Source organism: Streptomyces sp. NPDC056224, assembly GCF_042267665.1.
Lineage (GTDB): Bacteria > Actinomycetota > Actinomycetes > Streptomycetales > Streptomycetaceae > Streptomyces.
Genome location: NZ_JBHJTK010000021.1, coordinates 1 through 55,451 on the forward strand (window position 1 = coordinate 1; position 55,451 = coordinate 55,451).

Genomic DNA, 55,451 nt, shown 5'->3' on the forward strand with positions numbered 1-55,451 from the left:
GACCCGCACTGCTGCGGGTCGCGGCCTTCGCCGTATGCGTCGGCGTGTCGTGCCGTCGTACGAGGATCAGAAGCGCGGGCGCTTGAACCAGGCGGCGCCGGGGGCGGTGACCATCGCGGCGAGGATCAGGGCGCCGATGGCCAGGCTGATGACACCGCCGGCGGCACCCTGGCCGCCGTTGGCGGAGGTGTTGGCGAAGTTGAAGAAGCTGCCGAGGATGGACAGCGAGGCGTAGACGATCGTCGTGATGCGCACGCCGTTGCCGCCCTTGGCGAACTTGGCGCCGAGGACGATGGCCAGCACGCCGATGGCGATCAGGAAGAGGCCGAGGGCGATCACCACGCCGCCGGCCACGGTGCCGGCGGTGCCGGTGTCCGTGGAGGACAGCGCGGCGCCGCCGAGCAGCGCGACCAGGCCGATGATGAGCTGCAGGCCGCCGACGACGAAGAGGAGGACTCGGGCGGTCTTGACCAGACCCGGCATCTCCATCGGCATGCCCGGGTAGCCGCCGGGGCCGCCGGGGTAGCCCGGGTAGCCCTGCGGGGCCTGCTGCTGCGGGTAGGCGTAGCCGCCCTGCGGCGGGACGCCCTGGGGTGCCTGCTGCGGGTAGCCGTAGCCCGGCTGGCCCTGCGGGGCCTGGGGCTGCTGTCCGTACGGGTTGTTCGGGTCGCCGAAGCTCATCTGGGGTGTTCCTCCGTGGAAGTGCGGGGACGCACGGCACGCGCGGAGGAAAGCTTTGTTCTACCGTCCGCCCCCCGGCACTGCCCGCGGCACTCTTTTCCGGTCATCGTCGTCCGAGACGACTGAACTTGTCCAGCCGGTTCCCGCGCGGTGGGGGAATCGTTGCGCAAGTGCGTCGAACCGCGCGCGTCCGTGAACGCCTTGACTGGAACCGGGGGCACTCCATCCGGGAGGATGGGTACATGACCGCCCAGATTCTCGATGGCAAGGCCACGGCAGCCGCGATCAAGTCCGAACTGACCGCCCGTGTGGCGGCCCTGAAGGCCCGGGGCATCACCCCCGGCCTCGGCACCCTGCTGGTCGGTGACGATCCGGGCAGCCGCTGGTACGTCAACGGCAAGCACAAGGACTGCGCCGAGGTCGGCATCGCCTCCATCCAGCGCGAACTGCCCGGGACGGCCTCCCAGGAGGACATCGAGGAGGTCGTGCGGGAGCTCAACGCCAATCCGCAGTGCACGGGCTACATCGTCCAACTGCCGCTCCCCAAGGGCATCGACACCAACCGGGTCCTGGAGCTGATGGACCCGTTGAAGGACGCCGACGGCCTGCACCCCATGTCGCTCGGCCGGCTGGTCCTGAACGAGCCGGGCCCGCTGCCCTGCACCCCGTACGGGATCGTCGAACTGCTGCGCCACCACGGCGTCGGGATCAACGGGGCGCACGTCGTCGTCCTCGGCCGCGGCATCACCGTCGGGCGCTCGATCGGCCTGCTGCTGACCCGCAAGTCCGAGAACGCCACCGTGACGCTCTGCCACACCGGTACCCGCGACCTCTCGGGGCTGCTGCGCCAGGCGGACATCATCGTGGCCGCGGCCGGCGTCCCGCACCTGGTCAAGCCGGAGGACGTGAAGCCGGGCGCGGCCGTGCTCGACGTGGGCGTCAGCCGCGACGGGAGCGGCAAGATCGTCGGCGACGTGCACCCCGGTGTCGCCGAGGTGGCCGGCTGGATCTCCCCGAACCCGGGCGGTGTCGGCCCGATGACCCGGGCCCAGTTGCTCGTCAATGTCGTCGAGGCGGCGGAGCGGAGCAGCAGTGCGGGCTGAGCGGGCTGAGCGGGGCGAGCGGGCTGAGCGGGGCGAGCAGGCCGACGAGAGCGCCGCGACGGCCGAAACATCCAGGTCCCGCCGCTTCCCGTCCGTCACCCGGGACACCGCCCGCCCCGAGGGCAGCGGCCGTGCCGTCCCCGGGGCCGTGTCCACGTCCGCCCGTCAGTGGCCGATGCTCAGCGTGCTCACCGCGACCGCGGCGGGGCTGCTGGCCACGGCGACAGGGCATCCGCGGGTCGGCTGCCTGGTCATCGGCCTGGCCCTGATCGCGGCCTCGGTGCTGCGGCGCGTACTGCCCTCGGTGGGCATGCTCGCGGTGCGCTCCCGGTTCACGGACATGGTCACGTACGGGGTCCTGGGCGTGGCGATCACGCTGCTCGCGCTGGTGATGCAGCCCAGCCCGCCCGGCAAGCCGTGGCTGGAGGTCCCGTTCCTGGAGACGGCGGTCCGCTTCACCGTGCGCTGACCTCGTGCTGACCTCGCGCTGATTTCGCGCGGGCCGTCCGGGGCCGTCCGCGGGCCGTCCGCGGACCTCCGTGGGCCCTCCGCCGACCGGCGGGGTGGCCGGAACCCGGCCGGATCCACCTGGTGGACCAGCCCCCATGGAGACCGGCCGCCCCGGGGTCCGATAGCCTGACGGCGGATGTCTCTTCACGTCAAGATTTACTGGGGAGCGGCGTCCTCCAGCACATGGGGCGGACGCCCCGACCGCCAGCTGTCTAACGGAGAAGGCCATGACCCGCACTCCCGTGAATGTCACCGTCACCGGCGCCGCAGGCCAGATCGGCTACGCGCTGCTCTTCCGCATCGCGTCCGGCCACCTGCTCGGCGCGGACGTGCCGGTCAAGCTCCGTCTTCTGGAGATCCCCCAGGGCATGAAGGCCGCCGAGGGCACCGCCATGGAGCTCGACGACTGCGCCTTCCCGCTGCTCAAGGGCATCGACATCTTCGACGACCCGAACCAGGGCTTCGAGGGTGCGAACGTCGCGCTGCTCGTTGGCGCCCGCCCGCGTACCAAGGGCATGGAGCGCGGCGACCTGCTCTCCGCCAACGGCGGCATCTTCAAGCCGCAGGGCAAGGCCATCAACGACCACGCCGCGGACGACATCAAGGTCCTGGTCGTGGGCAACCCGGCCAACACCAACGCGCTCATCGCGCAGGCCGCCGCCCCGGACGTACCGGCCGAGCGCTTCACCGCGATGACCCGCCTGGACCACAACCGCGCCATCTCGCAGCTCGCGCAGAAGGCCGGCGCCGACGTCTCCGACATCAAGCGCCTGACCATCTGGGGCAACCACTCGGCCACCCAGTACCCGGACATCTTCCACGCGGAGATCGCCGGCAAGAACGCCGCCGAGGTCGTCAGCGACGAGCTGTGGCTCGCCAAAACCTTCATCCCGACCGTCGCCAAGCGCGGCGCCGCGATCATCGAGGCCCGTGGCGCGTCCTCGGCCGCGTCGGCCGCCAACGCCGCCATCGACCACGTGCACACCTGGGTCAACGGCACCGCCGCGGGCGACTGGACCTCGATGGGCATCCCGTCGGACGGCTCCTACGGCGTCCCCGAGGGCATCATCTCCTCCTTCCCCGTCACCACCAAGGACGGCAAGTACGAGATCGTCCAGGGCCTGGACATCAACGAGTTCTCCCGCGCCCGCATCGACGCCTCCGTGCAGGAGCTCGTCGAGGAGCGCGACGCGGTCCGTGAGCTCGGCCTCATCTGATCCCCGCTCCACCGCTTGAGAAAGGCCCCGGCGCCCAGCGCGCCGGGGCCTTTTGGCGTGATCCGCCCTGTCCTGGATCCCCTGGGCCCCGTACGTTGTGCCTCCTCACACCGGAGGGGGATTCGGTGAGCGGAAGACCGGACGTCAGGGCGCCCGTGAGCCCGTCGCAGACGGAGGCCGGACGGCTGCTGTGCGCCGGTGTCTATCTCGACGCCGCGTACCGCGAACGGGTGATCGACGAGCTGTACGTCCACGAGGAGCGCTTCACCGCGCCCTCCTACGGATTCGACGCCGCTCGCGTCCTCGCCCACGCCCTGCGGGCCCGGCGCATCGAAATGGCGTGGGCGGCGGCGGTGGTGGCGGTCTGGGTCCTGGGGCTGCTGCTGCTCCAGACCTCCATCGTCTTCCTCATCGTCCCCGCGCTCCTGCTCAGCGGCGCCGGGCAGATCAGGCGGTACCGCGACCGGACCGGCCGCGGCAGCCGGATCGTCGAGTACGTCCTGCGCGGGTACGCCGTCTGGATGCTCGGCAACGTCCTGTGGGGGGTGGCCGCCGGGTTCGCCGACGGCCGCGTGAGCCCACTGCGCTTCTCGCAGGCGGATTACTTCTTCCCGTACCTCGGCCAGGTGATCGCGCGGGACCCGCTCGGCATCTTCCTGGAGTGGCCGCGGATGGGCCGCTACCACGGGGAGGCCTATTCGTGGGTCGCCGTACTCGTCTTCCTGCTGCTCACGACCGTCGCCGGGCTGCAGCGCGGCTACGTCGCCCGCGTCCTGCACCTCACGCTCGACCGGCAGGCGTACGCCGCCGGGGCGGGGGACCTGGTGGTGACGGGCCGGCGGTTCGGGCGGGCCCGTGCCCGGATCCAGCGGATCCAGCACGCGCCCCTGGTCCTGTACGACGTGGACAATCCGTTCTGCGGCGCGGGCCGGGCACACCTGCCGTGGCAGCTGTCCGTCGAACTGCGCCCGCGCGGAGACGGCGAGGCGGACGAGCTGGACAACGCGCAGATCGTGGACCGGATCCGGCCACGGCTGGAGGCCCTGCGCATCCCTTCGCCGCACGGCTCCCCGGAGGCGGAGGCCTCCGTGCTGGACCGGCTGCGCGAACTGGTCATCGACGAGTGCGTGTTCCTGCCGGCCGACGGGCTGCCCCACGTCGACTCCCTGGACCTGTCGGCGGAGGCGTTCGCCGAGCACCGCGCCGCCGCCGTCGAGGAGGGCGGCGAGCGCCGCCGCCACTTCCTGCGCGTACGGATCGGCGGCTGGGACGAGAACCTCGTCGTCACCGTCTTCATACGCGTCCACACGCAGGGCGGCATGCTGATGCTGGAAGTGGCGCCGCACGTGCTGCTGCCCGTCCGGCCGGACTTCCAGCGGGCCGACGACACCGCCCAGCGGCAGCGGCGCAACACCACCTTCGCCAAGGTGGTCTGGGCGGTCGTGAACGGCGCGGGCGCGCTCGGTCCGGCGCTGCTCACCCTGGTGCGCGCGCTGCGCACCCTGTGGCGGATGGCCACCGCGGGGCACGGCGTGGCGATCCCGGCCGGACCGGCCGTGTCCGTGCGTGAACTCGCGGCGCAGAGCGACGCCTCGCTGTTCCAGCTGATGGACCTGGACCGGTACCTGAAGACGGTCCAGGACCGGATCGTCGGCGGGGTGACCCTGGCGCTGCACGAGGCGGGGTGGCACACCGAGGAGTTCGCGGAGCGGGCGGTCAACGTCGCCGAGGGCGCGGTCTTCATCCAGTCGGTGCGCGACAGCGCCTTCGGGATCGGCGGCGAGAGCCACAACCACGTCACCCGCCAGGGCTCGGACCCGGACAAGGGCAAGGACAAGCGCACGGGCTCGGGCAGGAGGAGGAACGGTGGCAGCTAGCGGCGGAGAACAGCCGGCGGTGCGGATCGGCGACGTCCACGGCAGCAGCTTCAGCATCGGCGGCACCCACAACACCAACAGCATCGTCCACCACGGCGGTACGGAGGCCGCGGCGCCCGGCGCCGAGGAACTCCTGGAGGCCGTACGGGAGCTGCGCGCGGCCCTCGTACGGCTGCCCCGCAGCCCCGAACGGGCGGCACTGGACGGCGAACTGGACGAGGTGGCGGAGGAGCTGGAGGCGGGCGGGGAGGTCCGCCCCGGTCTGCCGGCCAGGCTGCGCGGGGCGCTGGAGCGGTGGGCCCCGCTGGTGGACTCCGTGAGCGCGGCGACCGCCCTGGCCGCCCTGCTGACGTCGCTGGGAGGCTGAGCGTGGCCACGGGGGAGGGTGGCGTCCGCTGGAATCCGCGGTCGCAGCGGTGGGAGCGGACCGGGCCGGCGGAGCCGGCGGAGCGGACCGGGCCGACGGAACAGGCCCGGCCGAGCCCGGCCCCGGGCCAAGCGCCGAGCCCGGCCCCGGGCCAAGCGCCGGACCAAGCCCCGAGCCCTGCTCCCGGCCCGGCGCAGTGGCCGCCGGCCCCGCCCGGGTACCCGCCGGGGCTCCCGTCCGCCCCCGGGTGGCCCGCGCAGGGCCCGGCGGCGCAGCCCCCCGCGTGGCGCCGACGGACCCCGGTGGCGGTGACCCTCGGCGTGGCCCTGGCATGCGCGGCCGCCGTGGCCGGGTGGCTGTACCTGGGCCACCAGGGCCCCGGCTCCGGTCAGGGCGGCCCGGGCGCCTCCGGCACCGGGACCCCGACCGCCACCGCCGGGCCGGCTTCCACCTCGGCCCCGTCCACCGTGCCGCCCGGATACGCGTGGGTGCGCGAGACGGCGGCCGGCTTCTCGGCCGCGGTTCCCTCGGGCTGGTGGGCCGACCGCAGCGACCCGGGCGCCGGCACGGTGTACCGGTCGGGCGACGGCAGCGCGCTGCTCCAGGTCTTCCGGGCCACCCAGGACGCCATGACGGCCTGCGAGGTGCTCGTTGACTCCACGAAGGAGCTGGCCGCGAGACCCGGCTACCGGGAGATCTCCCGCGCCCCCGTGGACGGTTCCGGCTGCGAGCTGGTCTTCGAGTACGCCGATCCGGCCTCGTCCGCCCCGCCCGGCCGCGCGGTCGAACGTCTCCTCGTCGCCGCCGACCGCAGCCGGTGGGTGATCATGGTCACCGGCCCCGACGGCGACCTGTCGCCGGTCCGCGCGCACCTCACGGCGGTCGTCCAGTCCTTCCGGCCGGTCTGATCAGACCTTGGCGTACATGCCGGGCGTGTAATGCCCGGGAACCATACGGGTGGTGACGCCGATGCGGTTCCAGACGTTGATCGTCGAGATGACGGCGATCAGCTGGGCCAGCTCGCGCTCCTCGAACTGCTTCGCGGCCTTCTCGTACACCTCGTCGGGCACGCAGCCTCCCCCAGACTTCGTCCGGGAGGTGCCCCCGGTCAGGACGGTGACCGCCTCGGTGAACTCGATCGCGGCGAGCTCCTTCTCGGTGTAGAAGTGCCGCGACTCCTCCCACGCGGTGAGCTGCACGATCCGCTCGACGCTCTCGCCGGCCGCGATCGCGTCCTTGGAGTGCATGTCCAGACAGAAGGCGCACTGGTTGAGCTGCGAGGCCCGGATCTTGACGAGTTCGACCAGGGCCGGGTCCAGCCCCCTCTTGGCGGCGATCTCCAGTGCCAGGACCGCCTTGTAGACCTCGGGGGCGACCTTCGCCATGTTCATACGGGGCGTGTGCTCGTGTGCGTGCGTCATGTGATCAACCGTAGGAGGCGGACGGCCCACCGATATGGTCCATATCCATGACGGAATCCTGGGCCACTTTCGGTGCCGACCTGCATCTGGACCTCGCCGCCGGACACGGGCTGCGGGCCGGGCTCGTCGAGGCGCTGCGCGAGGCCGCGCGCAGCGGCCGGCTGGCCGCCGGGACCCGGCTGCCGTCCTCCCGCTCGCTCGCCGTCGACCTGGGGATCGCCCGGAACACCGTCGCCGAGGCCTACGCCGAGCTCGTCGCCGAGGGCTGGCTGACGGCCCGCCAGGGCTCCGGCACCCGGGTCGCGGAACGGGCCCGGCCGCGCCGGGTCCCCGCCGCGGCCGCCCCCGTACGGCGACCCGCGCGCCGGGGGCCCTCGTACAGCCTGCGGCCGGGCTCCCCGGACGTCGGCGCCTTCCCGCGGGCGGCCTGGCTGTCGGCGGCCCGGCGGGCGCTGACGGCCGCCCCGAACGAGGCCTTCGGGTACGGGAGCGACGGCCGCGGCCGGCCCGAGCTGCGCGAGGCGCTGACCGGGTACCTGGCGCGGGCGCGCGGGGTGTACGCGCACCCGGACCGGATCGTGCTGTGCGCCGGCTTCGCGCACGGGATCACCCTGCTGGCACGGGTGTTGCGGGCGCGGCGGGTACGGGAGGTGGCGGTGGAGGGGTACGGCCTGGACATCCACCGGAACCTGCTCACGCGGGCCGGGCTGCGGACGCGGCCGCTGGGCGTGGACGGGGAAGGGGCCCGTACGGGGGAACTGGGTGCGGGGCCCGGCGCGGTGCTGCTGACCCCGGCGCACCAGTTCCCGACGGGGGCCGCCCTGACCCCGGCCCGCAGGGCGGCGGCGGTGGACTGGGCCCGCACCACCGGCGGGCTGATCCTGGAGGACGACTACGACGGGGAGTTCCGCTACGACCGCCAGCCGGTCGGCGCCCTGCAGGGGCTGGACCCGGACCGGGTGGTGTACCTCGGCACGGCCAGCAAGTCGATGGCGCCGGGGCTGCGCATGGGCTGGCTGGTGGTCCCGCCGGGGCTGGTGGACGAGGTCCTGGCCGTCAAGGGCATCAGCGACTGGACCTCCAGCGCGCTGGACCAGCTGACGCTGGCGGAGTTCATCACCTCCGGGGCGTACGACCGCCACGTGCGCGGCATGCGCCTGCGGTACCGGCGCCGCCGGGACGAACTGGTGGCGGCGGTGGCCGGCCGGGTCGGCGTCTGCGGGATCGCGGCGGGCCTGCACGCGGTCCTCGACCTCCCGGCGGGGACGGAGCGCGCGGTGCTCCAGTCGGCGGCCTGGCAGGACCTGGCCCTGGACGGCCTGTCCGGCTTCCGCCACCCGCAGGCGGTGCTCCCGCCGCGCGACGCGCTGGTCGTCGGCTACGGAACCCCGTCGGACAGTGCGTGGGCCCCGGCCCTGGCGGCCCTGTCGGCTGCCCTCCCGTAGCCACGACCCCCACCGGAGCCCCGGTCGCCGCGCGGGCGGTGGCCGGTGTCTCCGGTGTCTCCGGTGTTTCAGGTGTCTTCGGTGTCTCCGGCGTGCCGCGGGCGGGTCGGCCCCGGGCGGAGCGGCCGAAGAGGCCGGTGATCACGCGGGACGAGTCGCCGGCTCCGGCGCGGGCTCCGGTGGCTCTCCGAAGCGGGCCAGGGCAAGGGCTCCCGCCACCGCCACCACGAAGCCCGTCACCGCCAGCCAGGCCAGGCCCTCCCGGGGACGGTCGCCGAGCCAGACCACCCCCACCACCGCCGGCCCGATCGTCTCGCCGAGGACCAGGCCGGCCGTCGCCACCGTCACCGAGCCGCGCTGGAGGGCGGAGGTGAGCAGCAGGAACGCCGCGCCCCCGCCCAGCAGGAGCGCGTACAGGGCGGGATTGCGCAGCTCGGCCGGCGAGAAGCCGTCGATCAGCCTGACCGCCACCTCCACCACGCCGAAGCCTGTCCCCGCGGCCAGACCCAGCACCAGCGCCCGAGGCCCGTCCGGGAGCCGGCCCGCGACCGCCCCGACCAGCAGCACCAGCCCCGCCACGGCCAGCAGCCCCAGTTTCAGCGCGAGCGACCCCTCGCCCGAGCCCTCCTCCCCGGAGGCCAGCCCCAGCATCAGCAGCCCGGCGCACACCACCCCCACCGCGCCCCACTCCGTCCGGGACAGCCGCACCCGCATCAGCCGCGCCGCGACCACCGCCGTCACGGCCAGGCTCGCGGCGAGCGCGGCCCCCACCACGTAGATCGGGATGTGGCGCAGCGCGATGATCTGGAGTACGAAGCCCACCGCGTCCAGGCCGAGACCGGCCAGATATCGCCACTGCCGGACCGCCCGCATCATCAGCGCCGGGTCCACCCCGGACCCCGTCCCCGGCTCCACGGCCCGCGACGCCATGGCCTGCAGAACGGACGCCGTGCCGAAGCAGACTGCCGCACCCAGCGCGCAAATCATCCCAATGAGCACGAACTGACCTTAGGTCACGGATCTCACGACGGCCGGATTCCGTCGGCCCGGGCCCCCGCTCTAGTCTGTCGGGAGCACGCCATCAGGGGAGCAGCAGACATGGACAGCAGCAGTAGCACCAACCAGCGCCGGATGCGCTCCGGCGCCGTCGTCCTCGGCGGCATGGGCCTGCTCGCGGCCACGCTCGTGGCCTGCGGCAACAGCAACGAGCCGGACCGGCGCTGCGTCGACCGGACCACGCTGGACAAGCTGGACGACAAGCACTGCAAGGGCGGCAGCAGTAGTAGCAGCCGCGGCACGTACTACTACGGCGGCTCCGTCCGCAACGGCAAGGTCTCCGGCGGCAGCTTCGACAAGTCCGCCGTCACCCGCGGCGGCATCGGCGGCCACAGCGGCTCCGGCTCCAGCGGCGGCTGAGCGCCCCCGTGAAGCGGCACACCATCGAGCCCCGCCCCGACTGGCAGAAGACCGTCGAGGAGCAGGGGCTGATCTACCCCCTCACCCGGTACCCCGACGACTCCCTGCGCCCCTACTGGGACGAGAGCGCCTACTACTCCTTCTCCCTTCCCGAGGTCGAGGCGCTGGAGAACGTCGTCGAGGAACTGCACGCCATGTGCCTGGCCGCGGCCGCGCACATCGTCGAGCACGAACGCTTCGCCGACCTCGGCATCACCGACCCGGAGCTCGCCGCGCGGATCGCCGAGTCCTGGCGCCGCCGCGCCGAACAGCCGTCCCTCTACGGCCGTTTCGACCTGCGCTACGACGGCACCGGCAGCCCGGCCAAGATGCTGGAGTACAACGCCGACACCCCCACCTCCCTCGTGGAGGCGGCCAGCCCGCAGTGGTTCTGGATGGAGGAGCGCTTCCCGGGCGCCGACCAGTGGAACTCCCTGCACGAGCGCCTCGTCGACGCCTGGCGCCGGCAGGACGAGCTGCTCCCGCCGGGCCCGCTGCACTTCGCGCACTCCGAGACCGACGAGCTCGGCGAGGACCTGATGACGGTCGCCTACCTCCGGGAGACCGCGGAGCAGGCCGGCCTGGACACCCAGGCCCTGTCCGTGGAGCGGATCGGCTGGGACAGCCTGTCCGGCCGGTTCGTGGACGAGAAGCTGCGCTTCATCCGCTCCTGCTTCAAGCTCTACCCGTGGGAGTGGCTGGCCACCGACGAGTTCGGCCCCCAGGTCCTCGGCACGTACGACCACGGCGGCGGCTCCGGCACCACCTGCTGGATAGAACCGCTGTGGAAGATGCTGCTGTCCAACAAGGCCCTGCTGGCGATCCTGTGGGAGCTCTTCCCGGAGCACCCGAACCTGCTGCCCGCCTACCTCGACGGCCCGCGCGAGCTGGCGGAGCCCGGTGCCGAGGGCTACGTGGCCAAGCCGCTGCTGGGCCGCGAGGGCGCCGGAGTCACCCTCCACCCGGCGGACGGCACCGGCGAGCCGTTCGCACCGGCGGAGGGGGAGCGGTACTGCTTCCAGGCCCTGGCCCCGCTGCCCGACTTCGACGGCAACCGCGTGGTGCTCGGCGCGTGGGTCGTCGAGGACGAGGCGGCGGGGCTCGGCATCCGCGAATCGGCGGGGCCGGTCACGGACGAGTACGCCCGCTTCCTGCCCCACGTGATCCTTTAGCGGACGACAGGGACTGGGCGCGGGCTAGGCGAGGAGGGACCTGAGCTGGTCCAGGCCCCAGTCCAGGTCCTCCTTGCTGATCACCAGCGGCGGGGCGATGCGGATCGTGGACCCGTGGGTGTCCTTCACCAGGACGCCCAGCTCCATCAGCTTCTCGGAGATCTCCCGTCCGGTCCCGCGCGACGGCTCGATGTCCACGCCCGCCCACAGCCCGCGCCCGCGCACGGCGGTCACCGCGCCCCCGCCGACCAGCAGGTTCAGCTCCCGGTGCAGGTGGTCGCCGAGCTCGGTGGCGCGCTGCTGGTACTCGCCCGTCCTGAGCATCGCCACGACCTCCAGGCCGACGGCGCACGCGAGCGGGTTCCCGCCGAAGGTGGACCCGTGCTCGCCGGGCCGGAACACCCCGAGGACGTCCCGGTCGGCGACGACGGCCGAGACCGGCACCACCCCGCCGCCCAGCGCCTTGCCGAGGACGTACACGTCGGGGACCACGCCCTCGTGGTCGCACGCGAAGGTCCTGCCGGTCCGGCCCAGCCCCGACTGGATCTCGTCCGCCATGAAGAGGACGTTCCGCTCGCGCGTCAGCTCCCGTACGCCCTTCAGGTATCCGGCCGGCGGCACCAGCACCCCCGCCTCGCCCTGGATCGGCTCCAGCAGGACGGCCACGGTGTGCGCGGTAACCGCCGACTCCAGCGCGGTCAGGTCGCCGTACGGGACGATCTCGAAGCCCGGGGTGTACGGGCCGTAGTGGTCGCGCGCCTCGTGGTCCGTGGAGAAGGAGACGATCGTCGTCGTGCGGCCGTGGAAGTTGTTCGCCGCGACCACGATCTTCGCGTGGCCGTCCGGTACGCCCTTGACCTCGTAGCCCCACTTGCGGGCGGTCTTCACGGCCGTCTCCACGGCCTCCGCGCCCGTGTTCATGGGCAGCACCATCTCCTTGCCGCACAGCGCGGCGAGCTCGGTGCAGAAGTCGGCGAACCGGTCGTGGTAGAAGGCGCGCGAGGTCAGCGTGACCCGGTCCAGCTGCGCGCGGGCGGCGTCGAGCAGACGGCGGTTGCCGTGCCCGAAGTTGAGCGCCGAGTAGCCGGCGAGCATGTCCAGGTACCGGCGGCCCTCCACGTCGGTCATCCAGGCGCCTTCCGCGGTGGCGACGACCACGGGCAGCGGATGGTAGTTGTGCGCACTGTGCGCTTCGGCGGAGCGGATGGCATCAGCAGTTGTCGACACGGGGTCTCCGATCGTCCGTCAGGCCTGTGACGAGGGTGGCGTCACTGTCCATCCTCGCTCGCAGAGCGGACGGAGAAACCTTATCCGTGGCGCGCCCGCTAAGGTGTGCCCTACGCACGGCGACTGGCGTACGGAGAACCAACTCCGGGGGAGTCGTGCGCGCTGGACCGCACACAGGGCCGCTCGCCTGGGCCTCGCGGGGTACCGATCACATCGACCCCGGAGGAGCCCGCCGTGTCCGCGAGCCGCCATCCCGCCCTTTCCGCGACCGACCCCGAACTGGCGTCCTTCGTCGCGGCGGAGGAAACACTGCAGGCCCAGACCCTGCGCCTGATCCCCAGTGAGAACTACGTGTCCGCCGCCGTGCTCGAAGCCTCCGGCACGGTGCTGCAGAACAAGTACAGCGAGGGCTACCCCGGCCGCCGCTACTACGAGGGCCAGCAGAACATCGACCGCGTCGAGGCCCTCGCCGTCGAGCGGGCCAAGGGCCTGTTCGGCGTGGACCACGCCAACGTCCAGCCGTACTCCGGCTCCCCGGCGAACCTGGCCGTCTACCTGGCCTTCGCGAAGCCGGGCGACACGGTGATGGGCATGGCCCTGCCGATGGGCGGGCACCTGACCCACGGCTGGGGCGTCTCGGCGACGGGGTCGTGGTTCCGGGGCGTGCAGTACGGCGTCCGCGCGGACACCGGCCTCATCGACTACGACGCGGTGCGCGACCTGGCCCTGGCGGAACGGCCCAAGCTGATCTTCTGCGGCGGCACCGCGCTGCCGCGCACGATCGACTTCGCGGCGTTCGCGTCGATCGCCCAGGAGGCGGGCTCGGTCCTCGTCGCGGACGTGGCGCACATCGCGGGCCTGATCGCCGGTGGGGCGCACCCGTCCCCGGCGGGGCACGTGGACGTGATCTCCACGACCACGCACAAGACGCTGCGCGGTCCGCGCGGCGCGATGCTGATGTGCCGCGAGGAGCACGCGAAGGCCATCGACAAGGCCGTCTTCCCCGGCCTCCAGGGCGGGCCGCACAACCAGACGACGGCCGGTATCGCGGTGGCGCTGCACGAGGCGGCGCAGCCGTCGTTCGTCTCGTACGCCCACGCGGTCGTCGCCAACGCGAAGGCGCTGGCCGCGGCGCTGCTGGAGCGGGGCTTCGACCTGGTCTCGGGCGGTACGGACAACCACCTGATCCTGATCGACCTGACGGGCAAGGACGTGCCGGGCAAGGTCGCGGCGAAGGCCCTGGACCGGGCGGGGATCGTGGTGAACTACAACACGGTGCCGTTCGACCCGCGCAAGCCGTTCGACCCGTCGGGGATCCGGATCGGCACGCCGTCCCTGACGTCACGGGGGCTGGGGGCCGAGCACATGCCGCTGGTGGCGGAGTGGATCTCGCGGGCGGTCGACGCCGCCGCCAAGTCCGACGAGGCGGCGCTGGCCGCCGTCCGCGCGGAGGTCACTGCCCTGATGTCGGCCTTCCCTGCTCCGGGCCTCCCGCTGTAGCGCGGCCCGCGCCGGCACCCGGGGCGGCGCGCCGCCGCCCCGGGCTCCAGCCCCGGCCCCCGCGCCTCAAGCGCCGGCGGGGCTGGTGGACCCGGGGCTCCACCCCCAGAACCGCCCCGAGCCTGGTCTGGGGGCTCGGAGGTTCGATCGCCGGCGGGGCTGGAGGAGCCGGGGTCTTCGCCCCGGAGCTGCTCCCAGCCTGCGTCCGGGGGACTCCGAGGCTCGACCGCCGACAGTGCGGTGGACCCGGGACTTCGTCCCGGAACTGCCCCGAGCTGTGTCCGGGGGCCCGGAGCTTCGACCGGCTACGGGGCTGGACGACCTGGGGCTCCGCTCCGGAACTGCCCCGAGCCCGCGTCCGGGGGCCCCGAGGGCCCAGAACCGCCCCCAGACTCCGTCCGGGGCGCGTGCTGTGCGCGGCGCGGGCCGGGAAGCCGGGCCGCTTTGGCGTCGTCGACCCGGACGGGCGCCGGAATCGGTACGGGCCTGCACGCCGCCGTTCCCTCGGCTACCGGGGTCGCAGTCCGAGGTGGCGAGGTCCTCGTACCGCGCTACGCCGCCACCTCCGGTGGTGCGGAGCCGCGAGGCGCCGGCCCCCCCCGGGCTCCGCCCCAGACTCCGTCCGGGGCCTCGCGCCTCGGACGCCGGCGGGCTGGACCGGGCGCGGCGCGCGGTGTCGGCCGCGCCGGGGTTCGAGGCGGGGGCGCGGGGCGTCGCGGGGTGGGGTCCGGCGGCGAGCGCGGCGGAGGGCGGGCGGGGGACAGCCGAGAGGCCCGCACCCCGTGGGGGGTGCGGGCCTCTTCGGTCCGGGTTACGCCTTGCGGAGGCGGAACGTCAGGGACAGGGACTCGTCCGTGAAGGGGTCGCCGTACGCGCCGTCGGCCGGGCCCTGCGCGTAGTCCGTGGACAGGACCTCGTCCGCGATGAGGGCCGCGTGGTCCGTCAGGGCCGTCACGACCTCCGGGGACTCGGAGGTCCAGCGCAGCGCGATGCGGTCGGCCACATCGAGGCCGGAGTTCTTCCGGGCCTCCTGGATCAGGCGGATCGCGTCACGGGCCAGGCCCGCCAGCCGCAGCTCCGGGGTGATCTCCAGGTCCAGGGCCACCGTCGCGCCCGAGTCGGACGCCACCGACCAGCCCTCGCGCGGGGTCTCCGTGATGATGACCTCCTCCGGGGTGAGGGTGACCTGCTCGCCGTTCACCTCCACCGAGCCCTCGCCCGAGCGCAGCGCCAGCGACAGGGCCGCCGCGTCGGCCGCGGCCACCGCCTTGGCCACGTCCTGCACGCCCTTGCCGAAGCGCTTGCCCAGCACCCGGAAGTTGGCCTTCGCCGTGGTGTCCACCAGCGACCCGCCGACCTCGGAGAGCGAGGCCAGGGACGAGACGTTCAGCTCCTCGGTGATCTGCGCCTGCAGCTCCGGCGAGAGGGCGGAGAAGCCGCTCGCGGCCACCAGCGCACGCGACAGCGGCTGGCGGGTCTTCACGCCCGACTCGGCCCGCGTCGCCCGGCCCAGCTCGACCAGGCGGCGGACCAGCAGCATCTGCTGGGACAGGGTCCGGTCGACCTGGGACGCGTCCGCCTCCGGCCACGACGTCAGGTGCACCGACTCCGGGGCCTCCGGGGTGACCGGGACGACCATGTCCTGCCAGACCCGCTCCGTGATGAAGGGCGTCAGCGGCGCCATCAGGCGGGTGACGGTCTCGACCACGTCGTGCAGCGTGCGCAGCGCGGCCGCATCGCCCTGCCAGAAGCGGCGGCGCGAGCGGCGGACGTACCAGTTCGACAGGTCGTCCACGAAGGAGGAGAGCAGCTTGCCGGCGCGCTGGGTGTCGTACGACTCCATCGCGTCCGTGACCTCGGTGACGAGGGTGTGGAGCTCGGAGAGCAGCCAGCGGTCGAGGACCGTGCGGTCCGCCGGGGCCGGGTCGGCCGCGGAGGGGGCCCAGCTCGACGTACGGGCGTACAGGGCCTGGAAGGCGACCGTGTTCCAGTACGTGAGGAGGGTCTTGCGGACGACTTCCTGGATCGTGCCGTGGCCCACGCGGCGGGCCGCCCACGGGGAGCCGCCGGCCGCCATGAACCAGCGCACCGCGTCCGCGCCGTGCTGGTCCATGAGCGGGATCGGCTGCAGGATGTTGCCCAGGTGCTTGGACATCTTGCGGCCGTCCTCGGCGAGGATGTGGCCCAGGCAGACCACGTTCTCGTAGGAGGACTTGTCGAAGACGAGGGTGCCGACCGCCATCAGCGTGTAGAACCAGCCGCGCGTCTGGTCGATGGCCTCCGAGATGAACTGCGCCGGGTAGCGCTTCTCGAAGATCTCCTTGTTCTTGTACGGGTAGCCCCACTGCGCGAACGGCATCGAGCCCGAGTCGTACCAGGCGTCGATGACCTCGGGCACGCGGACCGCGGTCAGGGAGCAGCCCTCGGCGGTGCAGGTGAAGGTGACGTCGTCGATGTACGGGCGGTGCGGGTCGAGGGCGGACTGGTCCTGCCCGGACAGTTCGCTCAGCTCCGCGCGCGAGCCGACGCAGGTGAGGTGGTTCTCCTCGCAGCGCCAGATCGGCAGCGGGGTGCCCCAGTAGCGGTTGCGCGACAGCGCCCAGTCGATGTTGTTGTTCAGCCAGTCGCCGAAGCGGCCCTGCTTGACGGAGTCCGGGAACCAGTTGGTCTTCTCGTTCTCCCGCAGCATCGCGTCCTTGACGGCGGTGGTGCGGATGTACCAGGACGGCTGCGCGTAGTAGAGCAGGGCCGTGTGGCAGCGCCAGCAGTGCGGGTAGCTGTGTTCGTAGGCGATGTGCTTGAAGAGCAGGCCGCGGGCGTCCAGGTCGGCGGTCAGCTTCTCGTCGGCCTTCTTGAAGAAGACGCCGCCGACCAGCGGGACCTCCTCCTCGAAGGTGCCGTCGGGGCGGACCGGGTTCACGACCGGCAGGCCGTAGGCGCGGCAGACCGCGAGGTCGTCGGCGCCGAAGGCGGGGGACTGGTGGACCAGACCCGTACCGTCCTCGGTCGTGACGTACTCGGCGTTCACGACGTAGTGGGCCGGGGCCGGGAATTCGACCAGGCCGAAGGGGCGCTCGTACGTCCAGCGCTCCATCTCCTTGCCCGTGAAGGACTCTCCGGTGGCCTCCCAGCCCTCGCCGAGGGCCTTCTCCAGCAGCGGCTGGGCGACGACCAGCTTCTCCTCGCCGTTGGTCGCGACGACGTACGTGACGTCGGGGTGCGCGGCGACGGCGGTGTTCGAGACCAGGGTCCACGGGGTCGTCGTCCAGACCAGCAGCGCGGCCTGGCCGGACAGCGGGCCGGAGGTCAGCGGGAAGCGGACGAAGACCGAGGGGTCGACGACCGTCTCGTAGCCCTGGGCCAGCTCGTGGTCGGAGAGGCCGGTGCCGCAGCGGGGGCACCAGGGGGCCACGCGGTGGTCCTGGGTGAGCAGGCCCTTGTTGAAGATCTCCTTCAGCGACCACCACACGGACTCGACGTACTCGGGGTCCATGGTCCGGTAGGCGTCGTCCAGGTCGACCCAGTAGCCCATGCGGGTCGTGAGCTCGGTGAACGCGTCGGTGTGCCGGGTCACGGACTCGCGGCACTTGGCGTTGAACTCGGCGATGCCGTAGGCCTCGATGTCCTGCTTGCCGTTGAAGCCGAGCTCCTTCTCGACGGCGAGCTCGACGGGCAGGCCGTGGCAGTCCCAGCCGGCCTTGCGGGCCACGTGGTAGCCGCGCATGGTGCGGAACCGGGGGAAGACGTCCTTGAAGACGCGGGCCTCGATGTGGTGCGCGCCGGGCATGCCGTTCGCGGTCGGCGGGCCCTCGTAGAAGACCCACTCGGGGCGGCCTTCGGACTGCTCCAGGGTCTTGGCGAAGGTCTTGCTCTCGCGCCAGAAGTCGAGGACGGCGTGCTCGAGGGCAGGCAGGTCGACCTGGGCGGGGACCGGGCGGTACTGCGGCGGTGTGGTCATGAGGCTGAACTCTTCCTCCGGCGGGGTGTCACTTCCGTCCGGAGGGACGAGAGGCTGCCCCCGGCTTCAGGGACGTGCTGCTCCCGCGGTACCACCCTCCTTGGCCTCCGGACGGGTCCGGCGGCCCCCTCATTGGGGTGCGAAGCCGGTTCTACTCGCCGTACGGAACCCCTGGGGGCGTCCGTGCGCGCTTTCTTCCGGCGGCTCCGGGGTGATCCTTCACATCGCGCTCGCCCCCGGGCTCTCACCGTCCCCGGGTCGCTCCTGGCTGCGTCCGACGCTACTCGTCCCCATCCATGCCTCTCGCTGGGCCCAGTGTACGGGCCCAGCGGGCGCTCGGCAGACCGGTTTACGGGGGCCCGCGCGGGGCCCGGCGCCGCGGCGTGGCGGGGGCGCGGCGGGGCCGCCCGCGTGACCCGAATGGGCCGACGCGCCGGTACGGACTCCCGTGGGGCGGGTGGGGCGGGTTACGGGGCTTCCTGATGGGCACAACGGATGCAGGTTGGCCTCGCCGGATGCGTGCCCCGTTGCTGCGGGGCCGGTGCCGATTTATCGTTCCGGCACGATTCGCGAGCAAAGATCACAGTATGTGAAGGGGCCGCGGCCATGGTGGCGAAGAAGACCGCCGGTACTGCCGGCAAAGCGCCGGCCGAGGCACCGGCGAAGAGGGCCCCGGCCGGGAGAGCGGCCGCCGTCAAGGCGACCGCGGTCGACGGGGCACCGGCCGAGAGGGCGACTGCCGTCAAGGCGACCGCGGTCGACGGGGCACCGGCCGAGAGGGCGACTGCCGGGAAGGTGACCACGAAGAAGGCGGCCACGACGAAAGCGGCCACGACGAAAGCGAGCGCGACGAAGGCGGCCACGAAGAAGGCGGCGGCGAAGAAGGCGACCACGAAGAAGGCGACCACCACGAAAGCGACCACGACGAAGACGGCCACGGCCACGGCGAAGGCGACCGCCAGGAACGCGGCCGCAAAGGAAACGGCGGCCGCCGTCGGGGCGACCGCGAAGAAGGCGACGGCCGCCGTCGGGGCGACCGCCGTGAAGAAGACGACTGCCGTCGCGAAGCGGCAGGCCACGGCCAAGCCGGCCGGGGCCGAGGGGGCGGCGCAGGCCGCGAAGAAGACGGGAGTCCGGAAAGTGGTTGCCAAGAAGAGCACCGGTACGGCGAGGAAGACGGCCGCGGCCGCGACCAGCGGGCTGCCCAAGGTGAGGGTCACGGCGGTCACCGCGCCGGGCGACCTCGCCGTACGGCCCGGGGAGGACCCATGGACGCCCGTGGAGGTCGAGGAGGCCCGCAGCGAGCTCGTGAGCGAGGTGCTGAGGCTGCGCGCGGAACTCGATGCCTCGGAGGTGGCCATCTCCGGCCTCATGCGGGACTCGGGCGACGGCGCGGGCGACGACCAGGCCGACACGGGCACCAAGAACATCACCCGGGAGTCCGAGCTGGCCCTCGCGGCGAACGCCACCTCGATGCTGGAGCAGACCGAGCGGGCCCTGGAGCGGCTGGAGGCGGGCACCTACGGCCTCTGCGAGAACTGTGGGAAGCCCATCGGCAAGGCCAGGATGCAGGCCTTCCCGCGGGCCACCCTGTGCGTGGACTGCAAGCAGAAGCAGGAGCGGCGGCACTAGCCCGTGTCCGGGGCCCGGGCGGCTTCCGGTGGGCCTCGGACGGGCGGTCGGCGGGTGCCCTGTCGTACCCTCGTGTCTCAACCTGGTTCGAGCTAGTTCGAGGGACTCACGTGGCAGAGGCGGAGCGCATCATCGGTACGCCGGAGGTCGGGGACGACGCCGAGCCTGAGTCCGCCGAGCCCAGGGGGCATCGGCGGATCGTGGCACTGCTCGTCGTGGCGGTGCTCGCGTACCTGCTGGACCTCGGCAGCAAGATGCTGGTCGTGGCCAAGCTGGAGCACCAGCCGCCGATCGAGCTCATCGGCGACCTGCTGAGGTTCGAGGCGATCCGCAACCCGGGCGCCGCCTTCGGCTTCGGCGAGGCCTTCACGATCATCTTCACCTGCATCGCGGCCACCGTGATCGTGGTGATCGTGCGGCTGGCCCGCAAGCTCTACAGCCTGCCGTGGGCGATCGCGCTGGGCCTGCTGCTGGGCGGCGCGCTGGGCAACCTCACCGACCGGATCTTCCGTTCGCCGGGCGTGTTCCAGGGTGCGGTCGTCGACTTCATCGCCCCGGCCCACTTCGCCGTCTTCAACCTCGCCGACTCGGCGATCGTGTGCGGAGGCATCCTGATCGTCCTGCTGTCGTTCAAGGGTCTGGACCCGGACGGGACCGTCCACAAGGACTGATCGCGGGAATGCTCTTCGGCCGAGTCCTGCATACTCGACGGGTGAGTACGATTCCCGAGATCCGCACCCTGCCCGTTCCCGATGGCCTCGAGGGCGAGCGCGTCGACGCCGCCATCGCCCGTATGTTCGGATTTTCCCGGACGAAGGCGGCCGAACTCGCGGCCGCGGGGAAGGTGGCGGTCGACGGCAGCGTCGTCGGGAAGTCCGAGCGCGTGCACGGTGGCGCCTGGCTCGAAGTCGAGATGCCGGCACCGCCGCGGCCGGTCGAGGTCGTCGCCGAGCCCGTCCCGGGCATGGAGATCGTCCATGATGACGACGACATCGTCGTCATCATGAAGCCGGTGGGCGTCGCCGCCCACCCGAGCCCCGGCTGGACCGGTACCACCGTCATCGGCGGCCTCGCCGCCGCCGGCTACCGGATCTCCACCTCCGGCGCGGCGGAGCGCCAGGGCATCGTGCACCGCCTCGACGTCGGCACGTCCGGCCTGATGGCCGTCGCGAAGTCGGAGCGCGCCTACACCTCGCTGAAGAACCAGTTCCGCGAGCGGATCGTCGACAAGCGCTACCACGCGCTGGTCCAGGGGCACCCCGACCCGATGAGCGGCACGATCGACGCGCCGATCGGCCGGCACCCGAGCGCGGACTACAAGTGGGCCGTGACCCAGGAGGGCAAGGCCTCCGTCACGCACTACGACCTGATCGAGGCCTTCCGCGCCGCCTCGCTGCTGGACATCAAGCTGGAGACCGGCCGTACGCACCAGATCCGCGTGCACATGTCCGCGCACCGGCACCCCTGCGTCGGCGACCTGACGTACGGCGCCGACCCGACCGTCGCCAAGCGGCTGGGGCTGGCCCGGCAGTGGCTGCACGCGGTGCGGCTCGGTTTCGAGCACCCGTCGGACGGCCGGTGGGTCGAGTTCGAGAGCAACTACCCGGCCGACCTCCAGCACGCGCTGGACGTGATCCGGGCGGAGAGCGAGTGACCGCGCCCGTCGAGGTCCGGGTCGCCGTCGGCGAGGCCGACATGGCGGCCTGCTTCGAGGTCCGGACCGAGGTGTTCGTGGTCGAGCAGTCCGTCCCGGAGTCGATCGAGTACGACGCGTACGACGCGGACGCGGTGCACGTGCTGGCCGTGCGGCCGGACGGGGTGCCGCTGGGCACCGGGCGGCTGCTGCACGGGGCCGGCGCGCTGGGCAAGACGGGCGACCTGACGGTCGGCTCGCTGGGCCGGCTGGCCGTGCGGAAGTCCGCGCGCGGGCTGGGCGTGGGTGTCGCCCTCGTGCGCGCGATCGAGGCGGAGGCGGGGCGGCTGGGCCTCGTGGCCGTGGACCTGGGCGCACAGACGCAGGCCCTCGGCTTCTACGAGCGGCTCGGATACGTGGCCTACGGCCCGGAGTTCCAGGACGCGGGCATCGCGCACCGCTCGATGCGGCGCCCCCTGTCGTAGCCCTGACGGGGCCGCCGGTGCGCGGCGCCGCCCCCGGAGCCCAGCCCAGGGGCCCCGCTCCCGCCCCGATCCCGCGCTTCAATCGCCGGCGGGGCTGGAGGTGGCTGGGGGCGGTGTGCCCGTCGAGGCTCAAGATCGGGGCTCCGCCCCGGACCCCGCGCCTCAATCGCCGGCGGGGCTCAATTTCCTGGCTGGGGTTGGATTGCCCGTAGGGCGATTCCAGCCCCGCCGGCGTTTGAGGCGCGGGCGCGGAGCGCCGTAGGGGGTGCGGGGCGGAGCCCCGGTACGGCGCCGCAGGGTGTGGGCAGCCGAACCCGCCCGGGCACCGGAGCGTCGTTGGGGGCGCGGCGGGGTCCCGACACGCGGGAGGGATCCTTCACCGCGCACAGCCGGGCGCAGCGGACTGGCAGGGTGGGGGAGTGGATCAGCTGGCTCTGCTGTTCGTGCTGCTGCTCGGGGCCGTGGTGACCGTGCCGCTCGGGGACCGGCTCGGGCTGCCCGCGCCCGTACTCATGACCATCGGCGGGGTGGTCCTCGCGCTGGTGCCGGTCGTGCCCAACGTCGACGTCCCGCCCGAGTACATCCTGCCGCTGGTGCTGCCGCCGCTGTTGTACGCCTCCGTGCAGCGCACGTCCTGGCGGCAGTTCGCCGCCAACGTCCGGCCGATCCTGCTGCTCGCCGTGGCCCTGGTGTTCGTCACGACCGCCGCCGTCGCCGCCGTCGCGCACGCCCTGGTGCCGGGGCTGCCGATCGCCGCCGCCGTCGCGCTCGGCGCGCTCGTCGCCCCGCCCGACCCGGTGGCCGGCACCGCCGTCGCGGGCTCCCTCGGCCTGCCCCGCCGGATGGTGTCGATCCTGGAGGGCGAGGGCCTCTTCAACGACGTCACCGCCATCGTGCTCTACCACGTGGCCGTCGCCGCGGCCGTCAGCGGCAGCTTCTCCTGGCCCGACGCGCTGGGCGAGTTCGTCCTGTCCGCCGTCGTCGCCGTGGCGGTCGGACTCGCCCTCGGCTGGGCCGCCAACCGGCTCATGGGGCTGCTCGGCGACGCCACGCTCCGGATCGGGCTGACGCTGCTGGTGCCGTTCGTGTCGTACGTGGTGGCGGAGGAACTCCAGGGATCGGGGGTGCTGGCCGTCCTGACGACGGCCCTGTTCCTCGCCGAGTACGCGAACGACGCGGACGACGTGCTGGGCCGGCTCGCCGGGCACACGTTCTGGGAAGTCGTCGACATGCTGGTCACGGGGGTGGCCTTCGGGCTGATCGGGCTGGAGCTGCACAACGTGTTCGGCACGGCGGGCGGCCACGAGGCGGAGACGGCCGGGTGGGCGGCGGCCGTGATCGCCGTGGTCGTCGGGGTGCGGCTCGTGTGGCTGCTGCCGGCGGGCTGGCTCGCGCAGAAGCTGCACAAGCGGCGCGACTACGACGAGGAGATCCCGCTGAGCTGGCGGGAGAGCGTGGTCATGTGGTGGGCCGGGATGCGGGGTGTCGCCTCGGTGGCGCTGGCCCTGGCCATCCCCTTCAGGACGGAGGCGGGTGAGCCCTTCCCCGCGCGGGACCAGATCATCTTCATCGCCTTCGCCGTGATCATCGCCACGCTGGTCCTGCAGGGGCTGACCCTGCCGTGGCTGGTGCGGCGGCTGGGGGTCGAATCCGACACGGACGCGGAGCGGGAGATCGAGCGGCAGCTGGCGGTCCGCGCCGCGAAGGCCGCGAAGCGGCGGCTGAAGGAGATCGAGGAGGCGGAGGAACTGCCGGAGGACCTGGTGGAGACGCTCTACCGGCGCGCGTACGACGTGGGCGCCCGCATCAGCCCCGACATGGTCGACGAGGAACGGCGCGAGGCGTACGCGCAGCGGGTGGAGCGGATCCGGGACGTCCAGCGGATCCAGCGCGAGATGATGTCGGCCGCCCGCCACGAGGTGCTGGCCGCCCGCAGCGAACCCGGCTCCGATCCGGAGATCGTGGACCGGGTGCTGCGGCACCTGGACGTGCGCAGCCTGCGCAGTCCCTGACGTCCCTCCCGTGCTCCCCGGCGGGTCGGCCGCACGGCGTCGGATGCGGTGCATCGCGAGGCGGAGCGGCGCACGGGTACCGGGCGTGTCACGGGTACCGGGCGTGTTCGGACACCGGGCGTGCTCGGGCCCTGCGGCAGCGCGGCGAGCCGCCGCGGCCGGTGTCGTGCGCCCGCCGGGATCGCCGGACGGCCCTCAGCGGGCGCCCAGCCGGCCGGTCCGGGCCCGCGCCGGTGCGCGCAGGAAGCGGACGTACGGGGTCCAGCGGTGGCGGCGGGCCAGGGTGCCGGTGCAGGCGAGCTGTCCGCGGTCCAGGCCGTCCTCCACCAGGGCGTCGTGCGTCCAGCGGTAGGCCAGGGGCCAGGTCAGCCGGGCCGGGCCGGTGGTGCGCATGGCGAGGGTGTGGCGCAGGACGGTGCGGTCGTCGCCGGCCGGCAGTACGGCGAACTCGTGGAAGCCGTGGAAGCCGCGCGGCCCGGTGAAGGTGAAGCGGACCCACGTGCCGGGCACGTACGCGGCGACCGTGTAGCGGACCGGGCCGTGACCGCCGGCCGAGCCCACCGCCAGCCCGCGGTCGAGCGTCACCGCGGGCCAGGCCCCGCCCGGCCAGAGCCGGTCCGCCCCTCCGGTGGAGATCGTGTCGATGAGCGCGCCCACCTCGCTCCCCTTCGCCGCCAGCAGGCGTTCGTGCACGTGGTGGACGCCCATGCGTCCTCCCCTCACGGACCTCGCCGCGGAGTGCGCCGACGCACTGCTGGCCGACGCACTGCTGGCCGGTGACCGGCCCGTCGGCACCTGACCTCCGCCGGGTGCCGCAGCGGGCCTCAGCTCCCCGGGCGGGGGGCGGCCTCGGAGGCCGCGATGCGGGGCAGGGCGTACGGGTGGTGGGTCACCAGCCAGGCGATCAGACGCTCACGGACCGCGCAGCGGACCGTCCACAGGTCGTCCGCGTCCTTCGCCGTCACCACCGCGCGGACCTGGACCGTGTGCGGTGTGGTGTCCGTCACCGCCAGGCCGGAGCCCCGGCCGTCCCACTCCGGGATGTCCTGGAGGATGTCCTGGAGCCGCTCGCGCATCAGGTCGACCGGGGCGCTGTGGTCCAGGTGCCAGAAGACCGTGCCGGTCATCTGCGCGCCGCCGCGCGACCAGTTCTCGTACGGCTTGCTCGTGAAATACGACACAGGCATCGTGATGCGCCGCTCGTCCCAGGTGCGGACGGTCAGGAAGGTCAGCGTGATCTCCTCGACCTTGCCCCACTCCCGGTCGACCACCACCGTGTCGCCGATGCGGACGGTGTCGCCGAAGGCGATCTGGAGGCCGGCGAAGAGGTTGCCCAGCGAGGACTGGGCGGCGATGCCCGCGACGATGCCGAGCACGCCCGCGGAAGCCAGCATCGAGGCGCCGAACGTGCGCATCGGCGGGAAGGTCAGGAGCATGGCCGCCGCCGCGACCACGACGACGACCGCGGTGACCACCCGCTGGATCAGCGTCACCTGGGTGCGCACCCGCCGGACCCGGGCGTCGTCCTGGGTCACCGCGGCGTAGCGCGCGTACGTGGAATCGACGGCGGCGGTCGCGATGCGCACCGCCAGCCAGGCCACGGAGGCGATCAGCACCAGGGTGAGGGTCCGGCCGACGGCGAAGGCGTGGTCGGGCAGTACCCCGGCGGTGCGGTAGGCCCCCCTGAGCAACGAGGTGCAGAGCACGACCTGGAACGGCAGTCGGCAGCGGCGCAGCAGACCCCACAGGGGGGTTTCGGGGTGCCGGGCGTCGGCCCGGCGCAGCAGCAGGTCCAGCAGCCACCCGGCGATCAGGGTGACGACCAGGGCGCCGCCGACGACGGTGACGGGGCGCAGGACGCTCTCCAGTTCCATGGCTATGAACGTAACCGAGAGCGGTCCGCACAAACTGGCACGATGGAGGGCATGAACATCATGCTCTTCCATTCGACGTACGGGCTGCGGCCCGCGGTGCACGCGGCGGCCGACCGGCTGCGCGCGGCCGGGCACCAGGTCCAGGTACCGGATCTCTTCGAGGGGCGCACCTTCGAGACCGTCGAGGAGGGCATGGCCCACCGTGACGGGATCGGCCGTGACGAACTGCTGAGGCGTGCGGTGCTGGCCTCCGCCCCCCATTCCGACCAGGGCCTGGTCTATGCGGGCTTCTCCTTCGGCGGCTCCGTCGCGCAGCACCTGGCGCTGGCCGACGGCAAGGCGCGCGGGCTGCTGCTCCTGCACGGCACGGCCGACGTCGCGGACGACGCCTCGGTGGACGAACTTCCCGTGCAGTTGCACATCGCGGACCCGGACCCCTTCGAGCCGCACGACTGGCTGACGGCCTGGTACCTGCGGATGCAGCGGGCCGGAGCCGATGTGGAGGTCCACAGCTACCCGGGCGCCGGGCACCTGTTCACCGACCCGGGGCTGGAGGACTACGACGCCGAGGCCGCCGAGCAGGCCTGGAAGGTCGCGATCGGTTTCCTCGACACCCTGTAGGACCGCACCCGTTCAGCCGCGGGGTGCCGGCCTCGGGGGCAGCGCCGGCGGCGGGCCGAAGCGGCCGCCGCGGGCCGGGCCCCGCGGCGGGGCGAGCCGGTCGTGCGGCGCGGGTGCCGGGGCCGGAGGGGCGGACGCGGAAGGGCCGGAAGCGCCGGAAGGGCCGGCAGGGGCCGTGGCGGTGGGGGCCGTGGCGCCGCGCGCGACGGCCGCGAGCCGCGCGTCCAGTTCCCCGGGATCGGGCCGGGCGGCCGGATCGCGGACCAGCAGGTCCGCCAGTACGGGGCCCAGGGCGCCGGCCCGGCGCGGCGGCGGGACGGGATCGTCGAGGACGGCGGCCAGCGTGGCCAGGCCGGTGGCGCGGCGCATCGGGCTGACGCCCTCCACGCACACGTACAGGGTCACGCCGAGCGACCACAGGTCGCAGGCGGGCAGATCGGCTCCGCGGATGCGCTCGGGGGCCAGGTATTCGGGGGTCCCGAGGACCTCTCCGGCCGGTGTCAGCGAGGGCGCGTCCTGGATCGCGGCGATGCCGAAGTCGGTCAGGACCGCAGAACCGTCCGCCCGTAGGAGGACGTTGGCGGGTTTCACGTCGCGGTGGCGGATCCCGGCGGCGTGGACCGCGCGGAGTCCGGCGAGGATCTCGCGGCCGATGCGGGCGGTCTCCGCCGGTTCCAGCGGACCCCGGTCCAGCCGGTGCTGGAGGGAGTGGCCGGGCAGCAGCTCCATCACCAGCCACGGGTGCGGGTCCTCGTCCACGATGTGGTGGATGGTGACCACGTTGGGGTGGCTGATCCGGGCCTGGGCGCGGGCCTCGCGCAGTACGCGTGCGCGCAGCAGCCGCGCGGCCCCGCCCTCTTCGCGGCCGACGGGCGGCCGGACCTCCTTGACGGCCACATCACGGTGAAGGGCACGGTCCAGCGCTCGCCAGACCGTGCCCATGCCTCCGCTGCCGAGCTTCTCAACCAGCTCGAACCGTCCGTCGACCACGTCCCCCGGCGCGCTCATGGCGCCAGGGTAGGGCAGTCAGGACCTGAGTGGAGGTCAGCCCGCCCGGTAGGCGGTCCAGCTGCTCGACATGCGGGCGACCTGGCCGGCCGTGAACTGGTACATGCAGGAGTCGTACGTGTAGTCCATGAAGTTGTGGATCGGGTCCACGCCGGTCTTGCTGGCGCAGGAGTCGCGGCCGGTCGGGCACTCGTACGCCGCGCTCTTCTCGGCCGGGGTGTCCGAGACGTAGTCGCCGTTGCCGTTGCAGCCGCCCTGGAAGGTGTGGTACAGACCCATCCAGTGGCCGACCTCGTGGGTCGCGGTGTCACCCTCGTTGTAGTTGGCCGCGGAGCCGCCCGGCAGCGAGGTGTCGAGCACGACCACGCCGTCCATCTTGGGGCTGGAGGCGTACGAGGTCGGGAAGGTCGCCCAGCCGAGCAGGCCGCCGCCGAGGTTGGCGGTGTAGAAGTTGAGGGCGCCGGGGCCGCCCTTGCGCAGGGTGTTCTTCATGTCCTTCTCGGCCTGGGAGCCGGAAGACAGGTTGTACCAGGTGGCGTTGTCCGTGTAGTCGGTCGCGGCGAGGGTGAACTGGTAGTTCGTGTTCACGTTGCCGGTGCCCTGGCCGCCGTAGGCCGCGTTGAGGACCGCCAGCTGGCTGTTGATCTGGGTGGACGTCAGCTTGCCGGTGGTGCCGGAGTGCACGACGTGGAAGTACACGGGGATCGTCGTGACGGCCTCGGCGGCGCTCAGGCTGCGCTGCGGCTGGTTCTTGAGGGCCTTGTCCAGCTTCGCCTTGAGGTCGGCGTCCATGGCCTTCGCCTGGGTCTCGGTGACCTCGTTGGGCTCGGCCGCGTGCTGGTCGGCGGGGCGCGCGACACGGGCGTTGGCGGCGGCTCCGGTCGAGCCCGACTCGGCGCACACCTCGGCGGGGGTCTTGGCGGCGGCGATCGTCGTGGGGGCGGCGAGCGGGGTGAACGCCAGGGTTCCGGCCAGGACCGCCGTACCCATCAGGCGTCGGCGGAGAAGGGGGGATATGCGGGCAACAGCGCGCACGAGTGCTCCTCGCGGTGGGGGGGTTTCAGGCCGAGGGATCTCCTCGGATGGCGCGAAGCTTATGTGTTCATGTCATTATCCGGTCAAGAGCTTTAAGTAAAAGATTTGTTGCTTCTGATGCACAAGGGGCCCCTGGTCTGCACCAGGGGCCCCTCGAAACAGCAGATTTGACGGTATGTCAGCGAACCGGTCGGTCGGCCCGCTCCACCTTCTGGGTGCCGTTCAGCGTGCGGTACGAGCGGGCCCACGCGGAGGTGGCGTCCTGCCGGCGCTTGTCGGAGACCACGTAGTAGTCCATCTGCGAGTGCTCGGCCGTCACGTCCAGCACGCCGTAGCCGTGGGAGTCCATGTCCAGCCACTTCACGTGCCAGTTCGCGGCCTTGATGGCGGACTCGGCGACCAGCGAGGCTGTGTCCGCCGGCACGTGCAGGATGTCGTCGATGTTGTCGGAGGTCACCGAGGTGACGACGAACTCCGTCGCCGCGGTCCCCGAGCCCGGGTAGGTGGCCATGTTCACCGGGACCTCGTTCGCCCACGCCATGTGGATGTCGCCGGTCAGGAACACGGTGTTCTTGATGTTCCGGTCCTTGAGGTGGCCCAGCAGCTCCTTGCGGTCGTCCGTGTACCCGTCCCACTGGTCCACGTTGACCGCTATGCCGCCTTCGGGCAGGCCGAGCAGCTTGGCGAGCGGCCCCATCAGGTGCGCGGGGAGCGAGCCGAAGGCCACCGGCGAGATCATCACCGAGGTGCCGACCAGCTTCCAGGTCGCGTTCGAGCCCGCCAGGCCCGACTTGAGCCAGTCCAGCTGCGCGCGCCCGGTCAGGGTGCGCTCCGGGTCGTCCACCGATCCGCTGCCGACCTTGACCTGCTGCGAGCGGAAGGAGCGCAGGTCGAGGAGGTGCAGGTCGGCGAGGGTGCCGAAGCGCAGCCGCCGGTAGACGGTGCCCGCGATGGAGGTGCGTACGGGCATCCACTCGAAGTACGCCTGCTTGGCGGCGGCCGCACGGGCCGCCCACTCGCCCTCGGCCCCCGGTGTGTGGTTCTCGGCGCCGCCCGCCCAGGCGTCGTTGGCGAACTCGTGGTCGTCCCAGATGGCGACGACCGGGTGCGCGTGGTGCAGCGCCTGGAGGTCGGTGTCCGTCTTGTACTTGCCGTGCCGGATCCGGTAGTCGGCGAGCGAGACGATCTCGTGCTGCGGCTCGTGCTGGCGCACGACGTACTTCGCATCCGGGTAACCCCCGCTCTGGTACTCGTAGACGTAGTCGCCGAGGTGCAGGATCGCGTCGAGGTCGGTGCGGGCGGCCAGGTGCCGGTAGGCGGAGAAGTAGCCCGCCTCCCAGTTCGCGCAGGAGACCACGCCGAAGCGGACCCCGGCGGTGGTCACGTCGTGGCCCGCGGTGGTCAGGGTGCGCCCGACGGGGGAGACGCCGCCGCCGGCGGTGAACCGGTACCAGTACGGGGTCTGCGGCTGCAGCCCGCGCACGTCCACCTTGACCGTGTGGTCGGTGGCGGCGCTCGCGGTGGTGGTGCCGCTCGCGACGACCCGGGAGAACGCCTTGTCCGAGGCCACCTCCCAGCGCAGCTGGACGGCCGGGCCGAGGCCGGAGCCGGGCACGGCCTCGGCGGTGGGGGTCACCCGGGTCCACAGCAGGATCCCGTCGGGCAGCGGGTCACCCGAGGCGACGCCGTGCAGGAAGGCCGGCGCACCGCCGGCGGCGTGGGCGGCCGAGGCGCCCACCGAGGTGAGGGGGGCCAGCGCGGCCGTGGCCGCGGCGGCGAGGACGACCGTACGGCGGCGAGGAGTTGCCGCGGTGGCGGAGGGAGAGAGATGACTGGTCACGGATGATCATATTACTGGCGGGTATGGGCGTGGGAACAGGCTCGGGAACGCAACGGGCGGGCGAACTCTGGGAGTCCGCCCGCCCGTTGGCGTGGCCTGTCCGGAAATGGGCCTCCGGAGCGGCCGGGGCTCAGCCCTGCAGGGCCTTGTCGATCGCAGCCGTGAACGCCTCCGCCGTCTGCGGAGTGTCGATCTTCTTGCCGTCCATCTTCAGGGTGGGCGTGCCCTTGACGTCGGAGTTGTTGAAGGCCTTGGACATCTCCAGCGCCCACCGGTCGTAGGTGCCGTCCTCGACGGCCTTCTTGAACTCGGCGTTGCCCTTGAGCGCCGGGACGGTGTCCGCGACCTTCAGCAGGTAGTCGTCCTTGGCGAAGCTGTCGACGGTCTCCTCGGGGTGCAGGTCCTTGGAGTAGAGCGCGCCCTTGTAGTCGAGGAAGGCCTGCGGGCTGACGTTCAGCGCCGCGCCGAGCGCGCTCAGCGCGTTCTTCGACCCCTCGCCCTTGGCCATGTTGTCGATGAAGGTGGCGCCGACGTACCGGAGCTTGTACTTGCCCGCGTCGACGTCCTTCTTGACCTGCTCGCCCGCCGCCTGCTCGAACTGGGCGCAGGCCGGGCAGCGGGAGTCCTCGTAGAGCTCCAGGGTCTTCTTCGCCTCGGCCTTGCCGATGACGACCGTGGTGCCGTCCTCGCCCTCGGTGTTCTTGGGCTTGACCAGCTCGGCCTTGGCGGCCTTCTCCCAGTAGCCGGGCTGGTTGGCCTGCACGACCGCGTATCCGACGCCGCCGGCCAGCGCGAGCACGGCCAGGACCGCGCCCGCCACGACCACCTGGCGGCGCACCTTGTCCTTCTTCGCCTGCGCCTCGCGCTCGGCGCGCAGCCGCTCGCGGGCCGCCGCCTTGTTGGCCTGGCTGTTGCGTGAACTCATCGTGATCTCCGTGGGGTGTGACGTGTCAGGGGTGCCGTACGCGTGTCAGGCGCTTGCGAGCGCGCCGGACACGGGAGGCCCCCGCCGCCCCACGGAGTGGGCGGGGAAGCGCGTACGGGTCACCGCGCCCGGCCGGACCGGCCGGGGCGACCGCCGCGCGGGACCGGCGGCGACCGGGACCCCGGCCCCCGTCAGCAGCAGCGGCCGGAACGCGGAGGCGGCCACCGCGCGCAGCAGCCGGGCCAGCGCCCGTTCGCCGTGGCGCAGCCAGCCGGCGGCGAGCAGCCCGACCGAGACGTGGGCGGCGAGCAGCAGCCAGGGCGCCCACGGCCCGTGCGCGGACAGCAGCGCGGCCGGATCGGCCGCGGGCCCTCCCACCTCGGCCAGCGGCCCGCCCACCGGCGTCCCGCCGCACAGCTCGTCCAGGCCCAGGGCGTGCAGCGGGCCCGAGACCGGGCCGCCCGCGGGGCCGTAACAGACGCGCTGCCCGGCGGTGAAGACGGTGTCGGCGGCCAGCTCCAGCGGGACGAGGAGGGCCGCTATCGGGCCGAAGCCCCGCTCGCGGCCCGCCAGCGCGTAGGAGAGGGCGAACACGGCGGCGAAGGACCCGACCACGAGTGCGGGCGGCAGCGGCACCCGGGACATCAGGACGTGCGAGCCCGCCGAGAGCACCACGACGAGCGCGCTGAACAGCGCGGCCCGCAGCCCTCGAAGCCTCACCCCTGATATGCCCATCGTCGCGAGTCTGCCACGCGTCCCTGTGAAAGCGGCCCGCAGGTCCCGTTCCCGGCCGGTTCGCCCTCCCCGATTACGGCGTGAGCCGGCCGTTGCGGAAGAGGTCCACGAAGATCTGGTGGTCGGCGCGCGCCCGGGCTCCGTACGCGTGGGCGAAGTCCACGAGCAGGCGGGCGAAGCCCTCCTCGTCGGCCGCGATGGCCGCGTCGATGGCCCGCTCGGTGGAGAAGGGGACCAGCGAGTGGCCGCTCTCCGCCTCGTCCGCCGCCGAGTGCATGGTCGCCGTGGCCCGCCCGAGGTCCGCGACGACGGCGGCGATCTCCTCCGGGTCGTCCAGGTCCGACCAGTCCAGGTCCACCGCGTACGGCGAGACCTCCGCCACCAGCTGCCCCGACCCGTCCAGCTCGGCCCAGCCCAGCCACGGGTCCGCGTGCGCCTGGAGCGCCCGCTGGGAGATCACCGTGCGGTGCCCCTCGTGGTGGAAGTACTCGCGCACCGCGCGGTCGGTGATGTGCCGGGAGACCGCCGGGGTCTGCGCCTGCTTGAGGTAGATCACGACGTCGTTCTCCAGCGCGTCGCTGTGCCCCTCCAGCAGGATGTTGTACGAGGGCAGGCCGGCCGAGCCGATGCCGACGCCGCGGCGGCCCACCACGTCCTTGACCCGGTAGGAGTCGGGCCGCACGAGGGATTCGTCGGGCAGGGTCTCCAGGTAGCCGTCGAAGGCGGCGAGCACCTTGTAGCGGGTCGCCGCGTCCAGTTCGATGGTGCCCGGGCCCGGGGCGAAGCGGCGCTCGAAGTCGCGGATCTCCGTCATCGAGTCCAGGAGCGAGAAGCGGGTGCGGGCGCGGGCCGAGCGCAGCGCGTCCAGCAGCGGGCCCTCGGCGGTGTCCAGGGTGAAGGAGGTCAGGTCCGACACGTCGTGGATCCGGGCGCCGGCGGCCAGGCGGTGGATCCGCTCCCGGTAGGCGTTGGCGTAGACCCGGACGAGTTCGCTGATCTGGTCGTCGCTGAGCGCCTTGGTGTAGCCGATCAGGGCGACGGAGGCGGCGAACCGCTTGAGGTCCCAGGTGAAGGGGCCGACGTAGGCCTCGTCGAAGTCGTTGACGTTGAAGATCAGCCGGCCGTTCGAGTCCATGTAGGTGCCGAAGTTCTCCGCGTGGAGATCGCCGTGGATCCACACCCGGCCGGTCCGCTCGTCCAGGTACGGGCCGCCGTGGCGGTCGCGCTCCAGGTCCGCGTAGAAGAGGCAGGCCGTGCCCCGGTAGAAGGCGAATGCGGAGGCCGCCATCTTGCGGAATTTGACCTGGAAGGCAGCGGGGTCGGCGGCGAGGAGCTCACCGAACGCGGTGTCGAAGACGTCGAGTATCTGCTCGGCGCGCTGCTCGTCGGTCGTCTCGGTAACCGCCATGGCGGATGCCTCCTGGTGGCGCTTGGGTGGATCTGTTTCCGGACAGTCGTCCTTGGCTCTGCAACGGATGACCGTACCCGTCGGTGCCCGTGATCTGTCACCCGGCCGACGTAGGATTCAGAGCTGCCGCCCCTCTCTCCCCGCCGGAGGACTCCCACCGTGACCAAGCCGCCGTTCACGCACCTGCACGTCCACACCCAGTACTCGCTGCTGGACGGTGCCGCGCGGCTGAAGGACATGTTCAACGCGTGCAACGAGATGGGGATGACGCACATCGCCATGTCCGACCACGGCAACCTGCACGGGGCGTACGACTTCTTCCACACCGCGCAGAAGGCCGGGATCACGCCGATCATCGGCATCGAGGCGTACGTCGCCCCCGAGTCCCGGCGCAACAAGCGCCGCATCCAGTGGGGCCAGCCCCACCAGAAGCGCGACGACGTCTCCGGTTCCGGCGGTTACACGCACAAGACGATCTGGGCGGCGAACGCCACCGGCCTGCACAACCTCTTCCGGCTGTCCTCCGACGCGTACGCCGAGGGCTGGCTCACGAAGTGGCCGCGCATGGACAAGGAGACCATCAGCAAGTGGTCCGAGGGGCTGATCGCCTCCACCGGCTGCCCCTCCGGCGAGCTCCAGACCCGACTGCGCCTCGGCCAGTTCGACGAGGCCCTCAAGGCCGCCTCCGAGTACCAGGACATCTTCGGCAAGGACCGCTACTTCCTGGAGCTGATGGACCACGGCATCGAGATCGAGCGCCGGGTCCGCGACGGGCTCCTGGAGATCGGCAAGAAGCTCGGCATCCCGCCGCTGGTGACGAACGACTCGCACTACACGTACGCGAGCGAGGCCGGCGCCCACGACGCCCTGCTGTGCATCCAGACCGGCAAGAACCTCTCGGACCCGGACCGCTTCCGCTTCGACGGCACCGGCTACTACCTGAAGTCCACGGACGAGATGTACGCCATCGACTCCTCGGACGCCTGGCAGGAGGGCTGCGCCAACACGCGGCTGGTCGCGGACCAGATCGACACCGAGGGCATGTTCACGTTCCGGAACCTGATGCCGAAGTTCGACATCCCGGACGGCTACACCGAGGTCACCTGGTTCCGCGAGGAGACCATGCGCGGCATGCACCGCCGCTACCCCGGAGGCATTCCGGACGACCGGATGAAGCAGGCCGAGTACGAGATGGACACGATCATCTCGATGGGCTTCCCCGGCTACTTCCTCGTGGTCGCCGACTTCATCATGTGGGCCAAGAACCAGGGCATCGCGGTCGGCCCCGGCCGAGGCTCCGCGGCCGGCTCGATCGTCGCGTACGCCATGGGCATCACCGACCTCGACCCGCTCACCCACGGCCTGATCTTCGAGCGCTTCCTGAACCCCGAGCGCGTCTCCATGCCCGATGTCGACATCGACTTCGACGAGCGCCGGCGCGTCGAGGTGATCCGGTACGTGACCGAGAAGTACGGCGCCGACAAGGTCGCCATGATCGGCACGTACGGCACGATCAAGGCCAAGAACGCGATCAAGGACTCGGCCCGTGTGCTGGGCTACCCGTACGCCATGGGCGACCGGCTCACCAAGGCCATGCCCGCCGACGTCCTCGGCAAGGGCATCCCGCTCTCCGGCATCCTCGACCCCGCGCACCCCCGCTACGGCGAGGCCGGCGAGATCCGCGGGATGTACGAGAACGAGCCCGACGTGAAGAAGGTCATCGACACCGCCCGCGGCGTGGAGGGCCTGGTCCGCCAGATGGGCGTGCACGCCGCCGGCGTGATCATGTCCAGCGAGACGATCACCGACCACGTGCCCGTCTGGGTGCGGCACACCGACGGCGTCACCATCACCCAGTGGGACTACCCGAGCTGCGAGTCGCTCGGCCTGCTGAAGATGGACTTCCTCGGCCTGCGCAACCTCACGATCATGGACGACGCCGTCAAGATGGTGAAGGCCAACAAGGGGATCGACATCGATCTCCTGGCCCTGCCGCTCGACGACCCCAAGACCTTCGAACTGCTCGGCCGCGGCGACACCCTCGGCGTCTTCCAGTTCGACGGCGGCCCCATGCGCTCGCTGCTGCGCCTGATGAAGCCCGACAACTTCGAGGACATCTCCGCCGTCTCGGCCCTCTACCGGCCGGGCCCGATGGGCATGAACTCGCACACGAACTACGCCCTGCGCAAGAACAAGCAGCAGGAGATCACCCCGATCCACCCGGAGCTGGAGGGGCCGCTCGAAGAGGTGCTCGCGGTCACCTACGGCCTGATCGTGTACCAGGAGCAGGTGCAGAAGGCCGCCCAGATCATCGCCGGGTACTCCCTCGGCGAGGCCGACATCCTGCGCCGCGTGATGGGCAAGAAGAAGCCCGAGGAGCTGGCGAAGAACTTCGTCATCTTCGAGGAGGGTGCCAAGAAGAAGGGCTTCAGCGACCAGGCGATCAAGGCCCTGTGGGACGTCCTGGTCCCCTTCGCCGGCTACGCCTTCAACAAGGCCCACTCGGCCGCGTACGGCCTGGTCTCCTACTGGACCGCCTACCTCAAGGCGAACTTCCCGGCCGAGTACATGGCCGGCCTGCTCACCTCGGTCAAGGACGACAAGGACAAGTCCGCGATCTACCTGAACGAGTGCCGGCGCATGGGCATCAAGGTCCTGCCGCCGAACGTGAACGAGTCGGAGCCGAACTTCGCCGCCCAGGGCGACGACGTGATCCTCTTCGGCCTCACCGCGGTGCGCAACGTGGGCAGCAACGTCGTCGAGTCGATCATCAAGACCAGGAAGGCCAAGGGGAAGTTCTCCTCCTTCCCCGACTTCCTGGACAAGGTCGAGGCCGTCGTCTGCAACAAGCGGACCGTCGAGTCGCTGATCAAGGCCGGGGCCTTCGACGAGATGGGCCACACCCGCAAGGGCCTGGTCGCCCACCACGAGTCGATGATCGACAACGTGGTCGCCGTGAAGCGCAAGGAGGCCGAGGGGCAGTTCGACCTCTTCGGCGGAATGGGTGACGAGGGCGCGAGCGACGAGCCGGGCTTCGGCCTCGACGTCGAGTTCTCCGACGTCGAGTGGGAGAAGTCCTACCTGCTCGCCCAGGAGCGCGAGATGCTCGGCCTCTACGTCTCCGACCACCCGCTCTTCGGCCTGGAGCACGTGCTGTCCGACAAGACGGACGCCGGGATCTCCCAGCTGACCGGCGGAGAGCACTCGGACGGCGCCGTCGTCACCATCGGCGGCATCATCTCGGGCCTCCAGCGCAAGATGACCAAGCAGGGCAACGCCTGGGCCATCGCCACCGTCGAGGACCTGGCCGGCTCCATCGAATGCATGTTCTTCCCCGCGACCTACCAGCTCGTCTCCACCCAGCTGGTCGAGGACACCGTCGTCTTCGTCAAGGGCCGCCTCGACAAGCGCGAGGACGTGCCCCGCCTGGTCGCCATGGAGATGATGGTTCCCGACCTCACCTCGGCCGGCACCAACGCCCCGGTGGTCCTCACCATCCCCACCGTCAAGGTCACGCCGCCGATGGTGACCCGGCTGGGGGAGATCCTGCGCCACCACAGGGGCAACACCGAGGTGCGGATCAAGCTCCAGGGGCCGCGGACCACCACCGTGCTGCGCCTCGACAAGCACCGGGTGCAGCCCGACCCCGCCCTCTTCGGCGACCTCAAGGTGCTGCTCGGCCCGTCCTGCCTGGCCGGATAAGGCCGGTCGGCGGGGCCGCCCCGCGTACGGAAGGGCCTGCCCGGCATCGCCGGGCAGGCCCTTTCCGGTCACGCAACGCGAAAGCGTCAGTTGTGGCCGAACTTCTTCGTCTTGCTCTTGTGGGCCATGTCCATCGGACTCGGCGCCTGAGAGGTCGACTCGTGCGAGGGTTCCGTGGAGCGCGACGGGGCCGATGCGGACGAACGGGCCTGCTGCTGCTTCGGCTGCTTCTGCTGCTTGTTCTTGGCCATGGTGGAGCCTCCGTGAGGGTCTAGGGGCCAGGACCGCCTTCACACTCACACAACGCCAGAAACCGCGCATTTTGGATCATTACCGCGCGTAGTCGGAGCCCCTCTCCTTCCCGCCCCGGAGATCCGCCACGCCGATGATCGAGTTCCGGCCGTCAACACCCTTGCGGTCGGGCAGACTCGGGGAAAACCTATCGAGGACCCCCAGGGAAGAGGGTGGTACGCGTGGACCGCTGCGTCGTCCTGGTGGACGCCGGCTATCTGCTGGGCGCCGCCGCGAGCCTTCTCGCAGGGGAGCCCTCCCGATCCCGCATCACCGTCGACCATGCCGCCCTCATCCAGGGCCTGCGTGAGCGCGCGGAAGCGGATACCGAGCAGCCCCTGCTGCGCATCTACTGGTTCGACGGCGCACCCGACCGGGTGCCCCAGCCCGAGCACCGGCGGCTGCGCGTCATGCCGCGCGTCACCGTCCGGCTCGGTGCCCTGACCCGCAGCGACGGCCGCTGGGCACAGAAGGGCGTCGACGCCGCCATGCACGCGGAACTCACCGAGCTGGCCCGCAACCGCGCCTGCTCCGACGTGGTCCTGGTGACCGGCGACGGAGACCTGCTGCCCGGCCTGATGTCCGCCAAGGAGCACGGGGTCGCCGTCCACCTGTGGGCCGTCCAGGCCGCCGACGGGGACTACAACCAGTCCGAGGACCTCGTCGCGGAAGCCGACGAACGCCGCGTCCTCGACCGGTCCTGGATCACCCGCGCCGTCCGGGCCAAGGACCTCACCGGGCTGTGCTCCCCGCCGCCCGCCCCCCGCCCCGACATCGCCGCCATCCTCTCCGCCCCGCTGCCCGAGGCCGCGCTCGCCGAAGCCGCCCGCAACGGCTCCGCCGACGCCCGGCAGGACGAGGCCGACGGAGCCCCCGTACCCGCGCCCGCCGCCCCCGGGGGCCGGGCCGTGCCCACCCCCAAGGACCTCGCCGGTTCGCTGCGCGCACCCGGACAGCAGGCCGCGCCCGCGTCCAACGGGAGCCAGCCCCCTGCCGGCAGCGCCCTGCGCTGGTCCTCCGACAAGGGCTGGATCGACCGCGCCGGACCGCTCGGCGAACCCGCGGAGACCGCCTCGCTGCCCACCCTCGCCCAGCTCACCAGCGCCGAACAGCGCTGGGCCGACCGGGAGGAGGACATCACCACCGTCGGCGGCGACCCGTTCGAGGTGGGACAGGTGTTCGCCCGGCGCTGGATGGAACGGCTCCCGGAGACCGTCCACCTGCAGAGGCTGGCCACGATGTACCCGCGCATCCCGCACCGGATCGACGGGGAGCTGCTGCGCTACGCCGCCCGGTTCGGGCTGCTCGCGCACAAGGACGACCAGATCGACGAGCACGACCGGTACGCCATCCGCGCCGGGTTCTGGCGGGAGATCGACGTCCGGGCGGCCGCCGAACACGTGGCCGCCGTACCGGCCGCGGCGCCGGGATCACCTCCCGGCGGCGCGGCCGCGCCGCCGACCCCGGCGGCCGAGTAGGGCCGGAAGCCGCGTAGGCTGCTCCCTCGTGAGTACGGGCACAGCACAGGCAGGACCCCGCGGGACGCCGGAGACGGCGGCAGCAGCGGCAGCGGCCTCCGACGTGATCTGCGCCGTGCGTGACCTGGTGAAGACGTATCCCGCCGTCCGGGGCCGGCGCGGGGCTCCCGCCCTGCCCGAGACCCGTGCCAACGACGGTGTGTCCCTGGACGTCCGGCGCGGCGAGGTCTTCGGCCTGCTCGGCCCCAACGGCGCCGGCAAGTCCACCCTGGTCCGCCAGCTCACCGGGCTGATGCGCCCCGACGCGGGCACCGTGACCCTCCTCGGCCACGACCTCGTACGCCACCCCGGGCGGGCGGCGCGACTGCTCGCCTACCTGGGGCAGGAGTCCACCGCGCTGGACGAGCTCACCGTGTCGCTGGCCGCCGAGACCACCGGCCGGCTGCGCGGGCTCGACGCACGGGCGGCGCGGGCCGCGCGCGACGCCGTACTGGAGGAGCTCGGGCTGACCGCGATCGCCGGGCGGCCCCTGAAGAAGCTCTCCGGCGGACAGCGGCGCCTGGCCTGCTTCGCCGCCGCGCTGGTGGGGGAGCGGCCGGTACTGGTCCTCGACGAACCGACCACCGGCATGGACCCGGTGGCCCGCCGCGCGGTGTGGTCCGCCGTGGACCGGCGGCGCGAGCGCAACGGCGCGACCGTCCTGCTCGTCACCCACAACGTCATCGAGGCCGAGACGGTCCTCGACCGCGTCGCCGTCATCGACCAGGGCAGGGTCATCGCCTGCGACACCCCGGCCGGGCTGAAGGCCAAGGTCTCGGGCGAGGTCCGGCTGGAGCTGGTGTGGCGGTCCGCCGCGCCGCTGGAGGTGCCGGAGGTGGCGGCGCTCGCACCGCTGGCCACCGAATCCGGGCGCCGCTGGGTACTGCGGCTGCCGCCCGACGAGGCGCGCGCCGCGGTGGCGGCCGTCACCGGGGGGCCGGCCTTCGCCGCCCTCGACGATTTCACGCTGGCGACGCCGAGCCTGGAGGACGTCTACCTGGCGCTGGGCGGGCGGATGAAGGGTCTGGTCAAGTCGTGACTACCTCTGCCGTGGGCGTCGCGGACGTCGCGGGTGCCGCGGACGTCGCGGGCGCCGTGGGCGTCGCGGGCGCCGCGTGCGCTCCCGCCGAGCTGGCTCCGAAGGCGCGGTTCTTCCCCGCGCTGGCGGCCGTCTACCGGGCGCAGCTGTCCCGGGCCAGGGTGGCGCGGATCCCGCTGCTGTTCGTGGCCACCTTCCAGTCCGTCGGGATCATGATCCTGATGCGGGGCGTGGTGGACGGGGGTTCCGAGGCCCGGGCCGTCGTGGCCGGCTCCTCCGTCCTCGTCGTGGCCTTCGTCGCGCTGAACCTGCTCGCGCAGTACTTCGGGCAGCTGCGGGCGGGCGGCGGCCTCGACCACTACGCCACCCTGCCGGTGCCGCCCGCCTCCGTGGTGCTGGGCGCGGCCGCCGCGTACGCCTCCTTCACCCTGCCCGGGACCCTGGTCACCGCCGTCTTCGGGTGCGTGCTCTTCGGGCTGCCGATGGGCGGGCTGTGGATCCTGGCCGCGGTGGTGCCGCTGGCCGGGGCCGCGCTGGCCGGGCTCGGCGCGGCGCTGGGGCTGCTGGCACCGCGGCAGGAGCTGGCCACGCTGGCCGGGCAGCTCGGGATGTCGGCGGCGCTGCTGCTGGGGGTGCTGCCGCCCGAGCGGATGCCGGACGTGATCGTCTGGGCGCGGGACCTGCTGCCCTCCACGTACGGGGTGGAGGCGTTCGCCCGGACCTTCGCCCCGGATCCGGACTGGGCCGCGGTCGCCTTCGACCTCGGCGTGTGCGGGGCCGTCGGCGTCCTGTCGCTGGCCGTCGCCACGTGGGCGTACCGGCGGGCGGCGGTCCGCTGACGCCGGGGGCCGACGCACCTGGCACGATGTGGGGGTGACCGAAGCCGTGACCCCGCAGTCTCCTTTCGACCCGCCGCCCCTCCCGCCCGAGAAGCCGGGGGCCGCCGGGGCGGCCATCACGCCCAAGGACATCCGGGACGGGGCCGCCGTCGCCCTGGTGGTCGGGGTGGCGGGCCTGCTCCTCGGACTGCTGTGGGTGTGGCTGGCGCCGCGGGTGCTGTACGTCTCCAACGGGGAGGCGGTGTTCCTGCGCAACAGCGAGAGCGAGGCGCGGATCGGCGCCGACGGGACCTTCTTCCTGCTGTCGGCGGGGCTGGGCGCACTGAGTGCCGTCGGCGCCTTCCTGTGGCGCCGGGCCGGGGGCGTGCCGCTGGTGATCGGGCTCGGCGCCGGGTCCCTCTTCGCCGCGCTGGTGGGGTGGCGGTTCGGGCTGTGGCTGGGGCCCTCCTCGGACCTGGCGACCGCCGCGCTGAAGGCGGGCAAGGGCGTTCCGTTCGACGCTCCGCTGCAGATGCTGGCCCACGGGGTGCTGCTGGTCTGGCCGATGACGGCCGTCGTGGTCCACCTGGGCCTGACCGCCCTCTGGTCCCCGCGGGATCCGGACCCGGAGCCCGCCTGGGCGGTCTACCCGCCGCCGCACGTCCACGCCGACCCGTCGGCGCCGCAGCCTCCGCGCCCCTGACCCCCGTCGGCGGGTCCGCCGGGGGCCCCGCCGACGGCTACGGGCGGGCGATGGGGGCCAGCGTGGCCCCGGTCAGGGCGGTCAGCGCCGACGGGGAGAGCTCGACCTCCAGGCCGCGGCGGCCCGCCGAGCAGCAGATGGTCGGGTGGTCGCAGGCCGAGGCGTCGATCACCGTACGCAGCCGCTTGCGCTGGCCGAGCGGGGAGATGCCGCCCAGGACGTAGCCCGTCGTGCGTTCCGCCAGCGCGGGATCGGCCATCACCGCCCGTTTGCCGCCCACCGCCGAGGCGAGGGCCTTCAGGTCCAGCGAGCCCGAGACCGGGACCACCGCCACCGTCAGGACCCCGTCCACCTCCGCGACGAGCGTCTTGAAGACCCTGGCGGGCGGGACGCCCATCGCCGAAGCGGCTTCCTCGCCGTACGAGGGGTGCGCCGGGTCGTGCTCGTACGCGTGCGTGGTGAACTCGGCGCCCGCCGCGGTGAGGGCCACGATCGCCGGCGTCCCGGCCGGCTTCTTCTTCGCCATCAGTTCGGGCTCGTCGGGGTACGGGTCAGGTCCACCGCCGGCAGCGAGGGGAGATGGCGGATCACCGCCGTCTCCGCGCGCAGCAGCTTGAGCTCCTCCGCCAGGCGGGTCGCCGTGTCCGGGGCCTGGAGCAGCCGCTGCTTCGCCGGGATGTCCAGCACCGCCGCCGCTGCCACCAGGTACGAGACCACCGACGGCTCGTCGGGGAGTTCCGCGCCGGTCAGGGACCGCTCGCGGGCTCCGGCCAGCCGCTTCTGGTAGGCGCGGAAGGCCCGCAGCACGCCCTCGGCCAGGGCCCCCGCGCCCTCGCCCGCTTCCTCCGGGAGCTCTTCCAGCTCCGCCGTGAGGAAGGGGCCCGAGGCGTCGACCGAGATCAGCCGGACCCGCGAGGTGCCCGTCGCGAGGACCTCGAAGCTGCCGTCCTCACGCTCCCGGATCGTCGCCGCGTCCGCGATGCAGCCCACGCGGTGGAAGGCCTGGACCGGGTCCGGGCCGAAGCCCGCGGCGGGGCCGCGCTCGGGCAGGGCCGTCGGGTCGGGCAGGCCGGGCGCGGTCGGGGCGACCTCGCGGCCGTCACGGATGGCGACGACCGCGAAACGGCGCGGCTCGTCCTCGCCCGTCTTCAGCAGCTCGCGCATCATGGCGCGATAACGCTCCTCGAAGATGTTCAGCGGGAGGACGAGTCCCGGGAACAGCACCGAGTTCAGGGGGAAGAGGGGCAGGCGAACGGTGGTCACGAGGCACAGGGTAATGGCCGGGGGCCGACCCGCCCCATCCCCGTCACCCCCGCCGCAGCAGTCGCGACGCGCCCGCCGCCACCGTGGTGGCCAGGATCCACCCCAGCAGGACCAGCACCGCCGCCCCCCACTGCCAGCCGCCCTCCACTTTCCACTGGCCCTGCTGACCGAGGTCGATCACCGGGAGCAGGAGGTCCAGGGCGTACAGGGCGGCATCCCACTTCGGGTGCTCGTCCTCCTTGATCGGGGGCGGCTGGTGCTGGGAGAACAGCAGCGCGCCCGCCGCCCACAGCACCGCCATCCACAGCGCGGCCCGGCCGGGGCGGTACCCGTAGACCACCGTCCAGTCCTGGACGTAGCCCCACGCCTTGGCCGCGGGCGGCAGGGTCGCCCGGCGGCGGCGCTGCTTGGCCAGCAGCACCTCGCGCGCGTCCGCGTCCTCACCGCTGGCCCGCAGTACGGCGGCCAGCCGCTCGTACGGCTCCGGCGAGTACTCGGGCGTGGCCGCCTCCACCCACGCCAGCCGGCGGGCCAGGGGGAAGTGGCCCCGCGGGGCCAGGTTCTCGTAGACGAAGCCCTCGATCGACACCCCGCCCGGGCCCGGCCAGCTGGTGGAGGAGTCGACGAGCTTGACCACCTTGGCCCCCGACACGACGACCCGCCCGCGCTCCGGCCGCTCCCCGACGAAGCGGAACTCGGGAGTCTGGATCCGGCGCAGGGATATCTCCTGCTCGTCGGTGAGCACGAAGCGCGCCCCGTAGAAGTCGATGGCGTCGCCGAAGCGGCCGTCGTCCATCCGCAGCCCGCCGCGGCACTCGAAGCGCTGCGACGGCTGACCGCGCGTCGGTGTCAGCCCCAGTCCGTACGGGGGAGTGGACGAGTTCGATCCGGGGACGTAGTCCAGGGCGATCGAGGTCAGGTACAGGGTCCGCTCGACGGTCAGCTGCGGCGCGTTCAGCGCGTACCGCCCGTACGGGTTGCGCAGACGGGCCCCGCGCAGGTTCATCGACACGCCGACCTTCGCGCCGCGCAGACTCACTTCCCCGTACGTCTCCAGCAGCTCGCCCTGGAAGTCCTGCGCCACCGACATCCCGTCGGCGGTGATCGCCCGCCCCTTGGCGTCCTTCTGCACCACCGCCTGGCTGATCAGCAGGTCGGTGCCGATCTGGGCGTCGGTCAGCCGGATGCCCCGGGCCACCCGACAGCGCGGCATGTGCAGATCGCCCTCGGTGTGCAGGCGGGCCGCCTCCAGCCGGGGGATCGCGCAGTTCACCAGGCGCAGGGTGCCGAAACGGGCCTCGGACAGCTGGATCTCGCTGTCGAAGCTGCACGACTGCAGTTCCACGTACGGGCTCACCGTGCCCCCGGACAGGTCGAGCCGCCCGGTGATCCGTACGCCGCGCAGCTTCAGCGAGGCCACCCGGCCCGGTACTGGCGGCGGACCGTGGAGCAGCAGCAGGGCCACCACCTGGGCACGCACGCTGCGCTCGGGGCCCCAGACGTGCGGGGCGTGCGGATCGTCCCGGTCGCCGACGCGGACGCGCAGGTCGCAGACGCTGCCCGTGCGGTAGGCGCCCCACATGCGGCGCTCGGCGGCGGAGAGGTCGGCCGGCTCCTCGCCCGCGCGCGCCTCGGTGTCGGCGGGTGCCCCGGTACCGGCGGGTGGCCCGGTCCCCGCATCCGCGCGTGCCTCGGTCATGGCGGCCCCCCTCCGCTGTCACTACGTGTAGATCCAAGCTAACGGGCACCTGTGACATCCGGGGCGTGTATCAGCCAGTGATACGGGCGAACGGCGGCACGAGGCGGTCTGAGAGAATTGGGAGGTGATCTCTCGTATCGACCTGCGCGGTGACGCCCTCCCCGAGGGCGGCGCCCTGCGCGATCTGCTGCCCCGTGCCGAGTTCGACGTGGAAGCTGCCCTGGAGAAGGTGCGGCCCATCTGCGAGGACGTCCATCATCGTGGCACGGCGGCGCTGATCGAGTACGCGCAGAAGTTCGACGGGGTGAAGCTGGAGCAGGTCAGGGTGCCCGCCGAGGCCCTCAAGACCGCCCTCGACGAGCTCGACCCGGCCGTCCGCGCCGCCCTGGAGGAGTCGATCCGGCGCGCCCGGATCGTGCACCGCGGCCAGCGCCGCACCGAGCACACCACCCAGGTGGTCCCCGGCGGCACGGTGACCGAGAAGTGGGTTCCGGTCGAGCGCGTGGGGCTGTACGCCCCGGGCGGCCGCTCGGTGTACCCGTCCTCCGTCGTGATGAACGTCGTGCCGGCGCAGGAGGCGGGCGTCGAGTCGATCGCACTGGCCTCTCCGCCGCAGGTCGAGTTCGACGGCCTGCCCCACCCGACGATCCTCGCCGCCTGCGCGCTGCTCGGCGTGGACGAGGTGTACGCGGCGGGCGGCGCCCAGGCCGTCGCGATGTTCGCGTACGGCACCGACGAGTGCGCTCCCGCGAACATGGTGACCGGCCCCGGCAACATCTGGGTCGCCGCCGCCAAGCGCTACTTCACCGGGAAGATCGGCATCGACACCGAGGCCGGCCCGACCGAGATCGCGGTCCTCGCCGACTCCACCGCCGACCCGGTGCACGTGGCCGCCGACCTGATCAGCCAGGCCGAGCACGACCCGCTGGCCGCCGCCGTCCTCGTCACGGACTCCGAGGAGCTCGCGACCGCCGTCGAGCAGGAGCTGGAGCCGCAGGTCGCGGCCACCAAGCACGTCGAGGACCGGATCAAGCCCGCGCTCGCCGGGCGCCAGTCCGCGATCGTGCTGGTCGACACCCTGGAGGACGGCCTCAAGGTCGTCGACGCCTACGGCGCCGAGCACCTGGAGATCCAGACGGCCGACGCCGCCGCCTGGGCCGCCCGCGTACGCAACGCCGGTGCGATCTTCGTCGGCCCGTGGGCCCCGGTCTCGCTCGGCGACTACTGCGCCGGGTCGAACCACGTGCTGCCCACCGGCGGCTGCGCCTGCCACAGCTCCGGCCTGTCCGTGCAGTCCTTCCTGCGCGGCATCCACATCGTCGACTACACGCGGGACGCCCTCGCCGAGGTCACCCACCACGTGGTGACGCTGGCCGAGGCCGAGGACCTGCCCGCGCACGGCGCCGCCCTGAAGGCGCGCTTCGGATGGAAGGTCCCCCAGGCGTGACCGGCATCGACGACCTCCCCATCCGGGACGAGCTGCGCGGCAAGACCCCGTACGGCGCCCCGCAGCTCGACGTACCCGTCCAGCTGAACACCAACGAGAACCCGTACGAGCTGCCCGAGGAGCTGGTCCGGCGCATCGCCGAGCGCGTCGCCGACGCCGCCCGCACCCTCAACCGCTACCCCGACCGGGACGCGGTCGAGCTGCGCACCCAGCTGGCCGCCTACCTCACCCGTACGGCCAAGCACCCGGTCGCGCGGGAGAACGTATGGGCCGCCAACGGCTCCAACGAGGTCATCCAGCAGCTGCTGCAGACCTTCGGCGGTCCCGGCCGCACCGCGATCGGCTTCGAGCCGTCGTACTCGATGCACGCGCTGATCTCCCGCGGCACGGGCACCGGCTGGATCTCCGGACCGCGCCGGGACGACTTCACGATCGACGTGGAGGCGGCGGAGCAGGCGATCGCCGAGAACGCCCCCGACGTCGTCTTCATCACCTCGCCCAACAACCCCACGGGCACGGCGGTCGGGGCCGAGACGGTCCTCGCCCTGTACGAGGCCGCGCAGGCGGCCAAGCCGTCCCTGGTCATCGTGGACGAGGCGTACGTGGAGTTCAGCCACCGCGACTCGCTGCTGCCCCTCATCGAGGGCCGGCCGAACCTGGTGGTCTCCCGGACCATGTCCAAGGCCTTCGGCGCCGCCGGACTGCGCCTGGGATACCTGGCCGCGCACCCCGCCGTGGTCGACGCCGTCCAGCTGGTGCGCCTGCCGTACCACCTGTCGGCCGTCACCCAGGCGACCGCGCTGGCCGCCCTGGAGCACACCGACACCCTGCTCGGCTACGTCGAGCAGCTCAAGGCCGAGCGGGACCGCCTGGTCGTCGAACTGCAGGCCATCGGCTACGAGGTCACCGAGTCCGACGCGAACTTCATCCAGTTCGGCAGGTTCGAGGACTCCCACACCGCCTGGCAGAAGATCCTCGACCGGGGTGTCCTGGTCCGGGACAACGGCGTACCGGGCTGGCTGCGGGTCACCGCGGGCACCCCGGCCGAGAACGACGCGTTCCTGGAAGCGGTTCGCGCACTGAAGAAGGAGCAGCACGCATGAGCCGCATCGGACGGGTCGAACGGACCACGAAGGAGACCTCGGTCGTCGTCGAGATAAACCTCGACGGCACCGGCCGGGTCGACGTCTCGACGGGCGTGGGCTTCTACGACCACATGCTCGACCAGCTCGGCCGCCACGGCCTCTTCGACCTCACCGTCAAGACCGACGGCGACCTGCACATCGACACCCACCACACCATCGAGGACACCGCCCTCGCACTCGGCGCCGCCTTCAGGCAGGCCCTCGGCGACAAGGTGGGCATCTACCGCTTCGGCAACTGCACCGTGCCGCTCGACGAGTCCCTCGCCCAGGTCACCGTCGACCTGTCCGGCCGCCCCTACCTCGTGCACACCGAGCCCGAGAACATGGCGCCGATGATCGGCACGTACGACACGACGATGACCCGCCACATCTTCGAGTCCTTCGTCGCGCAGGCCCAGATCGCCCTGCACATCCACGTCCCGTACGGGCGCAACGCCCACCACATCGTGGAGTGCCAGTTCAAGGCGCTCGCGCGCGCCCTGCGCTACGCGGCCGAATTCGACCCGCGCGCCGCCGGCATCCTGCCCTCCACGAAGGGCGCCCTCTAGCCGTGAACGGGCTCAACACGATCCTGATCGTCTTCGGCCTGTTCCTCGCCGGAGGCGTCTACTCCTTCCAGAAGCAGCAGATGCCCAGGTCGGTCGTCCTCCTGCTCGCCATCGCCTCGGCGATGTGCCTGGCCGCCGGGGTCCTGCGAATCCAAGGAATCTGGGCATGAGCACTGCCGCAACCACCCGTCCCACCAAGAACGTCGTCGTCTTCGACTACGGCTTCGGCAACGTCCGTTCCGCCGAGCGCGCCCTCGCGCGCGTCGGCGCCGACGTCGAGATCACCCGCGACTACGACAAGGCCATGGACGCCGACGGACTCCTCGTCCCCGGCGTCGGCGCCTTCTCCGCCTGCATGCAGGGCCTCAAGGACGCCCGCGGCGACTGGATCATCGGCCGCCGGCTCTCCGGCGGCCGCCCGGTCATGGGCATCTGCGTCGGCATGCAGATCCTCTTCGAGCGCGGCATCGAGCACGGCGTCGAGACCGAGGGCCTCGACGAGTGGCCCGGCACGGTCGGCCCGCTCAGGGCCCCGATCGTCCCCCACATGGGCTGGAACACCGTCGAGGCCCCCGCCGACAGCCAGGCCTTCGCCGGCCTGGACGCCGACGCCCGGTTCTACTTCGTGCACTCCTACGCGGCGCGCGAGTGGACCCTGGAGGTCACCAACCCGGCGATCCGCGCCCCCCGCGTCACCTGGGCCACCCACGGCGAGCCGTTCGTCGCGGCGGTGGAGAACGGCGCCCTGTGGGCGACCCAGTTCCACCCCGAGAAGTCCGGCGACGCCGGAGCCCAGCTCCTCACCAACTGGATCGAGACCCTCTGATGCAGAAGACGCTTGAGCTCCTCCCCGCGGTCGACGTCCGCGACGGACAGGCCGTCCGCCTCGTGCACGGGGTGTCCGGCAGCGAGACCTCCTACGGCTCCCCGCTGGAGGCGGCCCTCGCCTGGCAGCGCTCCGGCGCCGAGTGGCTGCACCTGGTCGACCTGGACGCCGCCTTCGGCACCGGCGACAACCGCGACCTGGTCGCCGGGATCACCGCCGCCATGGACATCAAGGTCGAGCTGTCCGGCGGAATCCGCGACGACGCCTCGCTCGCCGCGGCCCTCGCCACCGGCTGCACCCGGGTCAACCTCGGCACCGCCGCGCTGGAGACCCCCGAGTGGGCCGCCAAGGCGATCGCCGAGCACGGCGACAAGATCGCGATCGGCCTCGACGTCCGCGGCACCACCCTCAAGGGCCGAGGCTGGACCAGCGAGGGCGGCGACCTGTACGAGACCCTCGCCCGCCTGGACTCCGAGGGCTGCGCCCGCTACGTCGTCACCGACATCGGCAGGGACGGCACCCTGACCGGCCCCAACCTGGAGCTGCTGAGGAACGTCTGCGCCGCCACCGACCGGCCCGTCGTGGCCTCCGGCGGCATCTCCTCGCTGGACGACCTGCGGGCGCTGGCCGAGCTGGTCCCGCTGGGCGTCGAGGGCGCGATCGTCGGAAAGGCCCTGTACGCCAAGGCCTTCACGCTGGAAGAAGCCCTGAAGGTGGTGTCCGCATGAGCAGCACTCCCGAGGTGCGCCGCATCTCCTCCGGCAGCGCCTACGAGGACGTCATCGGCTACTCCCGCGCCGTCCGGCTCCCGAACGGCCTGGTCCTGGTCTCCGGCTGCACCGCGGCCGACGCCAACGGCCCGTACGACCAGGCCGTCGCCGCCTTCGGCGTCGCCTTCAAGGCCCTCGCACAGGCCGGTCTCGGCCCCGAGCACGTGGTCCGCACGCGGATGTACCTCACCCACGCCCGGGACGTGGACGAGGTGGGCCGCGCCCACAAGGAACTGTTCGACGCGGTGCGCCCCGCCGCAACGATGATCATCGTCTCCGGCTTCGTCGACCCCAGCATGGTCGTCGAGGTCGAGGTGGAAGCGTACGGAGGTGCGGCATGACCCTCGCCGTACGGGTGATCCCCTGCCTGGACGTCGACAACGGCCGGGTCGTCAAGGGCGTCAACTTCCAGAACCTGCGCGACGCCGGTGACCCGGTGGAGATGGCCAAGCTGTACGACGCGGAGGGCGCCGACGAGCTGACCTTCCTCGACATCACCGCGTCCTCCGGGAACCGCGAGACCACGTACGACGTGGTGCGCCGCACCGCCGAGCAGGTCTTCATCCCGCTCACCGTGGGCGGCGGCGTCCGTACCGCGGACGACGTGGACAAGCTGCTGCGGGCCGGCGCGGACAAGGTGGGCGTGAACACCGCCGCCATCGCCCGCCCCGAGCTCATCCAGGAGATCGCCGAACGCTTCGGCCGCCAGGTCCTCGTCCTGTCGGTCGACGCCCGCAGGACCGCGTCGGGCTCCTTCGAGGTCACCACCCACGGCGGCCGCCGGGGTACCGGCATCGACGCCGTCGAGTGGGCCCACCGGGCGGCCGAACTGGGCGCCGGGGAGATCCTGCTGAATTCGATGGACGCCGACGGCACCAAGGACGGGTACGACACCGAGATGATCGCGGCGGTGCGCGGGCACGTCACGGTCCCGGTGATCGCCTCGGGCGGCGCCGGCAAACTGGAGCACTTCCCGCCGGCGATCGCGGCGGGCGCGGACGCGGTGCTCGCGGCCTCGGTGTTCCACTTCGGCGACCTGCGGATCTCCCAGGTCAAGGACACGCTCCGGGAGGCGGGCCACCCGGTCCGCTGAGACCGGGCGGGCCCGGCCTGTGGCCGGGCCCGCGCCTCATCCCGCACCCAGCAGCCGAAGGATCGCCTGGACCGCGTCGACGACCGGCTGGGCGAGCGGGCCGATCACCGCCGCGACGCCGGCCACGGTCATCAGGGCGCCGTGGCGCTCCTGCGGGGTGCTGCCGGCGGAGGAGATCGTGCGCAGGGAGCCGTCGACGGTCTCTACGGCGGCGGGCGGGAGCTGGCCGCGCAGCTCTTGGAGCAGCCGGATCAGCTCGGCGATGGCCTCCCGCTGGTCGGCGGGCAGCTGCGGGGCGACGGCCGGGAACTGGTTCTTCACGATTCCGGTGTTGCCACTTCCCTGGTTCATGTTGACGATGTCGCCGTAGTGGTTGCCACCGGTCATTTCTTCACGACCCCCATGTTCCCGATGCCGCCGTACATGTTCACGGTGTCGCCGAGGTGGTAGTTGCTCGGATTGATGCTCAGACGTTCGACGCGTACGGCGAACTCGGTCTCCGGGTGCTCGATGGCGTGGACGATCTGCCGGACCAGCTGCCGCAGCTGCTCCTTGTCGGGCAGCGTCACCAGGGCGGTGGAGGGGCCCGACGTCTCCACGGACAGAACGTGCCGGGACGGCGCGGCCAGCTGGGTGACCAGCCGGACGAGGAGGATGACCGCCATGATGGCGCCGAGGGTCCACAGGCTGTCCGCGGCGTTGCCCGAGCGGTAGTCCGAGCTGCTGGACGACCCCGAGTCCGCAGAGGCGACCTGGAGCACGATGATCAGCGCTGCCGTGCCACCGAGCCACTTCAGGAACTGGAGGAGGGCTTCCCCGCGGTCGGGCTTGATCTGGAAAGTGCGCACCCGGACGACGTTGTGCAGTGGATAGGCCGCGCCGTCCACCCACAGCAGCCGTTTGCCCACGCGCAGCTCCACACCGAGCTCGGATGCTCTGGGCGGCGGCGCAGGCGGTGGCGCCGCCGGCGGCCGGGGCGGTAACGGTGGCGGTGGGACCGGGCCGGATTCCATGATTTCCCCCGTGTGTCGTCGACCATGTGACCGCGCGAGGCTTCATTAAGCTCGCCCGATGTGACAAGGGCAAGGGAATGTTCACGCCAAGTGCACCCGCCCCGACGCCAGCGTTCTAGATGCCCAGTCGCGCCCGCACCAGCATCGAGACGGCTTCCTTGTCGCCGTCCAGCGTCACCTTGGCAGCGTCCTGGCGGCCGAAGGAGAACAGGGTCAGCTCACCCGGCTCGCCCGTCACCGTCACCACCGGGACGCCCTTGTGCGCCACCGCCGTGCGGCCGTCGGGCCGCCGCAGGACCAGGCCCACCGGCGAGCGCCGACCCGTCAGCCGGGCCAGCCTCTCCAGCCGGGACCACAGGGAGTCCGCGAACACCGGGTCCAGCTCCCGCGGCGACCAGTCCGGCTGCGCCCGCCGCACGTCCTCCGAATGGACGAAGAACTCCACCGCGTTGGCCGCCTCGTCGACCGGCTTCAGGGCGTACACCGACAGCTTCGGCGGCCCGGTCCGGATCAGCTGGATGAGTTCCTCGTACGGCCTGGCCGTGTACTCGGCCATCGCCTTGTCCAGCCGTGCCTTGAGCACGTTCAGGAGCAGGCCCCCCGCCGCGTCCGGCCGGCGCTCCCGGACGACCACGTGCGCCGCCAGCTCCCGGCAGCTCCAGCCGTCGCAGAGCGTCGGCGCCTCCGGCCCGGCCGCCTCCAACAGGTCGGCCAGCAGCAGTCGTTCGCGCTTCGCATGGGTAGACATACGGGCCAGCCTACGGCCGGATCCCGCCTCGCGCCCGCCCATCAGGCGGACAGTGATCCGTTCCCGGCATTCGGGCCCGGCACAATGGCCGCATGAGTACGTCCCCCCGCCCCGGCAACCTCGACCCCGCCATCGCCGCGCGCCTCAAGCGCTCCGCCGACGGCCTGGTACCGGCCATCGCCCAGCAGTACGACACCGGTGAGGTGCTCATGCTCGGATGGATGGACGACGAGGCCCTGCACCGCACCCTGACCACCGGCCGCTGTACCTACTGGTCGCGCAGCCGCCAGGAGTACTGGGTGAAGGGGGACACTTCCGGCCACTTCCAGCACGTGAAGTCCGTCGCCCTCGACTGCGATGCCGACACCGTGCTCGTCAAGGTCGACCAGGTCGGAGCCGCCTGCCACACCGGCACCCGCACCTGCTTCGACGACGATGTCCTCCTCCGCGACGCCGACTAGACAGGTCCCACGCACATGGATCTCGATTCGTTCCGCAAGCTCGCGGCCGACCGCCGCGTCATCCCCGTGAGCCGCAGGCTGCTCGCCGACGGGGACACTCCCGTCGGGCTCTACCGCAAGCTGGCCGCCGAGCGCCCCGGCACCTTCCTGCTGGAGTCCGCCGAGAACGGCCGCTCCTGGTCCCGGTACTCCTTCGTCGGCGTGCGCAGCGACGCCACGCTGACCGTCCGGGACGGCCGGGCCCACTGGATCGGTACCCCGCCCGTGGGCGTGCCCACCGACGGCGACCCCCTCGAAGCCCTGCGCGCCACCGTCGAGGCCCTGCACACTCCCCCTACGCCTAGCGGCGTGGGAGGTACCCCCACCCGCGACCTCGCGGGGGGAATGCCGCCCTTCACCGGCGGCATGGTCGGCTACCTCGGCTACGACATCGTGCGCCGCCTGGAGCGCATCGGGGAGCACACCGCCGACGACCTGGAGCTGCCCGAGCTGACGATGCTGCTCACCTCCGACCTGGCGGTCCTGGACCACTGGGACGGCACCGTCCTGCTCATCGCCAACGCCATCAACCACAACGACCTCGACTCGGGCGTGGACGAGGCGTACGCCGACGCGGTGGCGCGCCTCGACGCCATGGAGGCCGACCTGGCGCGGCCCGCCCCCTACGTCCCGGCCCCGCTCCCCGCCTCCGAGCTCCCGGAGTTCTCCGCGCTGTGGGGCGGCGAGAAGTACCGGGCCGCCGTCGAGGACGTGAAGGAGCGGATCCGCGCCGGCGAGGCCTTCCAGGTCGTGCCCTCGCAGCGGTTCGAGACCCCCTGCAAGGCCTCCGCGCTGGACGTCTACCGGGTGCTGCGGGCGACCAACCCGTCCCCGTACATGTACCTCTTCCGCTTCGAGAACGGCTTCGACGTGGTCGGGTCCAGCCCCGAGGCGCTGGTCAAGGTCGAGGACGGCCGGGCCATGGTCCACCCCATCGCCGGCACCCGCCACCGCGGAGCCACCCCGCAAGAGGACCACGACCTCGCCGAGGAACTGCTGGCCGACCCCAAGGAGCGCGCCGAGCACCTGATGCTCGTCGACCTCGGCCGCAACGACCTCGGCCGGGTCTGCGAGCCGGGCTCCGTCGAGGTCGTCGACTTCATGAGCATCGAGCGGTACTCGCACGTCATGCACATCGTGTCCACCGTCACCGGCCGGGTCGCCGAGGGCCGGACCGCCTTCGACGTGCTCACCGCCTGCTTCCCCGCGGGCACCCTGTCGGGGGCGCCCAAGCCGCGCGCCATGCAGATCATCGAGGAGCTGGAGCCCACCCGGCGCGGCCTGTACGGCGGCTGCGTGGGCTACCTGGACTTCGCGGGGGACTCCGACACGGCCATCGCCATCCGCACCGCGCTGCTGCGCGACGGCACGGCGTACGTGCAGGCGGGCGCCGGGATCGTCGCCGACTCGGTGCCCGAGCTGGAGGACGACGAGTGCCGCAACAAGGCGGCCGCCGTGCTGCGCGCGGTGGGAGCGGCGAACCGCCTCCACGGCTCCTGAGGACGTAGGGGATAGTGGGGTACGTGAGTGCCGTACCCCCGCCCCGAACCGATGCCGACGCCGAGGCCCCCGAGAGCGGGGGCGGCCGCCGCAGCGTGGCCGTCGCCCTGCTGCTCGGCACGCTCGGCTCCACCGTCGTCCTGCTCGCCTCCGGCCGGATCTGGGCCCGGGGCACCACCGCGATGGGCGGCGACTCGCTCGCGCTGACCGCGGACGGGCGGGCCGTCACCGGCCTGCCCGCGGCCCTGGCCATCGTCGGGCTCGCCGCCCTGGTCGCCGTCTTCGCCGTACGCGGCAAGGGGCGGCTGCTGGTGTCGGGGCTGCTGGCGCTCAGCGGCCTGGGCGCCGCGCTGGCGGCGGTCTTCGCCGCCGACGGCCGCCGCGCCCTGGACGCCGAGGCCGCCCGTACGACCGCGGACACCGCGGCCCAGGTGGTGGGGCTGACCCAGACGGCGTGGCCGTACGTCACGGCCGCCGGCGCGGCCCTGATCCTGGCCGCCGGCCTGCTGGCCCTGCGCTTCGGCCGCGGCTGGCCCGCGATGGGCGGGCGCTACGAGCGGGACGGCAGCCCCCGTACGCGCAGGCCCGCGCCGGTGGATCCCGACCGCCCGGAGGATCTGTGGAAGGCTCTGGACCGCGGCGAGGACCCGACCCGCTGACGGACCCCCGTGGACGGCGACCCCGCCCCGTGCGGGACAATGGGCTCCGAGCGTTCGACACAGGCCGCGCGTTTCGCGACAGCACGGCGACAGACCAACGAGGAGCAACTCATGGCGGGCACTAGCCACGGACACACCCCGGCCGCCTGGACCGGTGTCATCATCGCCTTCATCGGTTTCTGCATCTCCGGCGCCTTCATGGTGCTCGCGAACCCGCTGGGCTTCTGGGCCGGTCTCGTCGTCGTCGCACTCGGCGGTGTCGTCGGCCTCGCGATGAAGGCCGCGGGCATGGGCATGCCGAAGGCCGCCCACAAGGACCTCGCCGAGGCCATCGCCGCCTCCAAGGTCCCCGCCAAGGTCTGAGCGCGGTACCGAGGATCCGAAAGGCGCGGCCCGGTCGGGCCGCGCCTTTCGCCATCCCGCTCCGCCGTGCTGCGCCCGTTGCCGTGATCGGCGAGAATCGGCGGGTGGACGCCTCTCGCACCCCCGACGCCCCGCCGCCGCGGACCGCGCCCGCCGTACGGGTCCCCCGGGCCCGGCGGCTCACGTCCCCGGGGCTCACGCTGGCCGCGGCCGCGGCGGCCTTTGCGTATGTGGGCACCGTGGATCCCAACGAGCCGGGCCATTACCCGGTCTGTCCGCTGCTGCGGCTGACCGGAATCCTGTGCCCCGGATGCGGCGGCCTGCGCAGCGCGCACGCGTTCGCCCACGGCGATCTGGCCGCAGCTTTCGGGGCAAATGCCCTCGCTGTCGTCGGCTACTTCGCCTTCGCGGGGTTCATGACCCTGTGGCTGGTTCGCGCCTACAACGGCGGGCCCGTTCCCCGCCTCGCCTTGCGGCCGCCGTACTGGTGGGTCATCGGCGTGATGGGCCTGACGTTCGCCGTTGTCCGAAATCTTTCTTTCGGCTCGGCACTGGCGCCCTGAGCCCCGTGTGCGGCCCGGATGAAGCCCGGATTCCGAATGTCCAGTTACTGGGACGCCGTCAACCGGGTGCGGAGGGCAACGCCTCCTGCGGATACCATTTGAT

General features: G+C 72.4%; 55 protein-coding genes and 1 riboswitch. Of the genes, 34 read left to right on the forward strand and 21 right to left on the reverse strand.

Annotation, left to right across the window (positions count from 1 at the left end):
• Positions 1–66: 66 nt before the first annotated feature.
• Positions 67–681 (reverse strand): hypothetical protein, encoded by a 615-nt coding sequence (locus ACFCZ1_RS23000; protein WP_376680144.1) that lies wholly within the window; start codon positions 679–681, stop codon positions 67–69.
• A 242-nt stretch (positions 682–923) separates the two neighbouring features.
• Here ACFCZ1_RS23000 and ACFCZ1_RS23005 point away from each other — a divergent pair, with 242 nt between their 5' ends.
• The 6 genes from ACFCZ1_RS23005 to ACFCZ1_RS23030 all read left to right on the forward strand — a co-directional run bounded on the left by ACFCZ1_RS23005 (position 924) and on the right by ACFCZ1_RS23030 (position 6,663).
• The gene (locus tag ACFCZ1_RS23005) at positions 924–1,784 is read left to right on the forward strand and encodes a bifunctional methylenetetrahydrofolate dehydrogenase/methenyltetrahydrofolate cyclohydrolase (RefSeq protein ID WP_376680145.1); all 861 of its coding nucleotides are present in this window, start codon (positions 924–926) and stop codon (positions 1,782–1,784) included.
• Positions 1,774–2,253 carry a DUF3017 domain-containing protein gene (locus ACFCZ1_RS23010; protein ID WP_376680146.1) on the forward strand — a complete coding sequence of 160 codons (480 nt, stop codon included), beginning with the start codon at positions 1,774–1,776 and terminating at the stop codon, positions 2,251–2,253. Before ACFCZ1_RS23005 ends, ACFCZ1_RS23010 begins: the two co-directional genes overlap by 11 nt.
• Before the next feature lie 268 nt (positions 2,254–2,521).
• The gene (locus ACFCZ1_RS23015; protein WP_376680147.1) at positions 2,522–3,511 is read left to right on the forward strand and encodes a malate dehydrogenase; all 990 of its coding nucleotides are present in this window, start codon (positions 2,522–2,524) and stop codon (positions 3,509–3,511) included.
• 125 nt (positions 3,512–3,636) lie between these two features.
• Complete coding sequence (locus ACFCZ1_RS23020) at positions 3,637–5,388, forward strand: hypothetical protein (RefSeq protein ID WP_376680148.1); 1,752 nt, start codon at positions 3,637–3,639, stop codon at positions 5,386–5,388.
• A complete protein-coding gene (locus ACFCZ1_RS23025) occupies positions 5,378–5,755 on the forward strand; it encodes a hypothetical protein (protein ID WP_376680149.1) in 378 nt (125 codons plus the stop codon). The genes ACFCZ1_RS23020 and ACFCZ1_RS23025 overlap by 11 nt, the downstream gene beginning before the upstream one ends.
• A 308-nt stretch (positions 5,756–6,063) precedes the next feature.
• A complete protein-coding gene (locus tag ACFCZ1_RS23030; protein ID WP_376680150.1) occupies positions 6,064–6,663 on the forward strand; it encodes a hypothetical protein in 600 nt (199 codons plus the stop codon).
• Here ACFCZ1_RS23030 and ACFCZ1_RS23035 read toward each other — a convergent pair whose 3' ends face one another.
• Complete coding sequence (locus ACFCZ1_RS23035) at positions 6,664–7,176, reverse strand: carboxymuconolactone decarboxylase family protein (protein ID WP_376680151.1); 513 nt, start codon at positions 7,174–7,176, stop codon at positions 6,664–6,666. It lies immediately after the preceding gene.
• Between the two features lie 47 nt (positions 7,177–7,223).
• Here ACFCZ1_RS23035 and ACFCZ1_RS23040 point away from each other — a divergent pair, with 47 nt between their 5' ends.
• A complete protein-coding gene (locus tag ACFCZ1_RS23040) occupies positions 7,224–8,621 on the forward strand; it encodes a PLP-dependent aminotransferase family protein (RefSeq protein WP_376680152.1) in 1,398 nt (465 codons plus the stop codon).
• Between the two features lie 141 nt (positions 8,622–8,762).
• Here the strand turns inward: ACFCZ1_RS23040 and ACFCZ1_RS23045 are convergent, their stop codons facing one another.
• Complete coding sequence (locus ACFCZ1_RS23045) at positions 8,763–9,608, reverse strand: hypothetical protein (RefSeq protein ID WP_376680246.1); 846 nt, start codon at positions 9,606–9,608, stop codon at positions 8,763–8,765.
• Between the two features lie 111 nt (positions 9,609–9,719).
• Between ACFCZ1_RS23045 and ACFCZ1_RS23050 the strand changes: the two genes are divergently transcribed.
• The gene (locus ACFCZ1_RS23050) at positions 9,720–10,037 is read left to right on the forward strand and encodes a hypothetical protein (RefSeq protein WP_376680153.1); all 318 of its coding nucleotides are present in this window, start codon (positions 9,720–9,722) and stop codon (positions 10,035–10,037) included.
• Between the two features lie 8 nt (positions 10,038–10,045).
• Positions 10,046–11,248, forward strand: coding sequence for a glutathionylspermidine synthase family protein (locus tag ACFCZ1_RS23055; protein WP_376680154.1), 1,203 nt, complete (start codon positions 10,046–10,048; stop codon positions 11,246–11,248).
• Positions 11,249–11,272: 24 nt separating this feature from the next.
• On the opposite strand, the gene rocD is transcribed toward ACFCZ1_RS23055, so the two are convergent.
• A complete protein-coding gene (rocD, locus tag ACFCZ1_RS23060; protein ID WP_376680155.1) occupies positions 11,273–12,475 on the reverse strand; it encodes an ornithine--oxo-acid transaminase in 1,203 nt (400 codons plus the stop codon).
• Between the two features lie 109 nt (positions 12,476–12,584).
• Positions 12,585–12,675, forward strand: a riboswitch (ZMP/ZTP riboswitch).
• A gap of 34 nt (positions 12,676–12,709) precedes the next feature.
• On the opposite strand from rocD, the gene glyA reads away from it, so the two are divergent.
• Entirely contained in the window at positions 12,710–13,975 is a 1,266-nt protein-coding gene (gene glyA / locus ACFCZ1_RS23065; RefSeq protein WP_376680156.1) for a serine hydroxymethyltransferase, read from the forward strand.
• Between the two features lie 811 nt (positions 13,976–14,786).
• Here the strand turns inward: glyA and ileS are convergent.
• Both ileS and ACFCZ1_RS23075 read right to left on the reverse strand, forming a co-directional pair.
• On the reverse strand, positions 14,787–17,933 hold the full coding sequence (gene ileS, locus ACFCZ1_RS23070) for an isoleucine--tRNA ligase (RefSeq protein WP_376680157.1): 3,147 nt from the start codon (positions 17,931–17,933) through the stop codon (positions 14,787–14,789).
• 467 nt (positions 17,934–18,400) lie between these two features.
• Positions 18,401–19,084: a hypothetical protein gene (locus ACFCZ1_RS23075; protein WP_376680158.1), complete on the reverse strand. Its 684-nt coding sequence runs from the start codon at positions 19,082–19,084 to the stop codon at positions 18,401–18,403.
• Here ACFCZ1_RS23075 and ACFCZ1_RS23080 point away from each other — a divergent pair.
• From ACFCZ1_RS23080 to ACFCZ1_RS23100, 5 genes are all read left to right on the forward strand, one after another.
• Positions 19,074–19,565 carry a TraR/DksA family transcriptional regulator gene (locus ACFCZ1_RS23080; RefSeq protein WP_376680159.1) on the forward strand — a complete coding sequence of 164 codons (492 nt, stop codon included), beginning with the start codon at positions 19,074–19,076 and terminating at the stop codon, positions 19,563–19,565. The genes ACFCZ1_RS23075 and ACFCZ1_RS23080 overlap by 11 nt on opposite strands.
• Positions 19,566–19,675: 110 nt before the next feature.
• The gene (lspA, locus tag ACFCZ1_RS23085) at positions 19,676–20,236 is read left to right on the forward strand and encodes a signal peptidase II (protein ID WP_376680160.1); all 561 of its coding nucleotides are present in this window, start codon (positions 19,676–19,678) and stop codon (positions 20,234–20,236) included.
• A 41-nt stretch (positions 20,237–20,277) separates the two neighbouring features.
• Positions 20,278–21,219, forward strand: a complete 942-nt coding sequence (locus ACFCZ1_RS23090; RefSeq protein WP_376680161.1) for an RluA family pseudouridine synthase — start codon at positions 20,278–20,280, stop codon at positions 21,217–21,219.
• 41 nt (positions 21,220–21,260) lie between these two features.
• Positions 21,261–21,683, forward strand: a complete 423-nt coding sequence (locus ACFCZ1_RS23095) for a GNAT family N-acetyltransferase (RefSeq protein ID WP_376680247.1) — start codon at positions 21,261–21,263, stop codon at positions 21,681–21,683.
• Positions 21,684–22,102: 419 nt separating this feature from the next.
• Positions 22,103–23,695: a Na+/H+ antiporter gene (locus ACFCZ1_RS23100; RefSeq protein WP_376680162.1), complete on the forward strand. Its 1,593-nt coding sequence runs from the start codon at positions 22,103–22,105 to the stop codon at positions 23,693–23,695.
• A 195-nt stretch (positions 23,696–23,890) separates the two neighbouring features.
• Here the strand turns inward: ACFCZ1_RS23100 and ACFCZ1_RS23105 are convergent, their stop codons facing one another.
• Together ACFCZ1_RS23105 and ACFCZ1_RS23110 are read right to left on the reverse strand one after the other, a co-directional pair.
• Positions 23,891–24,403 (reverse strand): SRPBCC family protein, encoded by a 513-nt coding sequence (locus tag ACFCZ1_RS23105; protein ID WP_376680163.1) that lies wholly within the window; start codon positions 24,401–24,403, stop codon positions 23,891–23,893.
• 116 nt (positions 24,404–24,519) lie between these two features.
• Positions 24,520–25,563, reverse strand: coding sequence for a mechanosensitive ion channel family protein (locus ACFCZ1_RS23110; protein WP_376680248.1), 1,044 nt, complete (start codon positions 25,561–25,563; stop codon positions 24,520–24,522).
• A gap of 57 nt (positions 25,564–25,620) precedes the next feature.
• Here ACFCZ1_RS23110 and ACFCZ1_RS23115 point away from each other — a divergent pair, with 57 nt between their 5' ends.
• A complete protein-coding gene (locus ACFCZ1_RS23115; protein ID WP_376680164.1) occupies positions 25,621–26,190 on the forward strand; it encodes a dienelactone hydrolase family protein in 570 nt (189 codons plus the stop codon).
• A 12-nt stretch (positions 26,191–26,202) separates the two neighbouring features.
• Here ACFCZ1_RS23115 and ACFCZ1_RS23120 read toward each other — a convergent pair whose 3' ends face one another.
• From ACFCZ1_RS23120 to ACFCZ1_RS23145, 6 genes are all read right to left on the reverse strand, one after another.
• Positions 26,203–27,198, reverse strand: coding sequence for a serine/threonine-protein kinase (locus ACFCZ1_RS23120; RefSeq protein ID WP_376680165.1), 996 nt, complete (start codon positions 27,196–27,198; stop codon positions 26,203–26,205).
• 36 nt (positions 27,199–27,234) lie between these two features.
• Positions 27,235–28,188 (reverse strand): zinc metalloprotease, encoded by a 954-nt coding sequence (locus tag ACFCZ1_RS23125; protein ID WP_376680249.1) that lies wholly within the window; start codon positions 28,186–28,188, stop codon positions 27,235–27,237.
• A 223-nt stretch (positions 28,189–28,411) separates the two neighbouring features.
• Entirely contained in the window at positions 28,412–30,073 is a 1,662-nt protein-coding gene (locus ACFCZ1_RS23130; protein ID WP_376680166.1) for an alkaline phosphatase D family protein, read from the reverse strand.
• A 130-nt stretch (positions 30,074–30,203) separates the two neighbouring features.
• The gene (locus ACFCZ1_RS23135; RefSeq protein ID WP_376680167.1) at positions 30,204–30,998 is read right to left on the reverse strand and encodes a DsbA family protein; all 795 of its coding nucleotides are present in this window, start codon (positions 30,996–30,998) and stop codon (positions 30,204–30,206) included.
• A gap of 45 nt (positions 30,999–31,043) precedes the next feature.
• Positions 31,044–31,733, reverse strand: coding sequence for a hypothetical protein (locus ACFCZ1_RS23140; RefSeq protein WP_376680168.1), 690 nt, complete (start codon positions 31,731–31,733; stop codon positions 31,044–31,046).
• Positions 31,734–31,806: 73 nt separating this feature from the next.
• On the reverse strand, positions 31,807–33,141 hold the full coding sequence (locus ACFCZ1_RS23145; protein WP_376680169.1) for a DUF2252 domain-containing protein: 1,335 nt from the start codon (positions 33,139–33,141) through the stop codon (positions 31,807–31,809).
• Positions 33,142–33,300: 159 nt separating this feature from the next.
• On the opposite strand from ACFCZ1_RS23145, the gene dnaE reads away from it, so the two are divergent.
• Positions 33,301–36,843, forward strand: a complete 3,543-nt coding sequence (dnaE, locus tag ACFCZ1_RS23150) for a DNA polymerase III subunit alpha (RefSeq protein WP_376680170.1) — start codon at positions 33,301–33,303, stop codon at positions 36,841–36,843.
• A gap of 86 nt (positions 36,844–36,929) precedes the next feature.
• Here the strand turns inward: dnaE and ACFCZ1_RS23155 are convergent, their stop codons facing one another.
• Positions 36,930–37,094, reverse strand: a complete 165-nt coding sequence (locus ACFCZ1_RS23155; RefSeq protein WP_376680171.1) for a hypothetical protein — start codon at positions 37,092–37,094, stop codon at positions 36,930–36,932.
• Positions 37,095–37,307: 213 nt separating this feature from the next.
• Here ACFCZ1_RS23155 and ACFCZ1_RS23160 point away from each other — a divergent pair, with 213 nt between their 5' ends.
• The 4 genes from ACFCZ1_RS23160 to ACFCZ1_RS23175 all read left to right on the forward strand — a co-directional run bounded on the left by ACFCZ1_RS23160 (position 37,308) and on the right by ACFCZ1_RS23175 (position 41,211).
• Positions 37,308–38,612 carry an NYN domain-containing protein gene (locus ACFCZ1_RS23160; protein WP_376680172.1) on the forward strand — a complete coding sequence of 435 codons (1,305 nt, stop codon included), beginning with the start codon at positions 37,308–37,310 and terminating at the stop codon, positions 38,610–38,612.
• Positions 38,613–38,718: 106 nt separating this feature from the next.
• Entirely contained in the window at positions 38,719–39,690 is a 972-nt protein-coding gene (locus ACFCZ1_RS23165; RefSeq protein ID WP_376680250.1) for an ABC transporter ATP-binding protein, read from the forward strand.
• 56 nt (positions 39,691–39,746) lie between these two features.
• Positions 39,747–40,529: an ABC transporter permease gene (locus ACFCZ1_RS23170; RefSeq protein ID WP_376680251.1), complete on the forward strand. Its 783-nt coding sequence runs from the start codon at positions 39,747–39,749 to the stop codon at positions 40,527–40,529.
• A 34-nt stretch (positions 40,530–40,563) separates the two neighbouring features.
• Positions 40,564–41,211, forward strand: coding sequence for a hypothetical protein (locus tag ACFCZ1_RS23175; RefSeq protein ID WP_376680173.1), 648 nt, complete (start codon positions 40,564–40,566; stop codon positions 41,209–41,211).
• Between the two features lie 37 nt (positions 41,212–41,248).
• Here ACFCZ1_RS23175 and ybaK read toward each other — a convergent pair whose 3' ends face one another.
• The 3 genes from ybaK to ACFCZ1_RS23190 are packed head-to-tail and all read right to left on the reverse strand — an operon-like array spanning position 41,249 to position 44,056.
• Positions 41,249–41,737, reverse strand: a complete 489-nt coding sequence (gene ybaK / locus ACFCZ1_RS23180; protein WP_376680174.1) for a Cys-tRNA(Pro) deacylase — start codon at positions 41,735–41,737, stop codon at positions 41,249–41,251.
• Positions 41,737–42,474, reverse strand: a complete 738-nt coding sequence (locus tag ACFCZ1_RS23185; protein ID WP_376680175.1) for an LON peptidase substrate-binding domain-containing protein — start codon at positions 42,472–42,474, stop codon at positions 41,737–41,739. Before ACFCZ1_RS23185 ends, ybaK begins: the two co-directional genes overlap by 1 nt.
• A gap of 43 nt (positions 42,475–42,517) precedes the next feature.
• Positions 42,518–44,056, reverse strand: coding sequence for an oxidoreductase (locus tag ACFCZ1_RS23190; RefSeq protein WP_376680252.1), 1,539 nt, complete (start codon positions 44,054–44,056; stop codon positions 42,518–42,520).
• A gap of 241 nt (positions 44,057–44,297) precedes the next feature.
• Between ACFCZ1_RS23190 and hisD the strand changes: the two genes are divergently transcribed.
• From hisD to hisF, 8 genes are read left to right on the forward strand one after another with little or no spacing between them, the layout of a single operon-like run.
• Positions 44,298–45,620 (forward strand): histidinol dehydrogenase, encoded by a 1,323-nt coding sequence (gene hisD, locus ACFCZ1_RS23195; protein ID WP_376680176.1) that lies wholly within the window; start codon positions 44,298–44,300, stop codon positions 45,618–45,620.
• Positions 45,599–46,723: a histidinol-phosphate transaminase gene (locus ACFCZ1_RS23200; protein ID WP_376680177.1), complete on the forward strand. Its 1,125-nt coding sequence runs from the start codon at positions 45,599–45,601 to the stop codon at positions 46,721–46,723. The genes hisD and ACFCZ1_RS23200 overlap by 22 nt, the downstream gene beginning before the upstream one ends.
• The gene (gene hisB / locus ACFCZ1_RS23205) at positions 46,720–47,313 is read left to right on the forward strand and encodes an imidazoleglycerol-phosphate dehydratase HisB (RefSeq protein WP_376680178.1); all 594 of its coding nucleotides are present in this window, start codon (positions 46,720–46,722) and stop codon (positions 47,311–47,313) included. The genes ACFCZ1_RS23200 and hisB overlap by 4 nt, the downstream gene beginning before the upstream one ends.
• Before the next feature lie 2 nt (positions 47,314–47,315).
• Entirely contained in the window at positions 47,316–47,483 is a 168-nt protein-coding gene (locus ACFCZ1_RS23210; protein ID WP_376680179.1) for a hypothetical protein, read from the forward strand.
• Positions 47,480–48,139, forward strand: a complete 660-nt coding sequence (gene hisH / locus ACFCZ1_RS23215; RefSeq protein WP_376680180.1) for an imidazole glycerol phosphate synthase subunit HisH — start codon at positions 47,480–47,482, stop codon at positions 48,137–48,139. The genes ACFCZ1_RS23210 and hisH overlap by 4 nt, the downstream gene beginning before the upstream one ends.
• Positions 48,139–48,867 carry a bifunctional 1-(5-phosphoribosyl)-5-((5-phosphoribosylamino)methylideneamino)imidazole-4-carboxamide isomerase/phosphoribosylanthranilate isomerase PriA gene (gene priA, locus ACFCZ1_RS23220; protein WP_376680181.1) on the forward strand — a complete coding sequence of 243 codons (729 nt, stop codon included), beginning with the start codon at positions 48,139–48,141 and terminating at the stop codon, positions 48,865–48,867. The genes hisH and priA overlap by 1 nt, the downstream gene beginning before the upstream one ends.
• Positions 48,864–49,250: a RidA family protein gene (locus tag ACFCZ1_RS23225; RefSeq protein WP_376680182.1), complete on the forward strand. Its 387-nt coding sequence runs from the start codon at positions 48,864–48,866 to the stop codon at positions 49,248–49,250. Before priA ends, ACFCZ1_RS23225 begins: the two co-directional genes overlap by 4 nt.
• On the forward strand, positions 49,247–50,002 hold the full coding sequence (gene hisF / locus ACFCZ1_RS23230; RefSeq protein WP_376680183.1) for an imidazole glycerol phosphate synthase subunit HisF: 756 nt from the start codon (positions 49,247–49,249) through the stop codon (positions 50,000–50,002). Before ACFCZ1_RS23225 ends, hisF begins: the two co-directional genes overlap by 4 nt.
• Positions 50,003–50,038: 36 nt before the next feature.
• Here hisF and ACFCZ1_RS23235 read toward each other — a convergent pair whose 3' ends face one another.
• The 3 genes from ACFCZ1_RS23235 to ACFCZ1_RS23245 all read right to left on the reverse strand — a co-directional run bounded on the left by ACFCZ1_RS23235 (position 50,039) and on the right by ACFCZ1_RS23245 (position 51,763).
• On the reverse strand, positions 50,039–50,389 hold the full coding sequence (locus ACFCZ1_RS23235; protein ID WP_376680184.1) for a hypothetical protein: 351 nt from the start codon (positions 50,387–50,389) through the stop codon (positions 50,039–50,041).
• The gene (locus tag ACFCZ1_RS23240) at positions 50,386–50,910 is read right to left on the reverse strand and encodes a DUF6232 family protein (protein ID WP_376680185.1); all 525 of its coding nucleotides are present in this window, start codon (positions 50,908–50,910) and stop codon (positions 50,386–50,388) included. The genes ACFCZ1_RS23235 and ACFCZ1_RS23240 overlap by 4 nt, the downstream gene beginning before the upstream one ends.
• A 220-nt stretch (positions 50,911–51,130) precedes the next feature.
• Positions 51,131–51,763, reverse strand: coding sequence for a TIGR03085 family metal-binding protein (locus ACFCZ1_RS23245; RefSeq protein ID WP_376680186.1), 633 nt, complete (start codon positions 51,761–51,763; stop codon positions 51,131–51,133).
• A 92-nt stretch (positions 51,764–51,855) separates the two neighbouring features.
• On the opposite strand from ACFCZ1_RS23245, the gene hisI reads away from it, so the two are divergent.
• The 5 genes from hisI to ACFCZ1_RS23270 all read left to right on the forward strand — a co-directional run bounded on the left by hisI (position 51,856) and on the right by ACFCZ1_RS23270 (position 55,348).
• Positions 51,856–52,224 (forward strand): phosphoribosyl-AMP cyclohydrolase, encoded by a 369-nt coding sequence (hisI, locus tag ACFCZ1_RS23250; protein ID WP_376680187.1) that lies wholly within the window; start codon positions 51,856–51,858, stop codon positions 52,222–52,224.
• A gap of 15 nt (positions 52,225–52,239) precedes the next feature.
• Positions 52,240–53,763, forward strand: a complete 1,524-nt coding sequence (locus tag ACFCZ1_RS23255; RefSeq protein ID WP_376680188.1) for an anthranilate synthase component I — start codon at positions 52,240–52,242, stop codon at positions 53,761–53,763.
• Between the two features lie 14 nt (positions 53,764–53,777).
• Complete coding sequence (locus tag ACFCZ1_RS23260) at positions 53,778–54,422, forward strand: TIGR02234 family membrane protein (protein ID WP_376680189.1); 645 nt, start codon at positions 53,778–53,780, stop codon at positions 54,420–54,422.
• Positions 54,423–54,533: 111 nt separating this feature from the next.
• The gene (locus ACFCZ1_RS23265; RefSeq protein WP_376680190.1) at positions 54,534–54,785 is read left to right on the forward strand and encodes an HGxxPAAW family protein; all 252 of its coding nucleotides are present in this window, start codon (positions 54,534–54,536) and stop codon (positions 54,783–54,785) included.
• 83 nt (positions 54,786–54,868) lie between these two features.
• Entirely contained in the window at positions 54,869–55,348 is a 480-nt protein-coding gene (locus tag ACFCZ1_RS23270; protein WP_376680191.1) for a DUF2752 domain-containing protein, read from the forward strand.
• Positions 55,349–55,451 lie beyond the last annotated feature (103 nt).

What these genes read in the sequence shown, in the direction of transcription:
- ACFCZ1_RS23000 (WP_376680144.1), bottom strand. Translation starts at nt 681, where the DNA reads ATGAGCTTCGGCGACCCGAACAACCCGTACGGACAGCAGCCCCAGGCC.
- ACFCZ1_RS23005 (WP_376680145.1), top strand. Translation starts at nt 924, where the DNA reads ATGACCGCCCAGATTCTCGATGGCAAGGCCACGGCAGCCGCGATCAAG.
- ACFCZ1_RS23015 (WP_376680147.1), top strand. Translation starts at nt 2,522, where the DNA reads ATGACCCGCACTCCCGTGAATGTCACCGTCACCGGCGCCGCAGGCCAG.
- ACFCZ1_RS23035 (WP_376680151.1), bottom strand. Translation starts at nt 7,176, where the DNA reads ATGACGCACGCACACGAGCACACGCCCCGTATGAACATGGCGAAGGTC.
- ACFCZ1_RS23040 (WP_376680152.1), top strand. Translation starts at nt 7,224, where the DNA reads ATGACGGAATCCTGGGCCACTTTCGGTGCCGACCTGCATCTGGACCTC.
- ACFCZ1_RS23045 (WP_376680246.1), bottom strand. Translation starts at nt 9,608, where the DNA reads ATGATTTGCGCGCTGGGTGCGGCAGTCTGCTTCGGCACGGCGTCCGTT.
- ACFCZ1_RS23050 (WP_376680153.1), top strand. Translation starts at nt 9,720, where the DNA reads ATGGACAGCAGCAGTAGCACCAACCAGCGCCGGATGCGCTCCGGCGCC.
- ileS (WP_376680157.1), bottom strand. Translation starts at nt 17,933, where the DNA reads ATGACCACACCGCCGCAGTACCGCCCGGTCCCCGCCCAGGTCGACCTG.
- ACFCZ1_RS23095 (WP_376680247.1), top strand. Translation starts at nt 21,261, where the DNA reads ATGGCGGCCTGCTTCGAGGTCCGGACCGAGGTGTTCGTGGTCGAGCAG.
- ACFCZ1_RS23105 (WP_376680163.1), bottom strand. Translation starts at nt 24,403, where the DNA reads ATGGGCGTCCACCACGTGCACGAACGCCTGCTGGCGGCGAAGGGGAGC.
- ACFCZ1_RS23115 (WP_376680164.1), top strand. Translation starts at nt 25,621, where the DNA reads ATGAACATCATGCTCTTCCATTCGACGTACGGGCTGCGGCCCGCGGTG.
- ACFCZ1_RS23120 (WP_376680165.1), bottom strand. Translation starts at nt 27,198, where the DNA reads ATGAGCGCGCCGGGGGACGTGGTCGACGGACGGTTCGAGCTGGTTGAG.
- ACFCZ1_RS23125 (WP_376680249.1), bottom strand. Translation starts at nt 28,188, where the DNA reads ATGGGTACGGCGGTCCTGGCCGGAACCCTGGCGTTCACCCCGCTCGCC.
- ACFCZ1_RS23135 (WP_376680167.1), bottom strand. Translation starts at nt 30,998, where the DNA reads ATGAGTTCACGCAACAGCCAGGCCAACAAGGCGGCGGCCCGCGAGCGG.
- ACFCZ1_RS23140 (WP_376680168.1), bottom strand. Translation starts at nt 31,733, where the DNA reads ATGGGCATATCAGGGGTGAGGCTTCGAGGGCTGCGGGCCGCGCTGTTC.
- ACFCZ1_RS23145 (WP_376680169.1), bottom strand. Translation starts at nt 33,141, where the DNA reads ATGGCGGTTACCGAGACGACCGACGAGCAGCGCGCCGAGCAGATACTC.
- ACFCZ1_RS23155 (WP_376680171.1), bottom strand. Translation starts at nt 37,094, where the DNA reads ATGGCCAAGAACAAGCAGCAGAAGCAGCCGAAGCAGCAGCAGGCCCGT.
- ybaK (WP_376680174.1), bottom strand. Translation starts at nt 41,737, where the DNA reads ATGGCGAAGAAGAAGCCGGCCGGGACGCCGGCGATCGTGGCCCTCACC.
- ACFCZ1_RS23190 (WP_376680252.1), bottom strand. Translation starts at nt 44,056, where the DNA reads ATGTGGGGCGCCTACCGCACGGGCAGCGTCTGCGACCTGCGCGTCCGC.
- ACFCZ1_RS23200 (WP_376680177.1), top strand. Translation starts at nt 45,599, where the DNA reads ATGGAAGGTCCCCCAGGCGTGACCGGCATCGACGACCTCCCCATCCGG.
- hisB (WP_376680178.1), top strand. Translation starts at nt 46,720, where the DNA reads ATGAGCCGCATCGGACGGGTCGAACGGACCACGAAGGAGACCTCGGTC.
- hisH (WP_376680180.1), top strand. Translation starts at nt 47,480, where the DNA reads ATGAGCACTGCCGCAACCACCCGTCCCACCAAGAACGTCGTCGTCTTC.
- priA (WP_376680181.1), top strand. Translation starts at nt 48,139, where the DNA reads ATGCAGAAGACGCTTGAGCTCCTCCCCGCGGTCGACGTCCGCGACGGA.
- ACFCZ1_RS23225 (WP_376680182.1), top strand. Translation starts at nt 48,864, where the DNA reads ATGAGCAGCACTCCCGAGGTGCGCCGCATCTCCTCCGGCAGCGCCTAC.
- hisF (WP_376680183.1), top strand. Translation starts at nt 49,247, where the DNA reads ATGACCCTCGCCGTACGGGTGATCCCCTGCCTGGACGTCGACAACGGC.
- ACFCZ1_RS23235 (WP_376680184.1), bottom strand. Translation starts at nt 50,389, where the DNA reads ATGACCGGTGGCAACCACTACGGCGACATCGTCAACATGAACCAGGGA.
- ACFCZ1_RS23245 (WP_376680186.1), bottom strand. Translation starts at nt 51,763, where the DNA reads ATGTCTACCCATGCGAAGCGCGAACGACTGCTGCTGGCCGACCTGTTG.
- hisI (WP_376680187.1), top strand. Translation starts at nt 51,856, where the DNA reads ATGAGTACGTCCCCCCGCCCCGGCAACCTCGACCCCGCCATCGCCGCG.
- ACFCZ1_RS23255 (WP_376680188.1), top strand. Translation starts at nt 52,240, where the DNA reads ATGGATCTCGATTCGTTCCGCAAGCTCGCGGCCGACCGCCGCGTCATC.
- ACFCZ1_RS23265 (WP_376680190.1), top strand. Translation starts at nt 54,534, where the DNA reads ATGGCGGGCACTAGCCACGGACACACCCCGGCCGCCTGGACCGGTGTC.